The 57,671-nt window shown below is 64.5% G+C and carries 50 protein-coding genes and 1 pseudogene (1 of these 51 running past the window's edge); 15 read left to right on the plus strand and 36 right to left on the minus strand.

The annotated features are described in order from the left end of the window. Positions 1–332: 332 nt before the first annotated feature. Genes CRO39_RS16885 through CRO39_RS16910 form a run of 6 tightly spaced genes read right to left on the minus strand, consistent with a single transcriptional unit; the run spans position 333 to position 7,225 of the window. Positions 333–776: a type IV pilin protein gene (locus CRO39_RS16885; RefSeq protein WP_097123144.1), complete on the minus strand. Its 444-nt coding sequence runs from the start codon at positions 774–776 to the stop codon at positions 333–335. A 26-nt stretch (positions 777–802) separates the two neighbouring features. After that, positions 803–4,474 carry a pilus assembly protein gene (locus CRO39_RS16890; protein WP_238394619.1) on the minus strand — a complete coding sequence of 1,224 codons (3,672 nt, stop codon included), beginning with the start codon at positions 4,472–4,474 and terminating at the stop codon, positions 803–805. Between the two features lie 54 nt (positions 4,475–4,528). Further along, complete coding sequence (locus CRO39_RS16895) at positions 4,529–5,110, minus strand: pilus assembly PilX family protein (protein ID WP_097123146.1); 582 nt, start codon at positions 5,108–5,110, stop codon at positions 4,529–4,531. After that, the gene (locus tag CRO39_RS16900; RefSeq protein WP_097123147.1) at positions 5,107–6,120 is read right to left on the minus strand and encodes a PilW family protein; all 1,014 of its coding nucleotides are present in this window, start codon (positions 6,118–6,120) and stop codon (positions 5,107–5,109) included. Before CRO39_RS16900 ends, CRO39_RS16895 begins: the two co-directional genes overlap by 4 nt. Positions 6,121–6,134: 14 nt before the next feature. Continuing rightward, positions 6,135–6,617 carry a type IV pilus modification protein PilV gene (pilV, locus tag CRO39_RS16905; protein WP_097123148.1) on the minus strand — a complete coding sequence of 161 codons (483 nt, stop codon included), beginning with the start codon at positions 6,615–6,617 and terminating at the stop codon, positions 6,135–6,137. A gap of 20 nt (positions 6,618–6,637) precedes the next feature. Then, positions 6,638–7,225 (minus strand): GspH/FimT family pseudopilin, encoded by a 588-nt coding sequence (locus tag CRO39_RS16910; RefSeq protein WP_238394618.1) that lies wholly within the window; start codon positions 7,223–7,225, stop codon positions 6,638–6,640. Between the two features lie 168 nt (positions 7,226–7,393). On the opposite strand from CRO39_RS16910, the gene CRO39_RS16915 reads away from it, so the two are divergent. After that, positions 7,394–8,416, plus strand: a complete 1,023-nt coding sequence (locus CRO39_RS16915) for a sensor histidine kinase (protein ID WP_097123150.1) — start codon at positions 7,394–7,396, stop codon at positions 8,414–8,416. Positions 8,417–8,476: 60 nt separating this feature from the next. On the opposite strand, the gene ppnN is transcribed toward CRO39_RS16915, so the two are convergent. From ppnN to grxD, 5 genes are all read right to left on the minus strand, one after another. Further along, a complete protein-coding gene (ppnN, locus tag CRO39_RS16920) occupies positions 8,477–9,859 on the minus strand; it encodes a nucleotide 5'-monophosphate nucleosidase PpnN (protein ID WP_097123151.1) in 1,383 nt (460 codons plus the stop codon). Between the two features lie 124 nt (positions 9,860–9,983). Next, positions 9,984–13,211 carry a TonB-dependent receptor gene (locus CRO39_RS16925; protein WP_176520225.1) on the minus strand — a complete coding sequence of 1,076 codons (3,228 nt, stop codon included), beginning with the start codon at positions 13,209–13,211 and terminating at the stop codon, positions 9,984–9,986. Positions 13,212–13,440: 229 nt separating this feature from the next. Further along, positions 13,441–14,043 carry a YhgN family NAAT transporter gene (locus tag CRO39_RS16930; RefSeq protein ID WP_097123152.1) on the minus strand — a complete coding sequence of 201 codons (603 nt, stop codon included), beginning with the start codon at positions 14,041–14,043 and terminating at the stop codon, positions 13,441–13,443. Continuing rightward, positions 14,040–14,786 (minus strand): SDR family NAD(P)-dependent oxidoreductase, encoded by a 747-nt coding sequence (locus CRO39_RS16935; protein WP_097123153.1) that lies wholly within the window; start codon positions 14,784–14,786, stop codon positions 14,040–14,042. The genes CRO39_RS16930 and CRO39_RS16935 overlap by 4 nt, the downstream gene beginning before the upstream one ends. After that, on the minus strand, positions 14,783–15,103 hold the full coding sequence (gene grxD, locus CRO39_RS16940) for a Grx4 family monothiol glutaredoxin (protein WP_097123154.1): 321 nt from the start codon (positions 15,101–15,103) through the stop codon (positions 14,783–14,785). The genes CRO39_RS16935 and grxD overlap by 4 nt, the downstream gene beginning before the upstream one ends. Positions 15,104–15,254: 151 nt before the next feature. Between grxD and CRO39_RS16945 the strand changes: the two genes are divergently transcribed. Beyond that, a complete protein-coding gene (locus CRO39_RS16945; protein ID WP_097123155.1) occupies positions 15,255–15,833 on the plus strand; it encodes a superoxide dismutase in 579 nt (192 codons plus the stop codon). A 174-nt stretch (positions 15,834–16,007) separates the two neighbouring features. Here the strand turns inward: CRO39_RS16945 and CRO39_RS16950 are convergent, their stop codons facing one another. After that, positions 16,008–17,150 carry a 5-(carboxyamino)imidazole ribonucleotide synthase gene (locus CRO39_RS16950; RefSeq protein WP_097123156.1) on the minus strand — a complete coding sequence of 381 codons (1,143 nt, stop codon included), beginning with the start codon at positions 17,148–17,150 and terminating at the stop codon, positions 16,008–16,010. A gap of 217 nt (positions 17,151–17,367) precedes the next feature. After that, positions 17,368–17,871, minus strand: a complete 504-nt coding sequence (gene purE / locus CRO39_RS16955) for a 5-(carboxyamino)imidazole ribonucleotide mutase (protein WP_097123157.1) — start codon at positions 17,869–17,871, stop codon at positions 17,368–17,370. 58 nt (positions 17,872–17,929) lie between these two features. On the opposite strand from purE, the gene CRO39_RS16960 reads away from it, so the two are divergent. The 3 genes from CRO39_RS16960 to CRO39_RS16970 all read left to right on the plus strand — a co-directional run bounded on the left by CRO39_RS16960 (position 17,930) and on the right by CRO39_RS16970 (position 19,666). Next, positions 17,930–18,199, plus strand: coding sequence for a Trm112 family protein (locus tag CRO39_RS16960; RefSeq protein ID WP_097123158.1), 270 nt, complete (start codon positions 17,930–17,932; stop codon positions 18,197–18,199). Next, a complete protein-coding gene (gene nadC / locus CRO39_RS16965; protein ID WP_097123159.1) occupies positions 18,196–19,071 on the plus strand; it encodes a carboxylating nicotinate-nucleotide diphosphorylase in 876 nt (291 codons plus the stop codon). Before CRO39_RS16960 ends, nadC begins: the two co-directional genes overlap by 4 nt. A gap of 268 nt (positions 19,072–19,339) precedes the next feature. Then, positions 19,340–19,666, plus strand: coding sequence for a DUF3301 domain-containing protein (locus CRO39_RS16970; protein ID WP_097123160.1), 327 nt, complete (start codon positions 19,340–19,342; stop codon positions 19,664–19,666). Positions 19,667–19,788: 122 nt separating this feature from the next. Here CRO39_RS16970 and CRO39_RS16975 read toward each other — a convergent pair whose 3' ends face one another. The 6 genes from CRO39_RS16975 to CRO39_RS17000 form a co-directional block, all read right to left on the minus strand. Continuing rightward, positions 19,789–20,235 carry a ClpXP protease specificity-enhancing factor gene (locus tag CRO39_RS16975; protein WP_097123161.1) on the minus strand — a complete coding sequence of 149 codons (447 nt, stop codon included), beginning with the start codon at positions 20,233–20,235 and terminating at the stop codon, positions 19,789–19,791. Between the two features lie 89 nt (positions 20,236–20,324). Further along, positions 20,325–20,960, minus strand: coding sequence for a glutathione S-transferase N-terminal domain-containing protein (locus CRO39_RS16980; RefSeq protein WP_097123162.1), 636 nt, complete (start codon positions 20,958–20,960; stop codon positions 20,325–20,327). Between the two features lie 182 nt (positions 20,961–21,142). Continuing rightward, positions 21,143–21,895, minus strand: coding sequence for a cytochrome c1 (locus tag CRO39_RS16985; protein ID WP_097123163.1), 753 nt, complete (start codon positions 21,893–21,895; stop codon positions 21,143–21,145). Then, positions 21,888–23,147, minus strand: a complete 1,260-nt coding sequence (locus CRO39_RS16990) for a cytochrome b (RefSeq protein ID WP_097123164.1) — start codon at positions 23,145–23,147, stop codon at positions 21,888–21,890. The genes CRO39_RS16985 and CRO39_RS16990 overlap by 8 nt, the downstream gene beginning before the upstream one ends. 3 nt (positions 23,148–23,150) lie before the next feature. Continuing rightward, on the minus strand, positions 23,151–23,762 hold the full coding sequence (gene petA, locus CRO39_RS16995) for a ubiquinol-cytochrome c reductase iron-sulfur subunit (protein WP_097123165.1): 612 nt from the start codon (positions 23,760–23,762) through the stop codon (positions 23,151–23,153). A gap of 183 nt (positions 23,763–23,945) precedes the next feature. Beyond that, entirely contained in the window at positions 23,946–24,872 is a 927-nt protein-coding gene (locus tag CRO39_RS17000) for a lytic transglycosylase domain-containing protein (RefSeq protein ID WP_097123268.1), read from the minus strand. A 244-nt stretch (positions 24,873–25,116) separates the two neighbouring features. On the opposite strand from CRO39_RS17000, the gene miaB reads away from it, so the two are divergent. Next, a complete protein-coding gene (miaB, locus tag CRO39_RS17005; protein ID WP_097123166.1) occupies positions 25,117–26,601 on the plus strand; it encodes a tRNA (N6-isopentenyl adenosine(37)-C2)-methylthiotransferase MiaB in 1,485 nt (494 codons plus the stop codon). Between the two features lie 85 nt (positions 26,602–26,686). On the opposite strand, the gene CRO39_RS17010 is transcribed toward miaB, so the two are convergent. The 4 genes from CRO39_RS17010 to CRO39_RS17025 are packed head-to-tail and all read right to left on the minus strand — an operon-like array spanning position 26,687 to position 30,386. Next, positions 26,687–27,778: an ABC transporter permease gene (locus CRO39_RS17010; protein WP_097123167.1), complete on the minus strand. Its 1,092-nt coding sequence runs from the start codon at positions 27,776–27,778 to the stop codon at positions 26,687–26,689. Further along, complete coding sequence (locus CRO39_RS17015) at positions 27,775–28,701, minus strand: ABC transporter ATP-binding protein (protein ID WP_097123269.1); 927 nt, start codon at positions 28,699–28,701, stop codon at positions 27,775–27,777. Before CRO39_RS17015 ends, CRO39_RS17010 begins: the two co-directional genes overlap by 4 nt. Positions 28,702–28,720: 19 nt before the next feature. After that, complete coding sequence (locus CRO39_RS17020; RefSeq protein WP_097123168.1) at positions 28,721–29,692, minus strand: HlyD family secretion protein; 972 nt, start codon at positions 29,690–29,692, stop codon at positions 28,721–28,723. Further along, a complete protein-coding gene (locus CRO39_RS17025) occupies positions 29,682–30,386 on the minus strand; it encodes a TetR/AcrR family transcriptional regulator (RefSeq protein WP_097123169.1) in 705 nt (234 codons plus the stop codon). Before CRO39_RS17025 ends, CRO39_RS17020 begins: the two co-directional genes overlap by 11 nt. Positions 30,387–30,546: 160 nt before the next feature. Between CRO39_RS17025 and CRO39_RS17030 the strand changes: the two genes are divergently transcribed. The 8 genes from CRO39_RS17030 (at position 30,547) to corA (ending at position 38,487) form a co-directional block, all read left to right on the plus strand. Beyond that, positions 30,547–30,834, plus strand: a complete 288-nt coding sequence (locus CRO39_RS17030) for a hypothetical protein (protein WP_141400847.1) — start codon at positions 30,547–30,549, stop codon at positions 30,832–30,834. Positions 30,835–30,844: 10 nt separating this feature from the next. Continuing rightward, complete coding sequence (locus CRO39_RS17035; RefSeq protein ID WP_097123171.1) at positions 30,845–31,831, plus strand: PhoH family protein; 987 nt, start codon at positions 30,845–30,847, stop codon at positions 31,829–31,831. A gap of 100 nt (positions 31,832–31,931) precedes the next feature. Beyond that, positions 31,932–32,420 (plus strand): rRNA maturation RNase YbeY, encoded by a 489-nt coding sequence (gene ybeY, locus CRO39_RS17040; protein ID WP_097123172.1) that lies wholly within the window; start codon positions 31,932–31,934, stop codon positions 32,418–32,420. A 4-nt stretch (positions 32,421–32,424) separates the two neighbouring features. After that, positions 32,425–33,012, plus strand: coding sequence for a hypothetical protein (locus CRO39_RS17045; protein WP_338015731.1), 588 nt, complete (start codon positions 32,425–32,427; stop codon positions 33,010–33,012). Positions 33,013–33,097: 85 nt separating this feature from the next. Further along, positions 33,098–33,970, plus strand: a complete 873-nt coding sequence (locus CRO39_RS17050; RefSeq protein WP_097123173.1) for a CorC family transporter — start codon at positions 33,098–33,100, stop codon at positions 33,968–33,970. 1 nt (position 33,971) lies between these two features. Then, on the plus strand, positions 33,972–35,150 hold the full coding sequence (locus tag CRO39_RS17055) for a lipoprotein N-acyltransferase Lnb domain-containing protein (protein ID WP_097123174.1): 1,179 nt from the start codon (positions 33,972–33,974) through the stop codon (positions 35,148–35,150). Between the two features lie 40 nt (positions 35,151–35,190). After that, entirely contained in the window at positions 35,191–37,257 is a 2,067-nt protein-coding gene (locus CRO39_RS17060; protein WP_097123175.1) for a glycoside hydrolase family 97 protein, read from the plus strand. A 213-nt stretch (positions 37,258–37,470) separates the two neighbouring features. Next, a complete protein-coding gene (corA, locus tag CRO39_RS17065) occupies positions 37,471–38,487 on the plus strand; it encodes a magnesium/cobalt transporter CorA (RefSeq protein ID WP_097123271.1) in 1,017 nt (338 codons plus the stop codon). A gap of 207 nt (positions 38,488–38,694) precedes the next feature. Here the strand turns inward: corA and CRO39_RS17070 are convergent, their stop codons facing one another. The 13 genes and pseudogenes from CRO39_RS17070 to CRO39_RS17130 form a co-directional block, all read right to left on the minus strand. Then, positions 38,695–39,681 (minus strand): ArsA family ATPase, encoded by a 987-nt coding sequence (locus CRO39_RS17070; protein ID WP_097123176.1) that lies wholly within the window; start codon positions 39,679–39,681, stop codon positions 38,695–38,697. Beyond that, positions 39,672–39,950 carry a cory-CC-star protein gene (locus tag CRO39_RS17075; protein WP_097123177.1) on the minus strand — a complete coding sequence of 93 codons (279 nt, stop codon included), beginning with the start codon at positions 39,948–39,950 and terminating at the stop codon, positions 39,672–39,674. The genes CRO39_RS17070 and CRO39_RS17075 overlap by 10 nt, the downstream gene beginning before the upstream one ends. Then, positions 39,947–41,623: a carbon starvation CstA family protein gene (locus tag CRO39_RS17080; RefSeq protein WP_097123178.1), complete on the minus strand. Its 1,677-nt coding sequence runs from the start codon at positions 41,621–41,623 to the stop codon at positions 39,947–39,949. The genes CRO39_RS17075 and CRO39_RS17080 overlap by 4 nt, the downstream gene beginning before the upstream one ends. A 118-nt stretch (positions 41,624–41,741) precedes the next feature. Next, the gene (locus tag CRO39_RS17085; protein ID WP_097123179.1) at positions 41,742–43,001 is read right to left on the minus strand and encodes a DUF819 family protein; all 1,260 of its coding nucleotides are present in this window, start codon (positions 42,999–43,001) and stop codon (positions 41,742–41,744) included. Positions 43,002–43,069: 68 nt separating this feature from the next. Then, entirely contained in the window at positions 43,070–45,196 is a 2,127-nt protein-coding gene (locus CRO39_RS17090) for a S9 family peptidase (protein ID WP_097123180.1), read from the minus strand. An 87-nt stretch (positions 45,197–45,283) separates the two neighbouring features. Further along, positions 45,284–47,275, minus strand: a complete 1,992-nt coding sequence (locus CRO39_RS17095; protein WP_097123181.1) for an OPT family oligopeptide transporter — start codon at positions 47,273–47,275, stop codon at positions 45,284–45,286. 201 nt (positions 47,276–47,476) lie between these two features. Beyond that, a pseudogene (locus tag CRO39_RS17100) lies at positions 47,477–49,068 on the minus strand (alpha/beta hydrolase family protein). Between the two features lie 555 nt (positions 49,069–49,623). Then, positions 49,624–50,523 carry a dTDP-4-dehydrorhamnose reductase gene (rfbD, locus tag CRO39_RS17105; protein WP_097123182.1) on the minus strand — a complete coding sequence of 300 codons (900 nt, stop codon included), beginning with the start codon at positions 50,521–50,523 and terminating at the stop codon, positions 49,624–49,626. Continuing rightward, positions 50,520–51,077: a dTDP-4-dehydrorhamnose 3,5-epimerase gene (rfbC, locus tag CRO39_RS17110; RefSeq protein WP_097123183.1), complete on the minus strand. Its 558-nt coding sequence runs from the start codon at positions 51,075–51,077 to the stop codon at positions 50,520–50,522. Before rfbC ends, rfbD begins: the two co-directional genes overlap by 4 nt. Continuing rightward, positions 51,074–51,961 carry a glucose-1-phosphate thymidylyltransferase RfbA gene (gene rfbA, locus CRO39_RS17115; protein WP_097123184.1) on the minus strand — a complete coding sequence of 296 codons (888 nt, stop codon included), beginning with the start codon at positions 51,959–51,961 and terminating at the stop codon, positions 51,074–51,076. Before rfbA ends, rfbC begins: the two co-directional genes overlap by 4 nt. A 16-nt stretch (positions 51,962–51,977) precedes the next feature. After that, positions 51,978–53,033: a dTDP-glucose 4,6-dehydratase gene (gene rfbB / locus CRO39_RS17120; protein ID WP_097123272.1), complete on the minus strand. Its 1,056-nt coding sequence runs from the start codon at positions 53,031–53,033 to the stop codon at positions 51,978–51,980. A 658-nt stretch (positions 53,034–53,691) separates the two neighbouring features. Beyond that, positions 53,692–55,713 (minus strand): M3 family metallopeptidase, encoded by a 2,022-nt coding sequence (locus CRO39_RS17125; protein WP_097123185.1) that lies wholly within the window; start codon positions 55,711–55,713, stop codon positions 53,692–53,694. A 10-nt stretch (positions 55,714–55,723) separates the two neighbouring features. Continuing rightward, on the minus strand, positions 55,724–56,863 hold the full coding sequence (locus CRO39_RS17130; RefSeq protein WP_097123186.1) for a PLP-dependent cysteine synthase family protein: 1,140 nt from the start codon (positions 56,861–56,863) through the stop codon (positions 55,724–55,726). Between the two features lie 442 nt (positions 56,864–57,305). On the opposite strand from CRO39_RS17130, the gene CRO39_RS17135 reads away from it, so the two are divergent. Then, a protein-coding gene (locus tag CRO39_RS17135) for a CopL family metal-binding regulatory protein (protein WP_097123187.1) crosses the window boundary here: on the plus strand, positions 57,306–57,671 show its 5' portion. 54 nt of this gene lie beyond the right edge of the window; 366 of the gene's 420 nt are visible here — the first part of the coding sequence; its start codon is at positions 57,306–57,308; its stop codon lies beyond the right edge, outside the window.

A 57,671-nucleotide genomic window follows, 5' to 3' on the forward strand; every position in this document is an offset into this window, starting at 1 on the left:
AGACCCCAGAATATCGACTTCTGGGAGATGCAAGCCAGCTCAGACTGCCCATATGCCTTGGTGCTGCGGGCTTTCAGGGATTTTGCAGGGCCGACGATTTACGCACCTCCCGCTGGCTTTTCTCCATGGAGTGATTGACCTTGGCGTTTCGGTTCGCTTAAGTGGCGTTGCTCAAGTCAAAGCTCGTCACCCCGACGGCTTTCAGCGGATGGTGACTTATTCAGCATTTCCTTAATCGCTCAAGTAGTGGATTCTGATCCCCATGTATTGCGGCTACGACAAACAAAAAGCCCGCAGCAATGCGGGCTTTTTGTCTATTCTTTATCTATCGGCTACCAACATTGATCTGCGCTGGTAGCCGTGCCGCTTTCGCCGCGCACTCCCTGTTGGTTCAATGTCAACGTGCCGCACAATGTATCGCGGGTCGACTGTGCCCCTTGGGGGACCGCTTGAAGCGTAAAGGCTTTGGCATTTAGCGAACCTGCGACCAAACTAACCTGGTAATGCGGTGAAACCTCGTTGTCGCATTGGGCGATGGCGGGCGCGCTGCCCGTCTTGTTGTAAGTCAAGTGGGTGGTGTAGTAGCGCTCCATGAACTGAGCGCGTTCTTGAAGGCAGGAAGCGCCAGCCGCACGGCGCGATTTGACTATCTGATCCTGGTAACTGCCATAGGCGATAGTGGAAAGAATCGCCACCACCGCCACCACAATCATCAGCTCCAGCAGGGTGAAGCCTGCCTCCGCGCGGAATTTTCTAGCCATCGGCATGTTGTTCATGGGTTCCCCTGCTGGTCCATTGTTCGTTAGTCGGCCACCACTTCCCGCCACGAAACGCGGGAGGGTTGCAGCATAGACGAGTTGGTCTTGATCACATGGCCTTTTGCATTGTCCATGTTGGTCAGCATCACGTCGCCAATGAAGATGGGATTGTTCGGCCCGCTGGGCAAGCCAAGACCGGAGGCGGCGTTTCCGTTGACCAGGTCGTCGTTGTCGAATTTCCCATCGCCATTGGTGTCGAAGAAGGACTGCGGCAACCTGCCACCGGTGAAGGGATTGATGGCCATGACAAAACCGCGGCCACTGGGATCGCAGATATCCTCAGTGTCGGGAATGCGCGTAGTGCCAATCAGTGTCAATCCCTGGAACATATTGGGCACCACCATTCGCTCGCCTTCCGCGGTACTACCCGAGGTAAGCAGATCCATGTACCAGCCGTTGGTACCAGGCGCCGTACTCTCGTCAATGACACGGGCGCTGAAACCGTTGGTCAATTCAACGTCCGCAATAATGGCTATCTGCTTCAGTCCTGTCCGTCCGCTGATGGGACTGCCGCGGTCGATAATGCCGTACCAGCTCTGTACTTCCTTGTTGGAGAGGTCGTCGCGATTCAGATAACGGCCGGTCCCAAAGAATACCCAAGTCTGCCCGCTACTGGGGTGCTTGGAAACCATCGGCGCTGCGGTAATAGGCTGCTCGGTACTGCCGTACTGCGCCTGGAACAATGCCGTTACGGTGGGCGTATTCGCAGTGAGGTTGGTGATCTTCCACAGGTTGCCGCGCAAATCGCCGGCATAGACCACATCGACGAAATCGGAAACGCCTGTATTCCAGGCATTGACGCCCGACATGCCGTTATTGGTACCTACGCCAGTATTCACTGTAGTGGCATTGCCGTTGCTCAACCGGATCGTAACCAGCTGCGCCTGATCGCCCGTACTGTTGGGGCCATTACCGATAAGCACACGCCAATCCCCATCAGCCAGCTGGGCGATGATCGGCTTGCCCAGCACGTTGCCCAGGGCCGGAATATCGGTGGCGTTCTTTTCCCACAGCAATTTCACGGCACTGGGATTGGTCACATCCAGCGCATAGACGCCGCGCCCGCCGCGCCCCAACGTACCGACGAGAATGGATTTCCATGCGCCACCGATGTACGCGTCGGCCACGGTGATTTCGCCATCCACGTAATAGCGGTGCACGTAGTCGGGACTGGTGTATTCCCTCAAGTTGGCGACCGCTTCGGAAGGAACGAAAGCGAAGGTTTCTTCACCGGTAGTGGCGTCAAAGCCATGCAGCATGCCGTCATTGGCACCCACATAAACCACCGGCTTCCGCGACGCCTGTGCCGCCACGAATGCACCGTAAGAGCTCGCCCCCGTGAACTCGGCGCCATAGAACAGACGACCGTTCGGAGCCCCGACGTACACCAGCTGCGAATTGACGATATCGCCCAGGATGCCCTGACGCGTCCGCAAGTTGCCATTGGGTTGTTCGTTGGCGCGTTCGCCCCGCAGATAGTCGACCACCTGCTGCGAACCCAACGCCGCCGATTGGCTGGCGGTCAGGTTGGCATAGCGGAAGTCCTGAAGCGTACCGCCACTGTTGATGCGGATGTTGCGTTGTTCCCAATTGGGAAACTGGCTACTTGCAGTCCACTTTTGAGTCAGCGCGCCGGTGGTGGCGTTGACGTTGTAAGCCACCAGTTCACCGCGCCAGGATTGCGCGTAGAACTGGGCCTGATAGGTCACCGCACCTGTTTCCAGCCGGGTGGTGTTTGAAGCGAACGAACCGCCTGACCCCAGCATCTCTTCAATGATGTTTTCGAAGGCCTTGCGCAGGCTGGACACCATCTTGTCCGCTTCGCTGGCCACATAGAAGTTGTCGGCTCGCGGATAATTGTTGGGCGTCGAGGTGATACCGCCGTTGGCGCCGCTGGTCAGGTAGTCGGTGGTGTTATGCCACCAGGCCGTGTCCAGCGCTTCGGTCCGTGCGTAGGGATCGAATCCATTCGGGACCCGGAAGCCACCGTACTTGGCCGCCAGCCAGTATTGGTTGGCGTTGCGCGGTTCAAGTATCTGCCTTTCGCGGACATCAACCCAATGGGTAGAAATGGTCTGCATGCCTTCGGTTTGCGGCGCATCCTCATCGTCCGGCCGGATATCGCGAGTATGCGAGTCGTAGGCCAGGCCTGCGATATAAGCGGAATTCTGCCGGCCGGTGAATGGATTGGCCAATGTGCCCAGCCCCTCAAGGTCGAACACTTTCTGGGTCGCAGTGACCACGTCCACGGTGGTGTCATTGGCGACTTCGGTCGGCTTGCCGGGCTCGCCGTCACCTGGGGTGCTACCGGGCAGGTTCTTGTCCCGATGCGTATAAACGTCGCCGATGCCCAGGATCACATTGGTCTGGCAGCTGTACTTGATCGGGTCGTCCCATTGGGTGATCACTGGAAAGCCGTCGGCCAACCCGTAGATATCGCCGGACATGTTGGAGTACGCCGGCACATTACCTTGATTCTTGAAGTAGCGGACAGCCGCGTAGTACAGCTCGCTGACCGGATCCAGCGACTTGGGATTGTTGTTGGTCATCTGGCCGAAGCGGTTCAGATAATTGATGACACCGCTGTGATTGACCCCGCCGCCTGTGGCTGCCGCATCCGCTGAATCGGGATTGTCGTACAACACCCCTGTTGTCGGATTCCATTCCGCATTCGGGTTGGTGTCGGCGTCCTGGTCAGGGTAATTCCGCAGGGGTCCGACGAACTTCTGGCGCGCGCGCATAACGCCGCCGTCCCGATTCCATGCGGAATCATTCAGATAGCCGAAGATGCTGTAACGCAAGCGGCCCGAATACTCCTGGATAAGGCCTTCCGGCTTGTACCCTTGTGAATACCGTTGGCAGTTTGATTCCAGGCCTACAGCGGCGTTACACACTTCAACGCGCATGCTGACTTCATAGACCGGAAGCCCGTCGACGCGAACGCCATTGACCACAGTATCGGTCAGCGCGTGGTCTTCTGGATTGTAGGCGACGACGCTTGCCGGGTTGTCCAGATTGCCATCGCGGGTGAAGTACATCTTGTTGCCCAGTCCTTTAATCCTCACTTTGAAGAGGGACCAAGCAGCCGGTGTAGCACCACCAACTAGAGTACTGTTTGTCCCTGTTTCAGGAATGATTCGATTGGGATAGAGCGATTCTCCGGGAGCGCTCTGACGAGCCTTCTCCAGCCATGTGGTTGTCGGCGTATCCTTGACGCGATAACCACCAGTCAGGGCCAAACGAAAAGGATCGATCGTCTGCGTTGCCGCCCAAGCAAGGAAATTGCCGCTCCAGCGATTTGCGCCCGAGCAGGTCTTGTTGCCGGTCAACGCCACCGGCCTGAAATGACGTTCGGATTCAGTATCCGAATAGACATATTCATAGCACTTCCCGGCGTCGAAGTAGCCCATGTAAGCGCGGCCGACATCATAGGGGCCGATATTGGCCTGGCTGTGGATGGTCGGATACTCGACCGAAGGCACCAGGGCCAGATTGCCGGGGACGCTATTGCCCACGTACAACGGCGATGGCGATATAGCGACCGAAGAATCCGCGGGCATCGAACTGAGCACTGCGAACGCACCAATCAACATTGCGCCAAACCTGGACAAATGGCGTCGTGCAAAAGGCAAACTGCGGCGGTGCGGCATATCCATGGACTTTGCTCCGGAGACAGAAGGACGATGAACGCTATTCATGGCCTACGCCCCTTACTTGACGACGACATTCGATTGCAGGACGACCACTGAACGGTCGCTTCCGGAAGGATTCTGGCTGCGTGCGGTGATTCGGTAGAAATGTTGCAGCGGTACGCCGCCGGTACCGCCGTACTGGGCTGCATTGGCGCTGCTGCCGAGCTTCAGGTCATCCTCGTTGGTGTACTGCCCCATGTACTCGATGTAATACTGGGGAACGCCGGGGCTGAGGTCCTGGTCGATCGTAGCGGCATTGCTCCAGCAGTACTGGCCGGAACCGGTGCAGCCCGCTGTGCCGGTTGTGGCGTTGATCGGCACCGAAGGACAGACCGTACCGGTGGCGGAGCAGTTGAAGCCGATGATGTTGCCAGCCAGGCTTGCCGCCTTGATTTGCGCCTCGGCGTCGCGCAGCGCGGATTCCGCAGCCTGGAACGACAGGCTGCGATCGAACAGGTTTGCGCTCATCCGCTCCTCAAGCAGCGTGCTGCGCAGGACCGCCAATCCCAGCAACGTCATCACCAGCAGCAGAATCAGCACGATGACCAGCGATGCACCGCGTTGGCTGCCAGCAGGCAAACGAGAACTGATCGGATTCATAGATTGCGATTCCTCAAAGTCACGACATGCGCCACGTCGCGCGTCAGCGGCGTGCCGTCCACATCAACGTTCTCGTTGCTTTGCATCGTCAGTACCACGCGCACGGCCGAAACCAGGTTCCAGTCGGTAATGGCTGGATTGTCAGCATCGACATAATCCGTCGCCTCCGGCATCAGGTACTGCAACTTCATGTCATGCACGCCTTCGGCGATTTCCTGCGGCTGCCTGGACGGCACACCGCCTGAATTGGTCAGCTGCACCTGATACAACGAACGGCGCTGCGCATCGCTTTTGCTGACGCCGATATACCAGGCCGTCGCGCGCAGGCGCGCAATGACCGAATTGGGGCCATAGGCATAAGGAGTACCGAGCGTCGTACATACCGGCGGATCCGCCCAGCCCAGCCCCTTGCTGCAGTTGCCCGGTGTTCCGGTACCACTGTTATGCGTCACGGTGACATTGATTCCACTCTGCGCACCGGTAATCTGGAAAATGGAGGCCTGCACGAAATCGCAAACCATGACGATATCGCCATCCTGCAAACCATGATTGGCCGTGCTGACCTTGAACTGCGCCGAGGTCGGCAGATGATCCACCACCGTCGCTGCGCCGGCTTCGCCGGATCTGAGTTCAATCGCATCGGTACCGGCCACCCGGGCGCCGCCAGCGGTCCCGAAAGCCGCACCGCCGAATGCCTGCGCACCGGTATAGCCACGGACGCCATTGCCCCAGTCGGTTCCCCAAATTGTATTGGGGTTGAGTACATTGACGATACGCGAATTGCGCGAGCACGGATTGCCCCCTGCCTGGCGTAGTTCGCGTGCCATCAGTTCATAGCCGACCCGCGCGTTTTCCTGCACACGGCTCAGGTTTTCAGCGGTACGGAATACCTGCTTGTTCGAGACGAAGATGCCGATGGCGGCCCCTATCACTAACAGGCCCAGGACCAGCGCAATCATCAGCTCGATAAGCGTGACGCCATAAGCGTTGCGGCGCAGTGGAATACGCATGGAAGGATTTCGCTTCATAGACGGGCCTTGGTAGTAACTTGGTTACGGCCTGAAGCAACGGCACCTTTGGCGCCGTCATCGGTCGCGCGCGAGTCGTCCCATTCGACCGTGACGGTGAAAATGTTGCCGTTGTGGCTGATGGTGCCGCAAGTGCCTGCGTCTTTACCCATGCTTTCGCGCATCCCAACAAACCACTGATATCGATCGCGTTGCGCCAGCGTGGCGCCACTACCCGGGACAGCAGGCAGAGCGCAGGTTTTTGCCATGTCGTAGGCGCTCGCGATTGCTTGATCACGATTGGCACGCATGGCATCCAGGATGGAATAGGTCTGGATGGTGGCCTGCGTGCGCTCAAGCGCACTCTGGTTGTTGCGCAGCGCCGTGGCCTGCATGGCGGCGACACCCAACAGGCCCACACCAAGGATCAGCACCGAGATCAGCACCTCAAGCAGAGAGGCACCCTGCTGTTGCCTGGACATATTTTGCAAACGTGACATCGATGGACTCCTGTTTGGCTCTAGGGACAGGCGCCCGCGCCATTGGACGACGCGCTGCTGATACGACTGCCGGTTGCCAAGTTGACGGTGCGACGGTTCTCAGCAGGGCGGGTGGTCGGGATACAGACCACAATGGCATTATCCAAGAGGGCGCCCGCGGCGTTCCGCGCCATGCCATCGGCACGAAAGGTAATGCTCGGATTCGCGCTGGTGACCTGCAGCGGCGCTTTGGCGGTGTTGACGCGGACGATTTCGGCGGCAGCCGGCGCTCCGTTGCTGTCCGTGTCCACGAACGTGATCCACTGGGTCCATTGCCCTGCCCCGGCACAGGTAGCGCCATCGGTGCTGCGGCAGATGATGGTGCGGCGATTCAGCCGGATGGCTTCGGTGCGCGCCACTTGCAGCGACGCAATGACCTCGTTGGCCTGCGCGGCCAGCCGGTTGCTGTTGATGAGCGAAGTGAAGCTGGGAACGGCCAACGTAATCAGGATCGCCAACACGGCCACCGTCACCAGCAGCTCCAACAGCGTAAAGCCGGCAGACGAGACATACCGGAACGGCGCCTCATGGCCATTCGGACGGTATCCGGGACAAACCTGCATAGGCATACGTCGCTTCCCCAAGTGAGCGTGCCGCCACACTAGGCCTCTCGCAAGAGCTCTGCCAGTCGGGAGCCGATGAGCGGCCCGGCGGAAAGCGTCAACGGCAGCGGGACTGCCATCTGCCCGCGCAGCGAGGCATGATGCGCAATCCCGCGCCGCCACTTGCACCCAGTGATGAAGCCGACCGAGCCAACCTCCCCGCTGGATGCACTCTGGCAAGCTCCCGTGATCGCCTGGGCCATGCTGGCGGGTGAAGGTGTGGCCGCCGTGCTCGCTCTTGCGCCGGGAACGTCGGACAACCGCTGGGTTGCCTTCGGGCTCATCTCACTGGTTGTCCAGTGGGTCGCCTTGGGCACGTTGGGCGGCTTGTATGCGGGCCGCCGCTGGTTGGCCCGTCTTCGTCCCACCTACGTCGCCTATCTCGCACTGGCGATGCTGTTGCTGGCCAGCTGGTTGATCTGCGGCCTGGGTTGGCTGTTGCTGGGTGAGCTGTGGCCGACGACAACGCAGGAAGCGCAGCGCATGTTTCTGCGTATCTCCGGCATTACCCTCACCGTAGGTTTGATGGGCCTGGCCGCGTTCCAGAACCACTGGCGAACCAGGCAAATGGCGGTCCGCGCCAAACAGGCGGAACTGGAGGCGTTGCAGGCGCGCATCCGGCCACATTTTCTGTTCAACACGCTCAATACCGCCGCCGCACTGGTGCATCAGAGACCCGACGCAACCGAGCGATTGCTGCTGGATTTGGCGGACCTTTTTCGTGCGGCCCTGGGAGGACCGGCAGAAGTCGCGTTGGCCGACGAACTGGCTCTGACCCGCCACTACCTAGAAATCGAATCGCTGCGTTTCGGCGATCGGCTAAGGGTGAATTGGCGGTTGCCCGAGAACCTGCCGCCGATCCCCATCCCTACCCTTTCCATCCAGCCGTTGGTGGAGAATGCGATCCGCCATGGCGTGGAACCCACCGCATCCGGCGGTGAAATCACGATAGAAGTCGCCATTACAGCCGGCACCGTCAACGTGATCGTCACCAACCCGCTGCCGGGTTCCGGGCCTCTCAACGGCAGCGGCCACCACGTCGGATTGAGTTCGGCGCGCGCGCGCGTGCTGGCGATGACAAGGGGCCTGGGACGATTGGAAACGGCCATTGCCGATGGGCACTATACCGCCACCATCACGCTCCCCATGCCCCACTGAAGCGGCAGCACCGGGGCCACCGCCTCCGTATCGTCCACCAGGCCGCCGCGTGGACTTTGGTCAGGCCATCACCCGGTAACAAGGCTGGTACTCGCCGGCGATCTTCATGCGCCGCTGCTGCACGAAGGCGCGCAGCAAGGCGTCCAGCGCCTGCATCATGTCCGGGTCGCCGTGGATTTCGAACGGGCCGGACTGCTCGATGCGGCGCATGCCTTCTTCTTTCACATTGCCCGCCACGATGCCGGAGAACGCCCGCCGCAGGTCTGCCGCCAGCGCATGCGCTTGGCGACCATGATGCAGGTCCAGCGCCGCCATCGCCTCATGCGTGGGGGCGAACGGCTGCTGGTAGTCCTGCGGGATCTGGATGGCCCAGTTGAAGAAGAAGGAATCCTTTTGCGCGATGCGATGCTCGCGGACACGCTTGATGCCGGCGGTCATGGTCCTGGCCACCGCAACCGGGTCGCCGATGATGATTTCGTAGCGCGACGCGGCCGCCTCGCCCAGGGTCAGGCGGATGAAACGGTCGATCTGCTCGAAATAGGGCGCGGCGATGGTCGGCCCGGTCAGGATAAGCGGGAACGGCAGGTCGGCGTTTTCCTCGTGCAGCAGGATGCCCAGCAGATACAGGATTTCCTCGGCGGTGCCGACGCCGCCGGGAAACACGATGATGCCGTGGCCGATGCGGACGAACGCCTCCAGGCGCTTTTCGATGTCCGGCATGATGACCAGATGGTTGACGATGGGGTTGGGCGATTCGGCCGCGATGATGCCCGGCTCGGTGATGCCGATGTAGCGCGTGGTGCGCTTGCGCTGCTTGGCGTGGGCGATGGTGGCGCCCTTCATCGGCCCCTTCATCGCGCCCGGCCCGCAGCCGGTGCAGATGTCCAGCCCGCGCAGGCCCAGCTCGTAGCCGACCTGCTTGGTGTACAGGTATTCGTCGCGCGATATCGAGTGCCCGCCCCAGCAGACCACCAGGTTGGGATCGGCCGGGCGCAGGATGCGCGCGTTGCGCAGCAGGCCGAACACCGCGTTGGTGATGCCGGCGGAGGTTTCCAGGTCCGCCGCGTACTCCGGACCCAGTTCGATCGCGGTATAGGCCAGGTCGCGGACTACCGCGAACAGCAGTTCGGCCACACCGCGGATGATTTCGCCATCGACGAACGCCATCGCCGGCGCATTGAGCAGATCGATGCGGACGCCACGGTCCTGCTGCAGCACCTGGATGTCGAAGTCAGGGTACAGGTCGCGCGCCGCGCGCGGGTCGTCCGAGGCGCTGCCGCTGGTCAGCACCGCCAGCGCGCAACGGCGCAGCAGTTCGTGCATGCCGCCGCTGGAGGCGTCCCGCAGGCGTGCTACTTCGACCCGCGACAACACGTCCAGTCCGCCGCGCGGGTAGATCCGCGCGTCCTGCACCGGCAACGCCCTCGATGCCCCATCATTCATATGCTTCTTTTTCCATCGTTCTCATCGTCAAGACCATGACTTTAGCGCACTCCCGCGCCCAAGGCATTCCCATAAAAAAACGGCCGGGTTACCCCGGCCGTCGAAGTGCTGCGTTGAATTGGTATCAGAACTTGTAGCGGAAGCCCAACTGGACCGACCACTGCGATACGCCGGTATTGAAGCCGTCGGCGTCGGCGTTGGCCACGGTCGGCGAATCTGGATTGCTGAAGGTGTAGACGTACTTGCCGTCGACGATGCCAGGCGACGACAGCACTCGCTGGTTGGCGAAGAAGCCGTAGTCGTAGATATGGCCCCAATCCTTGTTGATCAGGTTGCCGACGTTCTGGATATCCAGCCAGATCTCCGACTTGTGGCCCTTGAAGAAGCCAGGCAGCTCCTGGCTCAAGCGCACGTCGAACGTATTGACCCAGGATGCACGGCCGGCATTCTTCGGCGTGGTGGTACCGGCATAGCGAGCCAAGTCCGGATTGTTGCCCAGCCATTCGAAGAACGCCTGTTCCATCGCAGGATCGGCCACGAACTGGCCCGCAACGAAGCTGCCGAACAGCACGTCACCCGGGCCGGACGGCACATAGAACAAATCGTTCGCGGAGCGATTGTCGCCGTTGACGTCGTTGAAGTAGACGTAGCTGAACGGACGACCGCTGCGGCCTTCATAGACCAGCCCGATCTCGGACTTGTAGTCGCCGAAGAAATTGTGCTTCCAGTTCAAGGTGCCCAGGATGCGATCCTTGATCTCGTAGCGCGAGGTCGCTTCGGCTTCCTCGTTGGCATCGAACACATAGTTGTAGTTCCAGCCGGAGGTCGCGGTCGAACTGGTCAGGCCGCTGACTTCGGTGGCATTGGTATAGGTGTAGGCCAGGCTCCAGGACCAGTCGCTGTTCGTGGTCCACGGCTTGTTCAGGCCGACCGTAAACTGCTGGCTCTTACCCTTGTCGGTCGTGTCCAGCAGCAACACGGAATCATAGTCGCGATCGCGAAGGAAACGATTCTGAGAGCTTGACCATGCACTACCTGCAGTCGCCGGGTTCCAGAACAGATCACGCCCATCCTGCCCCGTCAGCGTGGACGCTCCGAGGTTGAGGTTGCGATAGAACAGCGCGCTCTTGACCTTGGTCACCAGGATTTCGGCCGAACCGACGATGCCGTACCAGGGCAACTCGTGTTCAAACGCCAGGTTGGCCTTCCATACCGACGGCTGCTCGAAATCAGGATCAATGAAATTCACGTTCTGCAGCTGCGACGCGGCATCCTGCGGAATCGGCTGGTTCAGGCCATCGCCGCTGAACGGCAAATCCTCCCAGTTCTCCGGAGATGCCAGGTTCTGCGAGTATTGGATGTAGTTGAAACCCGTCGTGTTATAGGCATTGCTGAGCCACACCTGCGGCGACTCGCCCTGGAACAGACCGATACCGCCGCGCAACTGGGTCGGGCGATCGCTGTTGAAGGTGTAGTTGAAACCGAAGCGCGGCTGCACCAACCAATCGCCGCTGAGCACCTTGCTGTTGTTGTAGCCGAAGTCGGCCTCCGCCTGCGCGTTGTAGGCCGGGTTGACATTGACGTCAGGCTTGTCGGCGCGAAGACCGAAGGTAAGGGTCAGATTGTTGTTGACGAACCACTGGTCCTGGACGAACAGGCCGTAGGTCTTGTACTTGAACGCACCGGCGACGGACTCGAAGCCCTGACCCGGCTGCGGCGTACGCAGCGTGTAGTTGGTCCAGCGGCCGGCTTCGAAGTTGTCCAGGCCGAAAAACTCGTACACACCGTACAGTTGCGGGCCGTAGATGTTGTAAACATCGTTGGTGCTGTAATCGGCACCGAACTTGATGTCGTGATCGCCCAGGGTCAACGTGCCAGCACCGAACGCATTCCAGGTTTCGGTGTACAGCGCATTCTGATGCGAGTTGACCTCGGTACCCAGCCATAGCGAGTCGCCGGAAGGCGCGGCCTCGGTGCCACCAAAGTAGATGCGCACGCTGGGCGCATTGGTCGGCGTTTCGCGAACCGCCGAGTAGTCGCGGTAGGACACCTTGAACTCGGTGGAGAAGTTGTCGGTCCAGTCGCTGAACAGCTGGCCGACATAGCTTTCGACCGACTTCACATGCTGGTACCAGTACGAGCTCAGCGAAACCTGGCTGCTGTTGATGCCGTTGACGCGCAATTTGCTCTGCTCCAGCTTGCTGTAACGCAGGCTGGCGCGATGATTGTCGTTGATGTTCCAGTCGAGCTTCAGTGCGTACTCTTCCAGATCGGTGTCGCCCGAGCTGTCGAAGCCGCCCGCGTCGATGCCGTAACCTGCCGCAATCTGCTGCGCACGGGTGATGTCGTCCATATCGATGACGGCGTTGGCCTTGCCAAGCGCGCTGCCGGCGATATCCGCGCCCGGAGCTTCCTGCTTGAACTTCTCGTAGTTGGCGAAGAAGAACAGCTTGTCCTTGACCAGCGGGCCGCCGAAGGTGGCGCCGTAGGTCTGCTCCTTGGTGAAACCATTGAACGGCGCACCGGTCGGGTCGTCGCCGAACCAGTCGCCATCGCGGTAGGTGCCGTAGACCGAACCATGGAATTCGTTGGTGCCGGACTTGGTCACCGCATCGACCACGGCGCCGGTGGCGCCGGTGATGGTCACGTCATAGCTGGCCAGGTCGATGTTGATCGCTTCGATGGCATCCATCGCCACCGGCTGGCGGCGGGTCGGCATGTTGTTGCCTTCCAGGCCGAAGGTGTCGCTGGCCGACACGCCGTCGATGCGGATGGCGTTGTAGCGCGGGTTCTGGCCACCGGCGCTGATGCCGCCTTCGGCACGGTTGACATAGGACACGCGCGGGTCAAGGCGCATGAAGTCCTGGATGTTGCCGTTGATGGACGGCAGCGCTTCGATGGTCTGGCGATTGACGTTGGTGCCGGCGCCCATCTTGGTCGCGCTGAATACTTCCGAGCCGCCCGCGAAACCGACAGCGGTAACGGTTTCCAGCGTGGTCATGTCGCCGGTCAAGGCGGCATTGACGGTGCTGACCTGGTTGAGGTTCAGATAAACATTGTCTTCGGTCTTGGTGCCTTCACCGGACTTGGTGATGGTGATCTGGTACGGGCCGCCGACGCGCAGGCCGCGGGCGTTGTAGCGGCCGCTGGCATCGGTGGTCGCGCGGCTGACCGTGCCGGACTCGACGTGGGTGATGGTGACTTCAGCGCCGGCAACCGGCGCACCGCCGTTGTCGGTGACCAGGCCGCCGACACCGGCGGAGGTGCTCTGCGCAAAGGCCGGCGCAACGGCCAGCGCGGCAACAAGGCCAAGGGTCAGTTTGGAGATCCGGAGACAACGGGATTGATTCATGGGTTGTAAGCCTCGATACGGGAAGTTGGCGATGCGAAACAGGCTGGCTACACGAACGCGTGCGCGGACCTCGTAGAGGTCCAGCGGCTATGGGTGCTATGGGTTGTTCTGGTTCCCTTGGCCCACGCGGGTCGGCGCGTTAAGGTTAATAAGAGGTTAACACGATAGGACCAATTTGTGACCGCCGCATGACATTCTTTTGCGCTGCAGCATGCCCCGCCCGGACCGCTCAGATGTTGGGCGGGGTCAGCTTTAGGTAGGTGGCCACGCCGTCCAGGATCATCTGCACCGAAATGGCCACCAGCAGCATGCCCATCAGCCGCTCGACGGCGGTCAGCACGCTGCGGCCCAGCCATTTGTAGAGGATCGTGGCCGACAGCAGGATGGCGGCGGTCGCGCCCCAGGCGATCACCAGGGCCAGGCTCCATTCGCCCAGCCGGGCCGGCTCGGTGCTGCCCATCAGCATGACCGCGGCCATGCCGGAAGGCCCGGCCACCAGCGGGATGGCCAGCGGCACGATAAACGGCTCTCCGCCCGGGATTTCCCCCATCAGGCCCTCCGGGCGCGGGAAGATCATCCGCACGCCAATCAGGAAAAGCACGATGCCGCCGGCGATGGCCACCGACTCCTGGCGCAGATGCATCATGTCCAGCGCGTACTTGCCGCCCCACAGGAACACCATCAGCACCGCCAACGCGATCAGCAGCTCGCGCACCAGCACGATGCGCTGGCGCCGCGGCGGCAGCGGTTTGAGCACACTCAGGAACACCGGGATGTTGCCCAACGGGTCCAGAATCAGGAACAGCAGCAGCGCCGCCGACAGGATGGTCACTGCCTGACTTCCCAGACCTTCCCGCGGTGTTCGGCGCCGGCAGATGACAGCAGCGTGACACAGGCCTGCGCATAGCCGGCGGGCGGGCATGACTGCTGCTCGTCATCATCGGCGTAGGCGCGAGCCCGCAGGGAGGTGCGCATCGGCCCCGGCTGCAGCGCCGAAACGCGTACCGGCGATGTCGCCAGTTCCGCGCCCAGCATCGCCACCAGGCCGGCCAGGCCGTGCTGGGCCACACCATAACCGCCCCAATAGGGCTGGCCGACCCGGGAAAGATCGTCCAGCGCAAAGACCAGTGCCGGGTCGTCGGAGCGCTTCAGCAGCGGCAGGCAGGCCTGCGACAGCCACCACGGCGCGGTCAGGTTGACGTGAATGGCGCGTGCGAAGGCGGCCGGATCGGTATGTTCCAGCGGCGTCAGCCCACGGAAATCGGCCGCGCAATGCAGCACCCCGTCCAGGCGCCCGAGTTCGGAATACAGCCGGTCGGCCAGTTCGGCGTAATCGTCCGGCGAGGCGCCCTCCAGATCCAGCGGGTACAGCAGCGGCTCGGGGCCTAGCTTGGCGACCGCATCGTAGACACGGTTCAATTTGGGCAGCTTGCGGCCCAGCAGCACCGTGGTCGCGCCAGCGGCCGCGCAGGCCTCGGCGGCCGCGCTGCCCAGGCCGCCATGGGCGCCGCTGATCAGCACCACGCGGCTTTCCAGCACCCGCGGGGCGCGGGTCGGCAAACCGATCAGGCTCACTGCGGCAGCGCCTCGGCAACGATGCGTTGCAACTCGCCGGACTCGAACAGTTCCAGGGTGATATCGCAACCGCCGATCAGTTCGCCGTGGATGAACAGCTGCGGATAGGTCGGCCAGTTGGAGAACCGCGGCAGATTGGCGCGGATCTCCGGCTCTTCCAGTACGTTGATGGTGTGCAGGCTGTCGGCGCCGGCCGCCTTCAACGCCTGCACGGCACGGCTGGAAAAACCGCACATCGGGAACTGCGGCGTGCCCTTCATGAAAAGGACGATGGGGTGGTTGTCCACCTCGGCCTGGATGCGTTCCATCACCGGCATGCTGTTTTCTCCTGCATTGACGGTATGCAAACCGCCGTCGGGTACACTTTCGGTCCACTCCGCCTGGCCATGCCCGGCGGAGGCCCATTGTAAGCCCTGCGCGTCGCCAAACCGACGCCCGACTCACCGCCTAGCGTTAAGGATCCCTGCCATGGCCATCGAACTGCCTCCCCTTCCGTACGACCGCACCGCGCTGGAACCGCATATCTCCGGCGAAACCATCGACTACCACTACGGCAAGCACCACAAGACCTATGTGGACAACCTCAACAAGCTGATCGAAGGCACCGAGTTCGCCAACCTGACGCTGGAAGAGATCGTGCGCAAGTCGCAGGGCGGCATGTTCAACAACGCCGCACAGATCTGGAACCACACCTTCTACTGGAACTGCCTGAAACCCAACGGGGGTGGCGAACCCACCGGCAAGCTGGCCGAGTCGATCAACAAGGCCTTCGGCGACTTCGCCAAATTCAAGGAAGAGTTCACCAAGACCGCCATCGGCACCTTCGGCTCCGGCTGGGGCTGGCTGGTGCAGCGTCCTGACGGTTCGCTGGCGCTGGCCAGCACCTCCAATGCCGCCACCCCGCTGACCGGCGAAGACACTCCGCTGCTGACCATCGACGTGTGGGAACACGCCTACTACATCGACTACCGCAACGCGCGCCCGAAGTACGTGGAATCGTTCTGGGCGCTGGTCAACTGGGATTTCGTGGCCGGCAATCTGAAATAAGGCTTCCGCACCGCCGCCTCATGCGAACGGCCGGGGAAACCCGGCCGTTTTTGTTGATCAAGAACGTCGGTTGTAGGAGCGACGGTTTTCAACAGCCGAATGGCTGGTCAAGTCGCGATGCTTTATCGGTGAAGCCTTATCGCGACTCACGTCGCTCCTACAATCAATGTTGGTTTATGTAAGCAGGCGCCCCACCACCGGCGCCACCTGGGCCTGGCGGCCAAGCGCGTCGCCGGCCTGCTGAAGCGCCTGCGCCAGTCCGGTCGGATTGTCCGCCCGCAGCGTGGCATGCCCGACCTTGCGCCCGGCGCGCGGCTGCTTGCCGTAGTCGTGCCAATGGCCGCCGGCCTGGTTCAGCACCGCGGCGGCATCGGGCATGGCGCCGATCCAGTTGAGCATGCAGGCATGGCCCAGCGTGTCGGTGGCACCCAGCGGCAGGCCGAGCACCGCGCGCAGGTGATTCTGGAACTGCGAGGTCTCTGCGCCTTCGATGGTCCAGTGGCCGGAATTGTGCACGCGCGGCGCCATTTCGTTGGCCAGCAGCTGGCCATCGCGGTAGAAAAGCTCCAGCGCGAACACGCCGACATAGTCCAGCGCTTCGGCCAGCTTGCGCGCATGGCCAAAAGCGCTCTGCGCCAATGCGGCGTCCACCGTGGCCGGTGCCAGGCTGGCCGACAGCACGCCGTCGACATGCCAGTTCTCGGTCAGCGGCCAGGTGCGGAATTCGCCGTCGCGGCCGCGCACCGCCACCACCGACAGCTCGCGTTCGAACGGAATGAAGGCTTCGACGATCAAACCGACGCTCGAAGCCTGCTCGCCCAGCGCCTGCCAGGCAGCCTCGATATCGGCCGCCGTCCTGATGCGGAACTGGCCCTTGCCGTCGTAGCCCAGCCGCCGCGTCTTCAGGATGCAGGGCCCGCCAATGCGCGCGACTTCGGCCTCAAGTTCGGTCCGCGCCGATACCGCGGCGAACTCGCCAACCGGGATGCCGAGGCGGCGGAACAGGCTCTTTTCGACCATCCGGTCCTGCGCCACCGCCAGTGCGCGCGGATTGGGAAAAACCGGAATGCGCTGCGCCAGCCACTCGGCGCTTTCGGCCGGTACGTTCTCGAAATCGAAGGTGGCTACGTCCACGCGCGAGGCGAATTCGGCCAGCGCGGCTTCGTCGCGGTAGTCGCCAACCAGCAACGGCGCGAACTGGCCGGCGCAGGCGTCGGCTTCGGTGTCCATCACCAGGAAGCGCAGTCCCAGCGGCGCGCCGGAAAGCGCCAGCATGCGGGCCAGCTGCCCGCCTCCCAATATACCGACGGTGGTCATGCGCGAAGTCGCTCCCGTAATCCGGCCTGCCACTCCAGGCGAACTCGCATGGCACCTACTCCCCCTCTCCCGCTTGCGGGGTGAGGACGGCCTGCTGGCGCGGCACTGCCGCGCAGGCCGTCCGAACGCCCGGCGTGCTGCGCCGGGCCGGGGCGCGGATGGGAAGGGGGAGACAGACGTGCGCGCAGCGCGTGCTTGTCGATACCTACCGTCGTGGTCATTGGCGCGGGTCGTCGTGGGCCATCACATCGTCGGTCTGACGCGCGCGGAAGGCATCCAGTGCGGCACCGATGGCAGGATGCTCCGGCGCCAGCAGTGCAGCGGCGAACAGCGCCGCGTTGGCCGCACCGGCGTTGCCGATGGCAAAGGTGGCCACCGGGATGCCGGCCGGCATCTGCACGATCGACAGCAGCGAGTCCATGCCGTTGAGCGCCTTGGATTGCACCGGCACGCCCAGCACCGGCACGGCGGTCTTGGCCGCCAGCATGCCCGGCAGGTGGGCGGCGCCGCCGGCGCCGGCAATGATCGCGCGCAGGCCGCGCACGCCGGCCGATTCGGCATACGAGAACAGCACATCCGGGGTGCGGTGCGCCGACACCACTTTCACCTCGTACGGAACGCCCAGCGCATCGAGTTTCTGCGCGGCATGCTGCATGGTCTCCCAGTCCGAGCGGGAGCCCATCACGATGCCCACCACGGGGCCGGAAACGGTGGCGGTCATGGCCGTCCTCTGTCGCAAAGACGTATTCTACCCTCCTTGCCGAACGACGTTGGACCCCATGGATCGCAAACTGCTGGACCTGCTGTGCTGCCCCACCACCCGCCAGCCGCTGGCGCTGCTCGAGGCGCGCGGGCTGGATGCCCTGAACCGGGCCATCGCCGCCGGTGCCGTCAAGCGCGCCGACGACAGCGCGCAGACCGATGCCCTGCGCCAGGCGCTGGTGACCCGCGACCGCAAGACCGTCTACCGCGTGGATGACGGCATTCCGGTGCTGCTGGCCGAGGAAGCCATCGCCACCGCCCAGGTCGAGGACTTCCCGGCGCGATGAGCGGTCCTTTCATGCCGCCGCCGGCCGAAACCATTGCCGCCGACGTGGCACGCGCGCTGGCCGAAGACGTGGGCAGCGGCGATGTGACCGCGGCGCTGCTGCCCGATGTGGCCGATATCGCCTACCTGCTGTGCAAGGAAGACGCCGTGATTGCCGGGCGGCCGTGGTTCGACGCCTGCCATCGGGCGCTCGATCCGCAGGTGCGGATCGACTGGCGCGTTGGCGAAGGCGACCGCGTGGCGGCCGGCACCGTGCTTGCGACCTTGTCCGGCCGCGCCCGCGCACTGGTGACCGCCGAACGTGCCGCGCTGAATTTCCTGCAAACCCTGTCAGGTACCGCCACCGTCACCGCGGCCTATGCGGACGCCGTCCGCGGTACCCGCACCCGCATCCTGGACACCCGCAAGACCCTGCCCGGCCTGCGCCTGGCGCAGAAGTACGCAGTGCGCTGCGGCGGCGGGCTCAACCACCGCATTGGCCTGTACGACGCGGTGATGCTGAAGGAAAACCACATCCGTGCCGCCGGCTCGCTGACCGCAGCGGTCCGCGCCGCGCGCGCGGCGCAACCGGCGCTGCCGCTGATCGTGGAAGTGGAAACGCTGGCGCAGCTGGATGAGGCGCTGGCGGCCGGCTGCGAGCGCATCCTGATCGACGATTTCGATGCCCAGACCCGGCGCGAAGCGGTCCGCCGCGCCGCCGCCGCGCCCTTCGATGGCCGGATTCCGCTGGAGGTTTCCGGCGGCGTGGACCTGTCGAGCGTGCGCGATATCGCCGAAGACGGCGTGGATTTCATCTCGATCGGCGGCCTGACCAAACATGTGCGCGCCATCGATCTGTCGATGAAGCTGGGGCCGGCGCCGCCACCTCTGTAAAGCCCAGGTAGGATGCGGTGGGCAAGGCGAACCGCATCGCTCGCGGCGCGCCCGAGACACGGCGTTGTCCGCACCGCGCGCGATGCGGTGCGCCTTGGGCTTACCGCATCCTACGGGCTTCACGGTATTCGCTTGTCTGCGTCGCTCCCGGCCGCTCCCGCGTTGCCCTGGTGGGGTTTTCAACGGATTCCGGCCGGCACCGGACCGGCGGCAAACGCGTTACGCTGTCGACCATCGCCTCCCCAATCTTCGCCTTCCGTCGCAGCCCATGCCTTCCCTGATCCTGCTGATGATTGCCGGCGCCGCCATGTTCGCCTACTGGAACGCCGCGCGCGCCGCCGCCGAACGCGCCGAAAAGCTGGGCCGCGATGCCTGCAAGGCCGCCGACGTGCTGTGGCTGGACCAGACCGTGCATGCCCACGGCCTGCGCGTGCGCCGTGGTGAGGACGGCAAGCTGGGCTTCGAGCGTTCGTTCCGCTTCGAATATTCCTATGACGGCATCGACCGCCATATCGGCCGGCTGGTGCTGCGCGGCGAGCAACTGGTGTCGTTCATCGGGCCGGTGCGACCGAGCGTGGCGCCGTTGGAACGCTAAAGCCGAAAAGGGCCGCCGCCGCTTTGGAGATTGTGAGGTGGGGATTGTAGGAGCGACGTAAGTCGCGACAGTTCCAAGTTCTCGCGACTTGCGTCGCTCCCGCACCCGACACCAAGAATCGGCTACTTCACCACGCGCAGATGTGGGCGTTTTCCCGCCGGCGGCGTGTCTTCCGGCGTTGGCGCGTCCGGCGGCGGCAGATCGTCGTCGTCCTGGCCATGGCCCGGGCTGTCGCGGCCAATCTCCTCCGGCAACGCCATGCCCTGCCCGGTTTCGCGCGCGTAGATGGCCAGTACCGCCGAAATCGGCACCATCACCGGATAGCTGACGCCACCGAAACGGGCGGTGAAGCTGACCGCCTCGTTGTCTATCTGCAGGCGCACCACCGCGCGCTCGGCGATATTCAACACCACCTTGCCTTCCTTGATCGCGCTGGCAGGCACCTGCACGCCGGCCTGGGTCGCATCGACCAGCAGGTGCGGGGTCATGCCGTTGTCGGCGATCCATTCGGCCAGCGCCCGCAGCAGGTACGGGCGGTGGCTGGTCATGGAGGGCGTGGATTCAGTCATGCGTGCAGTTTAGCCGTTGAAGCAGCAACGAGTGAGTACGTGCGGCTGTTGCCTTTACTCGTTCCTCTTCACTCGTTTCTTCCTCCCCCCTACACCGGAAGTTCCCGCAGCTTCTTCTCCGCGTCGGTCAGGCTGCGGACGAAACCGGGGTTGCGGAAAATGCGATTGCCGTAGTCCTCGATGACCTTGCCGTCCTTGGGCAGCGCCACGTCCAGCGACGGCAGCCGCCAGATGATCGGCGCCATCGCGCAATCGGCCAGGCTCATTTCCGGATTGAGGAAGAACTTGCTGGCCTTGAACAGCGGCACCGATGCGGTCAGCAGTTCCTTCAGGCGCTTGCGGCCGGACTCGGCCTGCTGCTTGTTGCCCAGTTGGATGGCCTGCACCTGCGGCACCCAATCGTGCTCGATGCGCAGCATGGCCAGACGCAGGCGCGCACGCGAAAGCGGATCCACCGGCATCAGCGGCGGATGCGGATAGCGTTCGTCCAGGTATTCGCTGACCACCGAAGCGGCGTACAGGACCAGATCCCGCTCCACCAGGGTGGGCACGGAATGGTAGGGATTCAGATCGATCAGATCTTCGGGCGGATTCTGCGGATCCACCGCGACCAGGTCGTAGCTGACCCCTTTGGCCGCCAGCACCAGCCGCACGCGGTGGCACAGCACATCGTCGGTGGAGGAAAACAGCGTCAGTGTATTGCGCATACGTGGACTCGCAGCCATCAAGGCTCTCCGACGATCGGAATCCGCCGATCGCACCAGCGCCGCCAGCCCCTTGCTGACGGTCGCCACGGCCCTCGAGTGTGCAACCCCTTCAGGAAAAAGCCAAGCCATCCCCGCATCAGGCTTTCCTGCCCGCATCCCCCGGCGCAACCAGCCGCCGGTCCGATGCGGAGGAATTCACATCAATGCACGTCTTTCCAGTATTCCTGCTTGAGCAGATAGGCCAGGAAAGTCAGCGCCACCAGGAACAGGATCACCCAGACGCCCATGCTCTGGCGCTTGAGCGCCGCCGGTTCGCTGGCGTACTCGAGGAAGTTGGTGATGTCGCGTACCGCCTGATCGAACTCCGCCGCGCTCAGGCGGCCGGGCTGGGTGATCTTCAGCCCCTTGACCGGCCGCTCGCCCGCTTCGTCGGCTTCGCCGAACTCGGCATGCTGCAGGCCCTGCAGCTCCCACAGCGGATTGGGCATCGACACGTTCGGGAACAACTGGTTGTTCCAGCCCAGCGGACGGGTTTCGTCCAGGTAGAACGACTTCAGGTAGGTGTAGATCCAGTCCGAGTCGCCCAGCTTGGTGCGCGTGATCAGCGACAGGTCCGGCGGCATCTTGCCGAAGAACGCGTTGCCGTCGTCGGTCTTCATCGAGACCTGGATGTGCTCGCCGAACTTGGCGCCGGTGAAGTTGAGGTTGTTCATCACCTCGTCTTCGGTCAGGCCCAGATCCTCGGCCATCCGCGAATAGCGCAGGTACTTCAGCGAATGGCAGCCGGAGCAGTAGTTCATGTACAGCTGCGCGCCGCGCTGCAGCGATGCCTTGTCGTACAGGTCGTTGCCGGCCTGCTGCAGGGCAGCGCCAGGCTCGGCCGCCAGCGCGGAAAAGGAAATCAACAGCCCGCTGGCGAAAACGGCGAGGCGGGAGGCGAAAGTCTTAGTCATGCGTCGTCACCCGTTCCGGCACCGGCTTGGTCTTGTCCAGCTTTGTCCACAGCGGCATGGTGATGAAGAAAGCGAAGTAGAGGAAGGTCAGCACGCGGCCGATGATGGTCTCGACCGGGTCGGTGCCCGGGCCGGCGCCGATCTTGCCCAGCCAGACGAAGCAGATGGCCAGCACGCCCAGCGCCACCTTGCTCATCCAGCCGCGGTAGCGCACCGAGCGCACCTTGGCGCGATCCAGCCACGGCACCAGGAACAGCACCGCGATCGCCGCGAACATCACGATCACGCCGCCCAGCTTGTCCGGCACCACCCGCAGCATCGCGTAGTACGGGGTGTAGTACCAGACCGGCTTGATGTGCGCCGGCGTGACCAGGCGATTGGCCTCGATGAAATTGTCGTGCTCCAGGAACCAGCCGCCGAAGCTCGGCGCGAAGAAGATGACGAAGGCCGCGATGATCAGCAGGAAGCCCACCCCGACCAGATCCTTGACCGTGTAGTACGGGTGGAACGGAATCCCGTCGGCCGGCTTGGAAGCGTCCCAGCGGTTGCCCTTGGGACCGTATTTGATATCGACGCCGTCAGGGTTGTTGGAGCCGACCTCGTGCAGCGCACCCAGGTGCAGCACCACCAGCAGCAACAGCACCAGCGGCAGCGCGATCACATGCAGGGCGAAGAAGCGGTTGATGGTGGCATCGCCGGGCAGGTAGTCGCCCATGATCCATTCGGTCAGGCCGTTGCCGATGACCGGAATCGCGCCGAACAGCGAGATGATGACCTTGGCGCCCCAGAACGACATCTGGCCCCACGGCAGCACGTAGCCCATGAAGGCTTCGGCCATCAGCACCAGGTAGATCAGCATGCCCAGGATCCACACCAGCTCGCGCGGCTTCTGGTAGCTGCCGTACATCAGCCCGCGGAACATGTGCAGGTAGACCACGATGAAGAACAGCGAGGCGCCGGTGCTGTGCATGTAGCGGATCAGCCAGCCCCACTCCACGTCGCGCATGATGTACTCGACCGACGAGAACGCTTCGGCCGCAGACGGCTTGAAGTGCATCGTCAGGAAGATGCCGGTGACGATCTGGTTGACCAGCACCAGCAGCGCCAGCGAACCCATGTAGTACCAGAAGTTGAAGTTCTTCGGCGCGTAGTACTCGGTCATGTGCTTGCGGTACACCGGCATCATGCCGGGCGCGCGCGCGTTGACCCAATCCCAGACGCCGTTGGCGGTACGGGTAATGATGTTGGACATGGCTTACGCGGCTCCCTGGGGATCGAGGCCGATCACGATGGTCGTGTCGTTTTCGTAGTAGTGCGGCGGCACCACCAGGTTGGTCGGCGCCGGGACGCCCTGGAACACGCGGCCGGCCATGTCGAAGCGCGACTTGTGGCAAGGGCAGAAATAACCGCCCTTCCAGTTGGGGTCGTACGGCTCGGGCTTGATTTCGGCGGCCATTTCCGGCGAACAGCCCAGATGCGTGCACAGGCCGACCAGCACCGAGATTTCCGGCTTGATCGAGCGCAGCTCGCCGGTGATGTAGGCCGGCTGCTGTTCGGTGTTCTTGGACTCGGGATCGCGCAGGTTGGCGTCCAGCGTGGGCAGCGCGTCCAGCACCGCCTTGGAACGCTTGACGATCCAGATCGGCTGTCCGCGCCACTCCAGAATCAGCCGTTGGCCTTCCTGCAGGCCGGTGATGTCGGCGGTCACGGGAGCGCCGGCCAGCTTGGCCCGCGCGCTCGGGTTCCACGACTTGATAAACGGAACAGCTGCAAACCCGGCTCCCACCGCACCGACCACAGCCGTGGTCGCGGTCAGGAACCGGCGTCGGCCCGTATTCACAGGCTCATTGACCCCATCGTTGGCCATCCGGCACTCCGAAACATTCAAAATAGGTAGCGTAAGGCTGCCGTGACCCGCACCAAACCGCCGGCACGGGCCGCAAAGACGACAAAGTGTAACGGAAGCCTTAATCGGCCGACAACGGCAGGCGCAAAATCAAGCACTTGCAAAGAGGCAGCGGCCCTCAGCCGCGCTGCCCTGCGTCATCGCTCAACGCGCGGCGACGGCACCGCGGTAGCGTTCGGCCAGCACCGCCACCCGCTCGACATAGCGCTGGGTTTCCTTGTACGGGGGCACGCCGCCGTGGCGGTCCACCGCACCTTCGCCGGCGTTGTAGCCGGCCGCGGCCAGGGTCAGATTGCCGTTGAAGCGCTTCAGCAACCAGGCCAGGTATTGCACGCCACCGCGGATGTTCTGGCTGGCGTCGTAGGCATCGGTGACGCCGAAACGGCGCGCAGTGGGCGGCATCAGCTGCATCAGGCCCTGCGCGCCGGCATGCGACAGCGCCATCGGGTTATAGGACGATTCGGCATGCATGATCGCGCGGATAACCGCTTCTTCGACGCCGAACTCCCGCGATGCGGCAGCGATTTCGGCCTGGTAGGCCGAGGTGTTCAGGCGCAGCGTGCCGAAATTGACGCCAGGATTGCCGCAGGCGAAGCAGGTTTCGATGAAGCTGTAGCGGATCGTCTTCAGGCTGGCGACCTGGGTGCCGCCTTGCGGCTTGGCGCTGGTGTAGTGGCGTACGCCGTCCTTGATGTACGAATACACCTGCCCGCTGACGACACGGCGGGTACCGGTCGAGGCAGCCGGAGTGGCCGGCCGGGGCGTCGCCGATGACGCGCCGGCTGAGACGGACCCGGCGACGGTGGCGACCGCGCCGGCTGCGTTGCCTGGCGTGGTCGGCGGGACCGCCGGTGTGGACGGCGCGCTGGCTGGCCGGGACACGCTGGACACCGCAGCGGCGTTCTGCCGGCCCGGGGCATAGCGGCTGACGACTTCGCAATTGGCCCCGCTGACCCGCTTGCTGACGTAGTTGGGAATGCCATCGCCGCCGGTGCACTTGTACAGCGTGCCCGCACCGGCAGGCAGCGCGGCACTTGCGGCCAGCATCCCCAATAGCAGCATCCCCCTCATGCGGCGCAGTGTCCCCAATTCATGCCAGCTTGCCAAGTCCTTGTCCAAGAAAGGAATCTCCAATTCTGTGCGGCCAGTCCGGGATCCGGACATCCGCCGGCAGTGGCCAGCGGACACGGCGCCTGTGACGGCCTTACCTGGGTTTACGGCAAAGGCGGGCGAAACCGGCCCTGTCCCGTCGTTCTGCCGGCCCATCCCGCGTAAACTACGCGCCCTGCCCGCCAACCCGCCTGGAATAACCACCATGCCCGGGACGCCCGCCCCCGCAATGCCGACCACGGCCGGTTCCGCCGTGACCGCCCCCGAACTGCTGCCGCTGCCCGGCGCCAGACCGGCGCCGCCCGATGGCGCGCCTGTCCGGGGAAAGCCAAGTGCAGGCTTGCCTGCGCGGGGCAAGCTCTTTATCAAGACCCACGGCTGCCAGATGAACGAGTACGACTCGGCCAAGATGGCCGATGTGCTGGCCGCAGCCGAGGGATTGGATCTGACCGACAACCCCGAGGAAGCGGACGTGGTGCTGGTCAACACCTGCTCCATCCGCGAGAAGGCGCAGGAAAAGGTGTTCAGCCAGCTTGGCCGCTGGCGCCTGCTCCAGGAGAGCCGGCTGAAAGCCGGCGGCAAGCCGGTCATCATCGGCGTCGGCGGCTGCGTCGCCTCGCAGGAGGGAGCGGCCATCGTCAAGCGCGCACCCTACGTGGACCTGGTGTTCGGCCCGCAGACCCTGCACCGGCTGCCGGAGCTGATCCGCGAGCGCCGCGCCAGCGGCCAGCCGCAGGTGGACATCAGCTTCCCCGAGATCGAGAAGTTCGACCGCCTGCCGGAGCCGCGCGCCGAGGGCCCCAGCGCATTCGTCTCGATCATGGAAGGCTGTTCCAAGTACTGCAGCTTCTGCGTGGTGCCCTACACCCGCGGCGAAGAAGTCAGCCGCCCGTTCGAGGACGTACTGGTGGAAGTGGCGCAACTGGCCGCGCAGGGCGTGCGCGAGGTCAACCTGCTGGGCCAGAACGTCAACGCCTACCGCGGGCCCTATGGCGATGGAGAAGTCGCCGACCTGGGCCTGCTGATCCGGGCCATCGCCGAGATCGACGGCATCGGCCGCATCCGCTTCACCACCTCGCATCCGCTGGAATTCTCCGACTCGCTGATCGAGGCCTACCGCGACGTGCCACAACTGGCCAACTACCTTCATCTGCCGGTGCAGGCCGGCAGCGACCGCATCCTCAGCGCAATGAAGCGTGGCTATACCGCGCTTGAGTTCAAGTCCAAGATCCGCAAGCTGCGCGCGGTGCGGCCGGACATCTCCATCTCGTCGGACTTCATCGTCGGTTTTCCTGGCGAAACCGATGCCGACTTCGACAAGACGATGAAGCTGATCGAGGATGTCGGCTTCGACCAGAGCTTCTCCTTCATCTATTCGCGCCGCCCAGGCACTCCCGCTGCGGATCTGGAAGACGACACCCCCGATGCGGTCAAGCACGCGCGGCTGGAACGGCTGCAGGCGCATATCAATGCGCACTCGGCAAAGATTTCCGCGGCCATGGTCGGCAGCGTGCAGTCAGTGCTGGTCGAGCGCCCTTCCAAGAAGAACCCGAATGAGTTGACCGGCAAGACCGAGAACATGCGCTCGGTGAACTTCCCCGGCCACCCGCGGATGATCGGCCAGTTCGTCGATGTCGTGATAACCGAAGCGCTGACCAATTCGCTGCGCGGCCGAGTCAAGAACGAGTAACGAGTGGAAAGAAACGAGAAACGAGAGAAAGGCGGCTCAATCCCGGCACTCGTTCCTCGTTTCTCTTCACCCGTTACTCGCTCTTTCAATCCAACCGCTTGCGGAAGCGCGAGATCGCCAACGTCATCATCGCCACGGTGAACGCCAACAGGGCCAGCACATCGACCCAGAGTTCCCACAGGCTGGCACCGCGCAGCATCACGCCGCGGATCAGGCGCAGGAAATGGGTCAACGGCAGCACTTCGGCCAGCCATTGCACCGGCCTGGGCATGCCGGCGAACGGGAACATGAAACCCGACAGCAGGATCGACGGCAGGAAGATGAAGAACGTCATCTGCATGGCCTGAAACTGCGACTGCGCGCGGGTGGAGATCAACAGACCCAGGGTCAGGTTGGCGACGATCAGCAGCATCGCCGCGATATAGACGTGCAATACGCTGCCGTTGAGCGGCACCTGGAACAGCCATAGTCCCAGCGCCAGCACCACGCTGGTCTGGACAAGGCCGATGGCGACATACGGCAGCACCTTGCCGATCATCAGTTCGGCGCTGCTGACCGGGGTGGCGATCAGCAATTCCATGTTGCCGCGTTCGCGCTCGCGCACGATCGCCACGCCGGTGAACAGCACCATCGTCATGGTCAGGATCACGCCAATCAGGCCGGGCACGATGTTGACCGCCGAACGGCGCTCCGGGTTGTAGAACGCGACCACGCTGATCGCCCGTTCGATCGCGGGTCCCGTGCGGACTGGGGCATCCAGCGGCATCTGCGCCAGTTGCGCAGCGGCGCTCTGCACCGCATTGTCGCTGCCGTCGACCAGAATCTGCACGCGTTCGCGGCCTTCTATGCGGCGGCGTTCGAAATCCGGCGGAATCACGATGCCGATGCTGATCTCGCCGCGCCGCATCGCTTCCATCAGCTGCTGCGGTGTCTCGGCCGCCAGCGTGGGCGTGACCACGGTGGTGGCGACGATATCCATCACCAGCGCGCGCGAGCCGGCGGTGTTGGCCTGGTCCGCGATCCCGGCGGTCAGATCGCGCAGGTTGGTGTTGATGGCGTAGCCGAACAGCAGCAGCTGCATCACCGGAATGGCGACGATCATCGCCAGGGTGATGCGGTCGCGGCGCATCTGCCGCAGTTCCTTGACCATCACCGCCTGCAGGCGCCGCCAGTTCATGCCGCCGCCTCGCGCGCGGGCTGGCCGCGAGTGGCGGCGACGAACACGTCTTCCAGGTTCGGCTGCGACGGCGTTACTTCGGCGGCCACGCCGGCCTGCCTGAGCGTGGCTTCGACGCCGGCCTGATCGCCGCCGTCCTGGTCCAACAGCACGCGCAGTGTATTGCCGATCTGCGCCACGCTGATGACCCCGGGCGCCCCCAGCAACGCCTTCTGCGCCTGCCGCGGTTGCGCGGCGTCCACCGTCAGGCTGCGTCCGGCCAGTTCGCCGGTCAGCGCGTCCGGGGTGCCATCGGCCACCAGCACGCCGCGGTCGAGAATGGCGATGCGGTGGCAACGCTCGGCTTCATCCATGTAGTGGGTCGAGACCAGAATGGTGGTGCCGGCATCGGCCAGTTCGAACAGTTTCTCCCAGAAATCGCGCCGCGATTCCGGATCCACCGCGCTGGTGGGCTCGTCCAGAAACAGCAGCTCGGGCTGGTGGATGACCGCGCCGGCCAGCGCCAGGCGCTGCTTCTGTCCGCCGCTCATCGTGCCGGCCAGCTGTTTCTGCCGGTCCTGGAAGTGGTATTGCTGCAGCAGTTCGTCGATCCGCTGCGCGGCCGCGCGTTTGGACAGGTTCTGCACCGCGGCCAGGAATTCCAGATTCTCGCGCACGCTCAAATCCTCGAACAGCGAGAACTTCTGGGTCATGTAGCCGATGCGGGTACGCAACTGCTCGGCCTGCTGCGGAATGCGCAGGCCCAGCACTTCGATGTCACCGGCGCTGGGGGTCAGCAATCCGCACAGCATGCGGATGGTGGTCGACTTGCCGGAACCGTTGGGGCCCAGGAAGCCATACACATGCTGGCGCGGCACCTGCAGTTCGACATTGTCGACCGCGACCAGATTGCCGAAGCGCTTGGTCAGGCCATGCGCGCGGATGGCGACGTCGGCGGCGTTCTCATTCACGTTCTGCCGCCTTGTCGAATTCCACCCGCACCGGAAACCCCGCCGGCAGATCGGCCGCCTCCGCACCCAGGCTGACTTCGGCCAGGTAACTCAGCCGGGCCGCATCCTTGCCGGTCAGCGCGTAGTAGGGAGTGAAGCCGGGTTCGCTGCGGATCATGCGTATGCGCCCGGGATAAGGCCGCTCGCGCCCGTCCACATGCACCTGCACCGCATCGCCGACCTGGACGCCGGCGCGCAGCGGTTCGGGTACGTAGATGCGCGCATACGGCGCCTCGCCAACCAGCAGTATCGCCAGCGGCGCCCCGACCGGTGCCTGGTCGCCCAGTTTGTACGGCAGGCTGTCGACGCGGCCGGCGCGCGGCGCCACCACGTTGAGTTTCTCCAGCGTCACCGTCTGCACGTCCGCCTGCGCCTGCGCGGCGGCCAGCGCCGATTCTCCCTGCGCGATCTGTTCGCTACGGGTGCCGCGCTGCAGTTCCAGCAAGGCTTGCTGGGCGGCACGGACCTGCGCTTCGGCGTTGCCGGCGGCGGCGCGGGCGCGGTCGACCTCGGCCGCCGCCACCAGTTGCTGCCGGCCCAGCGGCTGCAGCCGCGCGTAATAGGCGCGCGCATCGCTTGCCTGCGCCTGCACCGCCGCCAGGTTGGCGCGCGCCTGCGCAATGGCCTCGCTGCGCGGCCCGGCCTGCAGCTCGTCCAGCATCGCGCGGGTCTGCTGGGCTTGCGCCTGGGCGGCGGCCAGTTGCGACCGGGTGCGGGTCAGTTCCAACTGCAGCAGCGGCGCGCCGGCCTCGACCCGCTGCCCTTCGCGCACGTCGATGCGGACGATTTTTTCCGCCACCGGCGCCGGCAGGCTGACCCGGTCCCATTCCAGCGTACCCAGCGCCTGCGGCGCGGACGGCCGGCAGCCGGCTGCCAGCAATGCCGCCATCACGGCAGCGGCGATGCGAATCTTGTTATTGCCCATTTTCCAGCTCCAGTCCGCGGTCCAGCAACACCAGCGTGTGCCGGCGCAACGCATCGAAATCGACTTCCTGCGCACCGAACAGCGCGCGCCAGATCGGTGCGCTGGCCAGCGGGAAGAACGTCAGCCCGACCAGCGAGACCATCAGCAACCGCGGGTCCAGATCCGGGTTGAGCTTGCCGTGCCGCTGCGCCTCGGCGAAGCGTGCGGCCATCATCTTCGGCACCAGCGGGCCGACCTGGTGCAGCAGCACATCGCGCAGTGCGCCGCCCTCGCACAGCACTTCGCGCACCCATAGCGCCGGCAACCACGGGTGACGCGCGACGATGCCGCCGACGCCGTGCACGAAGCCCGCCACCAGCGCCGCGACATCGTCGCCCGCCTGCGCCAGCGGCTCGCGCAGTTGCACGATGACCGGCAGCAGCTTTTCCGCCACCACCGCCTGCTGCAATTGCGCCTTGTCGCCGAAGTAGTAATGCACCAGCGCCGGCGTCACCTTTGCCTCGGCGGCGATGTCGCGCAGCGACGTGGCGGCGATGCCCTGGCGGGCGAAGCAGGCCAGGGCCGCATCAAGCAACTGCGCGCGCAGGTCGGCGACGTCGGCCGTTGGCCTGCGGCCGCGGGTACGCCGGGATTCCGCCGCCGGTTGGCCGGCGCGCGCGGACTTGGCTTTTTTTGGGGGGCGGGGATTCGACATGGCTCTATTTAAATTTATAATTAATTGAATTGCAAGCCCGGCCGGCCGCGGCGTCCCGGCTGGCCGTTTGCGGGCCGGCGCGCTACCCTTGCCGGCCCCTGTTCATTGCGCTTCCAGGACGGCCGCCATCCCCCAGGACGCCCCCAGCTTGTGGGTTTTCGTGCTCGAAGCCCGGCCGCTGCCGGAAACGGCGGAGTTCGCCGAGTTCGGCGGCGCCTTCGTGCTGTGCTACCAGATGCCCGGGCTGGCCGAAGACCCGATCCGCCACGCCAGCGAGTTCCTGCGCCAGGCCGGCTGGCAGGTCGTCGGCGTGCAGGAGGAACCGGCCCGGATCGGCCGCGAAGAAGCGCCGGAACCGGAGCATTTCGACCAGGCCCTGATCGACGATGAAGCCTACGTCTTCCACCAGTGGCGGGTGGAAGACAACGACGACGAAACCCGACATTGAAGACCGCAACATGACTGCCCTCAGCCGACGCGAATTCACCCTGGACCCGGACGATGCCGAGCGGCTGGCCAACCTGAGCGGGCCGTTCGATGCGCACCTGCGCCAGATCGAACTGCGGCTGGGCGTGGAAATCGCCAACCGCGGCAGCGTGTTCCGGGTCAGCGGACCGCAAAAGGCCGCGCTGGCCACGGAAAAGCTGTTGCGTGCGCTGTACGCCGAAGCTGCCGACACCACCTTCGACGACTCCGCCATCCATCTGCGGCTGAACCAGGCCAATGTCGACCACATCGCCACCGGCGGCTTCGAGCCGCAGGAAGTGGCCATCAAGGTCAAACGCGGCACCGTGCGCGGGCGCGGCCCCAACCAGGCCGGCTACCTGCACGCCATCGCCACCCACGACATCAATTTCGGCATCGGCCCGGCCGGCACCGGCAAGACCTTCCTGGCCGTGGCCAGCGCGGTCGAGGCGCTGAACGAATCGCGCGTGCAGCGGCTGGTGCTGGTGCGCCCGGCGGTGGAAGCCGGCGAGAAGCTCGGCTTCCTGCCCGGCGATCTGAGCCAGAAGGTCGACCCCTATCTGCGCCCGCTGTACGACGCGCTCTACGAAATGCTGGGCGTGGAGAAGGTGATCAAGCTGCTGGAAAAGAACGTGATCGAAATCGCGCCGCTGGCCTACATGCGCGGACGCACGCTTAACGACGCCTTCGTCATTCTTGACGAGGCCCAGAACACCAGCATCGAGCAGATGAAGATGTTCCTGACCCGGATAGGCTACGGCAGCACCGCCGTGGTCACCGGCGACATGACCCAGATCGACCTGCCCCGCCACCAGAAGTCCGGCCTGAAGGATGCGCTGGAGGTGCTGCGCGGCGTGGAAGGAATTTCCTTTACCTTCTTCACCAGCCGCGATGTGGTGCGGCACCCGCTGGTGGCGCGCATCGTCCAGGCTTACGATGCCCGCGACGACAAGGACGCGCAAACCGGGCCGGCCGCATGACAGCGAAACCAGCGCCGGGGAACGAGGAACGAAAGATGCAAGCCGTCGCCGCCCGACCTACACTCGTCCCTCATTCCTCCCCGCTCGTGTCTGCCTTCCCATGACCCAGGGCCCCGTCCACCTCGAAGTCTCCGTCAGCTACGCGCTGCCGCGCGCGGGCATTCCGTCGGCGGTGAGTTTCCGCCGCTGGGTGGCGGCGGCCTTGAACGGCCGCATCCGCGAAGCCGATCTGGCCATCCGCATCGTCGACAGCAAGGAAGGCCGTGCGCTCAACCGCCATTACCGCGGCAAGGACTACGCCACCAACGTGCTGAGTTTCCCGGCCGAGATGGCCGATGGCGTCAAGCTGCCCAAGGGCGTGAAGATGCCGCTGCTGGGCGATCTGGTCATCTGCGCGCCGGTGGTGGCGCGCGAAGCCAAGGAACAGAAAAAACCGCTGGCCGCCCATTACGCGCACCTGACCGTGCACGGCGCCCTGCACCTGCTTGGCTGGAACCACGAAGACGACAAGGAAGCCGAGTGCATGGAGCAACTTGAACGCGAAATCCTGGCCGAACTGGGCATTGCCGACCCCTACGCCGACGAGTGACCGTATGCCGCGAACGATTTTTGCTGCGCTGCTGGCAGCGCTGTTTCCACTGGGTGCGGCCGCGCAGGACGCCGAACCGTCGCCTTTCGACCCGCGCAGCGTCGATCTGCCGGCATTGATTGCCTGCCGCGACACGCCTGAAAACTTCATGGCCCTGGCCATCGCGCTGCAGGATCCGCTCAATGCGGTGTCGCTGGGCTGGCGGCCGCTGCCGCAGACCAACATGTTCCTGAGCGAATACGCGCTGACCGCGCCGATCGAGGTCTTCGGCCACCGCAGCGCCCATATCGCCTTTGCCGGTTCCAGCGTGATGGCGATCCTGGATCTGCCCGATCCGCGTCCGCTGGCGAAGGAGCTGGACCTGGAAACGGCCATCGACACGCCCGAGAAGGCGATGTTCGGCAAGGAGCTGGTGAGCGAGGAAATCCGCGACCCGACCAGCGGCCTGGTGCTGATCCGCTCACTGGTGCTCAACGTGTCCAATGTCACTTCGCACCCGGGCAAGACCCTGGTCGGCTGCACCTACAGCATTGATCCGGAAGAGGAAAACCTGGACGAACCGGAACCGCAAGCGGCCATCGAAGCGGAATAAAAGGACCGCAGCAAACGCCGAAACCGCTGCCTGAGCCTGCTAGACTTCATCCGTCGCCCGCGCCGCGGGTGCCTGCCTACCCGAAATGCCAGAAGACGACAGTACCTACGCGCCGGAACATCCGGAGAAGCATCCGGAAAAACGGCGCAGCTGGCTGGACCGCCTGAGTTCGGCCTTTTCCGGCGAACCTACCTCGCGCGACGAACTGATCGCGCTGCTGCGCGATGCGCAGAGCGACGGCCTGATCGCCAGCGACACCCTGCGGATGATGGAAGGGGCGATCGCCGTATCCGAATTGACCGTGGGCGATGTGATGATTCCGCGCGCGCAGATGGTGTCGTTGCCGGTGCAGGCGAAGTTCCTCGACCTGATGAAACAGGTGGTGGAATCGGGCCACTCGCGTTTTCCGGTACACGGCGACGACAAGGACGAGATCCTGGGTATCCTGCTGGCCAAGGACCTGCTGCGCGGCGTGGTCGCCGACAACGGCCCTGGCAGCATCCATGAGTTGCTGCGGCCGGCAGTGCTGATCCCCGAGTCGAAGAAGCTCAACGTGCTGCTGAAGGAATTCCGCCTTTCGCGCAACCACATGGCGATCGTGGTGGACGAATACGGCGGCGTCGCCGGACTGGTCACCATCGAGGACGTGCTGGAGCAGATCGTCGGCGAAATCGACGACGAGCACGACGAGGCCGAGGACGAGGCCAACCTGATCCTGGCCCAGGCCGATGGCCAGTACGTGGTCGATGCGCTGACGCCCATCGACGATTTCAACGAAACCTTCGGTGCGGATTTCCCGGATGACGAATACGACACCGTCGGCGGCCTGGTCACCGCCGCCATCGGCCACCTGCCGGAAACCGGCGAGGAACTCACCCTGGGTCGTTTCGCCTTCCGCGTGGCCAAGGCCGATGCGCGCAGGGTGCACGCGTTCCACGTTGGCGTGCTGTCCGATTAGCATGCCGCTCCGGTCGTTGCTGCTGGCGCTGCTGTGGCTGTGCGCGTTCGCCGCCGGCGCCGCGCCGCGCATCGGCGTGGCGACGATGGCGCCGGGCGAGATCTTCTTCGAGCGATTCGGCCACAACGCCATCGTCGTGGCGGATCCGGCCAGCGGCCAGGCCACTTCCTACAATTTCGGCTTCTTCGATCCGGAAGAGCCCGATTTCGTCGGCCGCTTCGCCCGCGGACAGATGATGTACTACCTGGTCGCGCTGCCGCTGGAGCAGGATCTGGCGCATTATCGCGACACCGGCCGCGGCGTCACCCTGCAATGGCTGGATCTGGCGCCGCAGCAAGCTCAGGCGCTGGCCGATGCGCTGGCCGAGCGCGCCAGGCCCGAGAACGCCCGCTACCGCTACGACTATTTCACCGACAACTGCTCCACCCAGGTGCGCGATGCGCTGGACGCGGCGCTGGGCGGGGCGCTGCGCTCGCAACTGGCCGGGCGCTCGCGCGGCAACACCTTCCGCAGCGAAGCCGTCCGCCTGGCCTCGCCGGCGCTGTGGATGTGGCTGGGCTTCGACATCGGCCTGGGGCCCTACGCCGACCATCCGATGTCGCGCTGGGAAGAAGCCTACGTACCGATGCGGCTGGCCGACAGCCTGGCCGAAGTCCGCAACAGCGCCGGCCGGCCGCTGGTGCAATCGCAAGTGGAACTGCTGCCGCACCGCGCCGCGCCGGAACCGCCCGAGGCGCCGCGCCGCTGGCTGCCGTGGTTGATTGCCGGCGTGCTGGTGGCGGTTGCCGTAGCCGCGCTGGGGCGCCATCATCCGCGCGCAATCGCTGCGCTGGCGTTGCCGCTGTGGCTGCTGTGCGGTATCGCCGGCGCGCTGTTGGCGTACCTGTGGGGTTTCACCGAACACCAAGCCGCCTGGGCCAACCGCAACCTGCTGTTGTTCAACCCGCTGTGCCTGTTGCTGATTCCCGGCGCAATAGCCGTGTTGCGCCGCGGCATGCTGCCGCGTTGGAACGGATGGCTGCTGGGCCTGATCGCCGCCGGCGCGATGGCCGCATGGATACTGCACTGGCTGCCGTTGCGGCCGCAGTACAACCAGACCTGGGTCGCGCTGCTGTTGCCGATCCATCTGGCGCTTGCATACGTATTCATGCCCAGACGCTTGTCCCACCGCAAACGCTGACGCAGGATGCGGCCTCCGCCGCTCTGTGCCGAAAGCCCGCATGCCCAATCGTCTTTTCGCGCTGACCGCGCTGCTGTTGCTTTCCATCACGGTCTCCACTTCCGTTTCCGCCCCTGCGTCGGCTGCGCCCACGCCGCCGGCACCTGCCGTTTTCAGCATCGCCTCGCCGGATGGCAGGCTCACCGCCAGCATCACCACCGACCACGAGGGCCGCCCCAGCTACCGGGTCGACCGCAACGGCGCGCCGGTGATTTCGTCGTCGCGGCTGGGGTTGATTCTGCTGGATGCGCCGAAGTTCGAACGCAATCTGGCCGTTTCCAATCCGCGTACACGCAGCTTCGACCAGCGCTGGGAACAGCCGTGGGGCGAACGCCGCTACATCCGCAACCATTACAACGAACTGCGGGTGACGCTGACCGAGCGGACCAGGCCGTTCCGCAGCTTCGACGTGGTATTCCGCGTCTACGACGATGGCCTGGGCTTCCGCTACGAATTCCCGGATCAGGCGGCGCTGAAGCAGCTGCGCATCGCCGAGGAACTGACCGAATTCGACATCGCCGGCGACGCCACCGCCTGGTGGATTCCTGCCGGCGAATGGAACCGCGAAGAATACCTGTACAACCGCACGCCACTGCAGGAAGTCGGCGATGCGCAGACGCCCATCACGCTGCGCCGGCAGGACGGTTTGCACGTGACCATCCATGAAGCCGCGCTGGTCGACTATTCGGGCATGAACCTGACCCGGGTGGAAGCGCACCGGCTCAAAGCCAACCTGACCCCCGGCATCGGCGACGGCAAGGTCGTGCGCAACGCGCCGTTCCACACTCCTTGGCGCACGCTGCAGATCAGCGACAACGCCGCCGGCCTGGCGATGTCCAGCCTGATCCTGAATCTCAACGAGCCCAACGCGCTGGGCGACGTGTCGTGGGTCAAGCCGATGAAGTACGTCGGCGTCTGGTGGGAAATGCACCTGGACAAGAAAAGCTGGGCCTCCGGCGCCAAGCATGGCGCCACCAACGAAAACGTGCGCCGGCATATCGATTTCGCCGCCGCGCACGGCTTCGGCGGCGTGCTGGTCGAAGGCTGGAACGTGGGCTGGGACGGCGACTGGTTCGGCAACGGCGAGGATTTCAGCTTCACCGAATCCTATCCCGACTTCGATCTGGACGCGCTGACCGCCTATGCCAACGCCAAAGGGGTACAGTTGATCGGCCACCACGAAACCTCCGGCCATGCGGCGCACTACGAATCGCAGCTGGATGCCGCATTCAATCTGTACCAGCGCGTGGGCATCCGCGCGGTCAAGACCGGTTATGTCGCCGATGCCGGCCAGGCCAAGGTGATCGGCAGCGACGGAAAGCTGCACTATGCTTGGCACGAAGGCCAGGACATGGCGCGCCACCATCTGAAAGTGGTCACCGAGGCCGCCAAGCGTCACATCAGCGTCAATCCGCACGAGCCGGTCAAGGACAGCGGGCTGCGCCGCACCTACCCCAACTGGATCACCCGCGAAGGCGCGCGCGGCATGGAATTCAGCGCCTGGGGCAACCCCGGCAACCCGCCCGAGCACGAAACCAACCTGGTGTTCACCCGCCTGCTGGCGGGGCCGATGGACTACACGCCGGGCATCTTCGGCACCAGGACCCGTCCCGGCTCGCAGGTGGCCACCACCTGGGCCAAGCAACTGGCGCTGTACGTGGTCATCTACAGCCCGCTGCAGATGGCCGCGGATCTGCTGGACAACTACGAGGCCAATCCGGCGCCGTTCCAGTTCATCAAGGACGTGCCGGTGGACTGGGACCAGACCGTGGTGCTGAACGGCGAAGTCGGCGACTACGTCACCATCGCGCGCAAGGACCGCCACAGCGACAACTGGTATCTGGGCGCGGTGTCCGACGATCAGGCGCGCTCGCTGCCGGTGGCGCTGTCGTTCCTGCAAGCTGGCCGCCGCTATACCGCGCAGATCTACCGCGACGGCGAGCGGGCGGACTGGAAGACCACGCCGGAAGATATCGTCATCGAGGAGCGCGAGGTTTCCAGCAGCGATACGTTGACGCTGCGGCTCGCTGCCGGCGGCGGCCAGGCGATCCGCTTTATCGCGCAGTAAGAGGCCGTGTAGGAGCGATGTCAGTCGCGATGGCGCCGCGATAGCCATTCGGTGCGCATGGTGAGGAGCCCGCCGCAGCGCGCCCGGATGGTGAACAGCCGGTTTCAGCCGTGGTTTGAGTTGGCAGTCGCGACTTACGTCGCTCCTACAGGTACAAGGATGGGCCGCTTGGATCGGCTTGCCGGCCCGCCCCATCTGGCGCACGATGCGCGGATGAGCGAAGCCTCCCCCGTCCACAGCGACAAACCCGCGCTGCCAAGCTGCGTGATCAACTGCGTGATGTACGACCGCGACGGACAGCGGCACGACATCGGTCTGGACGACATCAGCGATGTGCTGGCCACCGACGACGGCAGCTTTCTCTGGGTCGGCCTGTACGAGCCGGACGAAGCCATCCTGGAGAAACTGCAGGAGGAATTCTGCCTGCACGATCTGGCCGTCGAGGACGCACGCAAGGCGCACCAGCGCCCCAAGGTGGAAGCCTACGGCAACTCGCTGTTCCTGGCCGCGCATACCGCACAGGTGGTGGACGAAAAAATCCGCTACGGCGAAACCCAGGCCTTTCTTGGCCCACGCTATCTCATCACCGTCCGCCACGGCGCTTCGCTGTCGTACGCGCCCACACGCACGCGGGTCGAACGCGAACCGGAGCTGCTGGCGCTGGGCCCGGCCTACGGCCTGTACGCGGTGCTCGACTTCATCGTCGACAACTACCAGCCCATCGTGCAGGAATTCCGCGACACCCTGCAGAAGCTGGAGCGCGACATCTTTTCCGACACCTACCGGCGCAGCGTGGTGACGCGGCTGTACGATCTGAAGCGCGAACTGACCTATATGCGGGTGGCGGTAGCGCCGCTGCAGGACGTGCTGTCGCAATTGGTCCGCAGCCAGAGCCCGCTGGTGCCGGAGGAAGTCCGGCTGTACCTGCGCGACGTGCACGACCATGCGCTGCGGGTCAACGAAACCATCGATACGCTGCGCGACATGCTGGGCACCGCGCTCAGCGTCAACCTGTCGCTGGTCACGCTGGCACAGGGCGAAACGGTCAAACGGCTGGGCGCCTGGGCCGCGCTGCTGGCCGCGCCGACGTTGATCGCCAGCTGGTATGGCATGAACTTCCGCGGCATGCCGGAACTGGACGACCGTTACGCCTATCCAATCCTGATTGTCGTGGTCATCATTGTCTGCGGCGTCCTGTACAAGCTGTTCAAACGCTCGCGCTGGCTTTGATCTGGAGCGCTTTTGCCCCAGATGTCTACAGCCCCGTCATGACCAGCCATTCGGCTGTTGCGAAGCGTTTCCGGCGCAGGCCGGAACCCGTGGCTTGACCAGCCGTTCGGCCGCTGGCTTTTAACCGCGGACGGCGGCTCAAGCCGTCCAGAACGCGGCCAAGGCGCTGGGCTCCCGCCTGCGCAGGAGTGGCGAATTGAAAATGCTCTAGGACAAGCGGGCGGCGAACGCCTGCAACGCACCGGCGCCGACCACATCGCCGGCCAGCAGCGGCAACTGCTGCAGCGGCAGTCCCGGCAAAGCCGAGCGCAGCGTATGCATATGCTGTTCTTCCTGTACGTGCCGCTCGGCCAGGAATGCGCCGGCATCGGCCGGCGAACGCTTGTTGACCACCAGCCCGCCGACGGCAATGCCGGCGCGCAGCAGCTGCGCGTGCAGTTCGATGGTCTCCAGCACCGGCAGACGCTCGGCCGCCAGCACGATCACGAACGATGTCCTGGCGCTGTCGGTCAGCACTTCGCGCAGATGTTCGAAACGGTGGCGGCGGCGGTGCAGCAACTGGCGGATGCGCTGATCGCGGTCCTCGCCGGTGCCGGTGCGTTCGCCGCCGATGATGCGGGTGCCGACGCCTTCATCGCTGCCCAGGTTGCGCAGCGCTGCGCCGAAGCGCTCGCTGCGCTGCTGGCGCCGCAGCAGGCCTTCGGTCCAGGCCGACATCATTTCCGGCAACGCCATCAGCCGCGCGGTATGGCCTGAAGGCGCAGTGTCGAAGACGATCAGATCGTAGTCGCGCAGACCCTGCTCGACCAGTTCGGCAATCCGCTCCAGCAGCGCCGCCTCATGCATGCCCGGCGCATCGCGCGACAACGCCATGTGCTTGTCGACTTCGCCGGCCAGATGTTCGGGCATCAACCGCCGCAACGCATCGCCGACTTCGGCCAGGTGCGCATCCACGGTGGCCTGCGGATCCAGTTCCAGTCCATCCAGGCCCGCCGCCAGCCGCACGATCTGCGGCCCGACCTCGCGTGCCCACAGATGTCCCAGATTGTGCGCCGGATCGGTGGAAACCAGCAGCACCCTGCGCCCGGCGCCGGCCTGGGCCAAGGCCGTGGCAGCCGCCACCGTGGTCTTGCCCACCCCGCCCTTGCCGCCGAAGAACAACACCCGGCGCGCCGCAGCCAGGGCTAGCAGCATCCGATGTGATCCAGCGGCGAGCGATCCATGCCCATGCGCCTGTGCCAGGCATGGAAGCGTTCGTACATGGCCGGCATCAGTTCCAGCGTGTAATAGGTTGCCGGGTTGGGGACGCCCAAGGACTCGGCGAACACCAGCATCATGAACAGGTCTTCCTCATCGCGCTGGGCGCGGGCGAACGTCCGCCGGTACGGCGCGATATAGAACTCGCGCAGTCCGGCCGACACCCGCTCCAGCCACGAAGCGGGCTTGTCGCCCGATCCGTTCACGGCCGCGATTGCGCCTCGGCATGGGCGGGATCGCGGCCCTTGCTCATTGCGATGAAGGCCTCCAGCGTCACCCACAGCGCGGCGATCAGGATCACAACATCCATGCCCAGCAGCAGCCAGTTCTGATCGGTGTAGAACGTCTTCAGCTGCACGACCAGCGCGTACACCGACATCACCAGCAGGAACGCCAGCGGCACCAGCGTGAACCAGGCATTGCGGCCCTGCTTGATCAGGATCACCGAGATGATCGATAGCGTCAGCGCCGCCAGCAGTTGGTTGGTGGTGCCGAACAGCGGCCAGATCACCATGCCGCCGCCGCCATCGGCGCCTGCGCCGAACGCCAGCGCCATGCACACCGCCAGCGCGATGAGCGTGCCCACCAGCGTGCCGACCTTGAAACCGGCGATTTCTCCGGCTTCCTGCACCACGAAGCGCTGCAGGCGCAGGCCGGTATCCATGGTGGTGGCGGCGAACAGGATGGCCATCGTGGCCAGCATCGTCGAACCCAGGTTGGCCGGCATGCCCAGCCCGTCGACCAGCAGCTTGTCGCCGCCGTTGACGAACGCACCGACGCCGCCAGCGCCGAACTTGCTGTAGACCGTCTGCCAATCGACCAGCGTCGCAAAGCCGGCAGTGCAGCAGATGATGGCGGCCAGCGACAGCATGCCCTCGCCCATTGCACCGAAGTAACCGACGAAACGCGCATCGGTTTCCTTGTCCAACTGCTTGGATGTGGTGCCCGAGGACACCAGCCCGTGGAAGCCGGAAATCGCGCCGCAGGCGATGGTGACGAACAGCAGCGGCACGATGCTGGGAGTGCCAGCGGGCAATGCATCGTTCAGCGCCGGCGCCACGATGGCCGGGGCCGACAGCAGCACCGCCGCGTACAGGATGCCCAGGCCGACGAACAGCTGCAGGCCGTTGATGTAGTCGCGCGGCTGCAGCAGCACCCACACCGGCAACAGCGAAGCGACGCCGGCGTACAGGAACAGCACCACGATCCAGAACGACTTGGCGTTCAGGCCCAGAATGCTTTCAGGCAGCACGATCGGGTACTGGTTGCCCAGCAGGATCAGCGCGTACAGCACGATGACGCCGCCGATCGACGGCCACAGCAGGCCGAACCGGTAGCGATAGATCATCTGCCCGATGATCAGCGCCACCACAATCGCGCCCCAGGTCGGAATGACGGAAGTGGGCGTGCTGACCAGCAGGTTGGCGATGACCACCGCGAACGCCGCATTGACCATCAGCAGCAGCAGGAAGATCACCACCAGGAACAGGTTGCGCCCGCGCCGGCCGATGAAGCTGCCGCTGAGCATGCCGATCGACTTGCCCTTGTTGCGCACGCTGGCCCACAGCGCGCCGAAGTCGTGCACGCCGGCAAAGAACACCGTGCCCAGCACCACCCACAGGAACGCCGGTCCCCAGCCCCAGATGACCGCGATGGCCGGCCCGACAATGGGCGCAGCGCCGGCTACCGAGGTGAAGTGATGGCCCCACAACACGAACCGGTTGGTCGGCACGTAGTCGACCCCGTCGCGCAGCTCGTGCGCGGGAGTGACGAAATCGGGATCCAGCCGGTAGATCTTCTCGGCGATGAACTTGGAATAGAACAGGTAACCGAGCGACATCACGCCCAGGCCCACGACCATCAACAGAATCGCGCTCATGCTTCGCTCCCCCCGGTTGCGGGTTCATCCGGGCTGCCGGGAGCATGAAACGAATGGCCCCCGAATGGAAGGGCGACGGCCCGTTCAGGCGAGCGGCCTACGACCAAAGTCGGAGGTCCTAACCGGCCCCGGCCAGCAGCCGCAACAACTGTCCGGTGATGTAGGCCGCATAGGTGCCCAGGGCATAGCCGAACACCGCCAGCAGCACCGCCACCGGCGCCAGCGCCGGATGAAAGGCGCTGGCGACCACCGGTGCCGAGGCCGCCGCGCCGATATTGGCCTGCGAACCCACCGCCATGAAGAACAGCGGCGCCCGGATCAGCTTGGTCACCAACAGCAACAGCGTGCCGTGGGTCAGTATCCAGATCAGGCCCAGCGCAAACAGCCAGGGCTTGTCGAGCAGCGCGGCCAGATCCATATGCATGCCGATACTGGCGATCAGGAAATACAGCATCGCGGTGCCGACCTTGGAAGCGCCGGCGCCTTCCAGCGTCCGCGCGCGGGTGAAGCTGAGCAACAGGCCGATGGTAGTGGCCAGCACCACCATCCAGAAGAATCCGGAGGTCAGGCTGAAGTCCTCCAGCCGCCACTCCGCCGGCAAGGTCTTGATCCAGGCGACCAGCGGCCCGGCCAGGAAGTGCGCCAGCCCGGTGCTGCCCAGGCCGATGCCCAGGATCACCATCAGATCGGCCAGGCTGGGATTGCGCGCATGCTGGGCCTGGTAGGTCTCCATCCGCTGTTTGAGATCGTCGATGGCCGAAGTGTCGGCACCGGTCCAGCGATCGAAGGCCTGCGCGCGCGGAATCAGGAACAGCAGCACCGCCATCCACAGATTGGCGACCAGGATGTCGACCGCGACGAACTGCCCGAACAGGGTGGAATCGACCGCGAACACTTCCTTCATCGCCGCCTGATTGGCGCCGCCGCCGATCCAGCTGCCGGCCAGCGTGGCCATGCCGCGCCAGGTGTCGCCGGCCACCGTTTCAGGATGGATGATGCCCAACGCCACAAACGACACGATGGCCCCCAGCATCACCCCAAGCGTGCCGGTCAGGAACATGATGATCGCCTTCGGCCCCAGCCGCAGGATGGCGCCGATATCGATGGCGATGCAGAACAGCGCCAGCGAACTGGGCAGCAGATAGTCGCGCGCCATCGGGTACAGCTGGGAGGTTTCGCCGTCGATCAGCCCGATGCTGTTGTAGATGGCCGGCAGCAGATAGCACATCAGCAATGCCGGCACGATGCCGTAGAACTTTTTCCACGGCCCGCTCGGCCGCGACGAACTCCAGAACACGAAGCCCAGCGTGGCCGCGAGCAGGCCGAGGACGACGGCGTCGTTGGTGATCAGCGGAGCGCCGCTTGCGATGGCTGCCATCTGTGGTTCCTGTGTACTGCGAAAAAAAGGCGCGCCATGGATGCGGCGCGCCGGAACTGCGGAGAGGATTACCGGCCGATATGCTGCTTCAGCCAGGCATTGACGGTGTCGTGCCAGAGAATGCTGTTCTGCGGCTTCAGCACCCAGTGGTTCTCGTCCGGGAAATACAGCAGCCTGGATTCGATGCCCTTGCGCTGCAGCGCGGTGAACGTGGACAGGCCCTGGTCCACCGGCACGCGGTAGTCCTTCTCGCCCTGCACCACCAGCATCGGCACCCGCCAGTTGGCGACATGGTTGACCGGATTGAACTTCTCGTAGTTCTGCGGCACCTCATACGGAGTACCGCCGTTTTCCCATTCGGTGAACCACAGTTCCTCGGTCACATAGCCCATCGAACGGGTGTCGAACACGCCGTCATGGTTGACCAGGCATTTCCACGGCGAGCGTCCCTCGGCGTCGAACCAGTTGCCGGCGATCCAGTTGACCATGTAGCCGCCGTAGCTGGCGCCCAGCGCACAGGCCTTGTCGCCGTCGAGGAAGGCGTACTTCTGCTGCGCAGCCGCCCAGCCCTTCTGCAGGTCCTCCAGCGGCTTGCCGCCCCAGTCGCCGCTGATGGAGTCGGTGAATGCCTGGCCATAGCCGGTGGATCCGTGGAAATCGATCATCACCACGGCATAGCCCTGGCCGGCGTAGGTCTGCGGATTCCAGCGATAGCTCCAGCCGTTGCCGAAACTGCCCTGCGGCCCGCCGTGGATCAGGAACGCGACCGGATACTTCTGCCCATCCACATAATTCCACGGCTTGACCACGTAGCCGTGCACGGTTTCGTCGTTCCAGCCCTTGAAGCTGAACTGTTCGAAATCGCCAAGACGCACGTCGCCGGCCACATCGGCCACCGAAGGAGTGATGACGCGGAACGGACCTGCCGCCGTGGCGCCTTCGGCGCGCTGGCGATCCAGCTCGGCCTTCTCGGCCAGCGACGCGACGATGAGCTGGTTGTTGGTCTGCAGCGTACTGCGGGTAAAGGCCACCATGTCGCCCGCCAGCTGGAAATCGGAAACGCTGCCCTCGCCGATGACCTTGTCGACCTTGCCGGTGGCGATGTCGATCTGGAACAGCGGGTGTTCGCCCAGGTCCTGGGCGGTGGTGTAAAGCGTGCCGCCATCGGCCGACAGCGTGATGCCGTCGGCCGAGCGATCCCAGTCCGCTGCGATTTCGCGCGGCGTGCCGCCATCCAGCGACAGGCTCATCAGCGCGAAGCGATCGGCCTCGAAACCCGGACGCTTCATCGCGCGGTAGAACAGCGTCCTGCCGTCGGCGCTGAACACCGGACCGGTATCCCAGGCCTTGTTGGCAGCGGTGAGGTTCTTCGGCGTAGCACTGCCATCGGCATTGACCTGGTATAGGTCGAAGTTGGTCGACCAGGGCTCTTCCCGACCGGCCACGCGGATGCTGGCGACCAGCGTCTTTCCATCCGGCGACCAGTTGTATTCGCCGGCATCGCCGAACGGCTTGGATGGGACATCGCCGTCCAGCGAGTCGGTCAACGCGGTGGCCGCGGCCAGCGGTTTGTCCTTGGCCGCCGGCAGCGCGGCGACGAACAAGCGACTGCGACGACCGTCGCTCCAGGTATCCCAATGGCGCACGAACAGGCGGTCGTAGACCACGCCGCTGCTCTTGGCCGTCGCCGCCGCATCCAGCTTGCGCTTGCTGCAGGCGAAATCGGCCTTGCATTCGGCAAACGTGTCGGCGCTGAAAGCCACCTGCGTGCCGTCCGGCGACAGTTTGTAGCTGCCGACATCCAGTGCGAAGTCGGTCAGCTGACGCGGCGCGCCGCCGTTTACCGGCATCGCATAGAGTTGCTGGGTGCCTGACTTGCCGCTGAGGAAATAGACGGTCTTGCCGTCGGGCGAGAAGGCTGGCGAGTTGACGTTCCAGTCTTCCGGCGTCAGCCGCTTGGGCGGCGCCATGTCGCGGGTCAGCAGGTGACGCACCCATAGGCCGGTGCTGGCCTTGCTCAGTTCGGCATCGATCTGGCGCTTGGCGAACACCACCCGGCTGCCGTCGGGCGACAGCACCGGCGAGGACACGCGCTCCAGCGCGGCCAGATCGCGTACGTCGAATCCGCGCTGCTGCGCGGCAACAGGCATCGACGCCAACAGGCACAAGGGCAGCAGGGCAAAACGCAGGTTCATCCGGGGCTCCGGCAAGGGCAAAACGCCGATGTTAGGCCGTAACAACGGTTCGGCGCAAAGGCATGAAGTCATGCCTTTGCCGGCAGGCTACATGGGGCCGGGCTCGACGTCGCCCAGCGCCTTCGACTTGGCGCCGGTGCGATACAGCAGCCAGCCGACCACCGCCAGCACCACCAGGCCGACGATCTCGCCCTGCTGGAACATCTCCGGCAGCACCAGCACGTCGCGGTCCTTGCTGGCGTAGATGGCGATGCCCACCGCAATGCCCATCAAGGCCTCGCCGGTGATCAGGCCGGCGGCGAACAGCGTGCCCGGACGATGCAGGCGGTCGCGCGCGGTTTCGTCCTTCGTGCCCACCATGCCGTGGCGCTTTTCGACCAGGTAGGCCAGCAGGCCGCCGAGGAAAATCGGCACCATCAGTTCCAGCGGCAGGTAGATGCCGATCGCCGCCGCCAACACCGGCACGCGGAAGCTGCTGGCCTTGGCCTTCAGCGCCTCGTCGATGGCGATGATGAGCGCACCGATCGCAGCGCCGATGCCGATGATGCCCCACGGCAGTTCGCCGCCGAACAGGCCCTTGGCCACCGAGGCCATCAGCGTGGCCTGCGGCGCGGACAGCGGATTGGGATGCTCGGCCGTCGGCGCGCCGATGCCGTAGGCCTCGGACAGCACGTTCAGCACCGGCGCCATGATCAGCGCGCAGGAAAACGCGCCGATGCCGAGCATCAACTGCTGCTTCCAGGGGGTGGCACCGACCAGGTAGCCCGCCTTGAGATCCTGCAGGTTGTCGCCGCCGACCGCCGCGGCGCAACACACCACCGCGCCAATCATGATCGCGGCCACCGCGCCCAGCGGCGCGCCGCCGGCACCGACGGCCATGCGCCCGCTCTCGCCCAGCAGCAACAGCAGCACGACCGAGGCGAACAGGATGGTGGCGATGGTGATGCCCGACACGGGGTTGTTGGACGAACCGACCAGGCCGGCCAGGTAGGCCGACACGGAAACGAACAGGAAGCCGGCCACGATCATGATGATCGCCATCGGGATACTGACGTGCCACAAGCCGACAATGGCCTGGTACAGCAGCAGCAGAGGCAGCACGAACACCACCAGCGCCACCAGCATCCACTTCATCGGCAGGTCGCGCTCGGTCTCGGCCACTTCGGCGCCGCCTGAACCGGCACGTGCGGCGGCGATGCCGCTCTTCACGCCCGACAGCAGCGACTTGCGCAGCGAGAACAGCGTCCAAACCCCGCCAATCAGCATCGCGCCCACGCCCAGGTAGCGGATCTTGGCCGACCAGATCGCGCCAGCCACGTCTTCCGGCCCCGCACCGGCGATGCTCTGCGCCAGCCCCGGGTCGGTGCCCATGAAGAACATGTGGTACAGCGGGATGGCGATGTGCCAGGACAGGATGCTGCCGGACAGCACCACGATGCCGATGTTCAGGCCCACGATATAGCCCACGCCCAGCAGCGCCGGCGACAGGTTGGTCCCCATATAACCCAGGTACTTGCCGAAAAAGCCGGCGCCCGCGGCCGTATCCGGGATCAGGCGCATGCCGCTGTGCGCGGCGACCTTGAGCACCGCACCGATGGCGGCGGAGAAGGCCAGGATCTTCAGGCCCGGGCCGGGGTTCTCACCGGCCTTCAGCACTTCCGCCGCGGCCTTGCCTTCGGGGAAGGGCAAGGGCTCCTCGACGATCATCGAGCGGCGCAGCGGCACCGAGAACAGCACGCCCAGCAGGCCGCCGAGACCGGCAATGGCCAGCACCCACGAATACTGGAAGTCCCGCCAGTAGCCCAGGATGATCAGCGCCGGAATCGTAAAGATGACGCCCGCGGCGATCGACGAACCGGCTGAGGCGCCGGTCTGCACGATGTTGTTTTCCAGAATGGTGCCGCCCCCCAGCAGACGCAGCACCCCCATCGACACCACCGCGGCCGGGATGGCGGTGGCCACGGTCAAACCGGCGAACAGGCCCAGATAGGCGTTGGCGGCCGACAGCACCACGGCCAGCACAATGGCCAGTACGACGGCACGGAAAGTCAATTGCGGCGTTGCGGGAGGATGGCGCATGGGCGTGTCCGGTTCTGCAGAAGCCGGACACGCTATCGGTATCGCCCCGGCAAGTCCAGCCGAAGCCAGACGCGCTCCGGTTTCGCCTGCCATCCGGACGTTCCCCGCCCGGTGCCGCCTTGGCGCAGGCCGGACACCGGCAGAGGCGCGGACTCCCGTACCCTCAAGGAGCGCGCGCATCCTTCCGCAGTTCGGATGGCGCTACTTCGCCTTCGCTCCGCCGATATGCCGGCTGAAGAAATCCAGCAGTCTGGTGTAGTACTCGCGCTGATGCGCCTCGGTGTAGAAACCGTGGCCCTCGGTCTTGTAGTACAGCGTTTCCACCGGCACGCCGGCCGCCTTCAACCGCCGCTCCATCAACTCCGAATGCTGGATGGGCGCACGCTCGTCTTCGCCGCCCGCAGCCAGGAATACCGGCACCTTGATGCGGTCGGCCAGGTTGGTGGGTGAGACGGCCGAGATCTGGTTTTTTTCGCCCAACCATTCGCGCAGGTAGGTCTCCCGGGAACGATTGCGACGAATGCCTCCCGCCGAGTGCAACATGGGCAGATCGTAGACACCGACGTAGCCAGCCGCGCAGCGGTACAGATCGGGCTCTTTGGCGGCTCCCATCAGCGATGCGTAGGCACCATAGCTGGCGCCGTAGATGCAGATCCGGTCGGGATCGGCCAGCCCTGCGTCGATCGCCCAGCGAGTGGCGTCGGTCAGATCATCCTGCATGGCTCCGCCCCATTGCCTGGCGCCAGCCTGCGCGAAGGCACGGCCATAACCGTCGGAGCCACGGAAGTTGACCTGCAGTACAGCGTAGCCGGCTGACGCAAGCATCTGCACTTCGTTGTCGAATCCCCACCAATCCCGTACCTGGAACGGTCCCCGTGAGGCAGAACCACCATCGCCCGCGGGCCGTCGCCGGCCCCCGGCGGCAAGGTGACGTAGCCGTGCAATTCCAGGCCGTCGCGGGCTTTTAGCCTGATCGGACGCGCCTCCGCCAGTTGCGCAGGGTCCAGCCAGTCTCGCCGCCCGACGAGATAATCGGCCTTTTTCGTTTCCGTATCGAAGACGTAGAAGTCCCCAGGATTCCGATCCGAATCGACCCTTATCAGCGACAACCGGCCGTCCGCAGTAGACGAGGTAACCGTTACCGATTCGCCAGGAAAAACGGCTTCCAGGCTTCTATAGAGCCTTGCCATTTCATCTGTCCCATCGAAGAATTCGGTTCGCGGCTTGCCGTCCACAAACAATGCGCCCACCGGCACCGGTTTGAACTGGTTCGATACGATGATGGCGGCAGGGTCGACGTTATCATTGCGGAAGACGTCCTTTCTTGCCTTGGTCGCGACATCCATCTCCACGATAACGTCAGGCCCGCTGGTCTGCTCGACCGTCAAATAAACCCTGGTGTCGTCCGAGGAGAAACCTACCGGCGTTTCCACCCGGCCGGAAACCGCTTCGTCGTTGATCAGTTCCCACTCGCTATCCGCGCCTGCACGATAGTAAAGCTTCCTGACGTTGTCCGAACCGGAGCCAAGTGCGAATCTCACTACACCCTGGTGGTCGGTCGTAAAGTCTGCCCTTGCGACCGGAGCCCTGGCCAGAGTGACGCGACGGCCGGTGTAGATATCCATTCGTTCGGCGCGACTAAATGGCTCTCTGTTCCATGGCCATATCGAGACGATCACGTTGCGGCTGTCGCTTGTCAGAGGATCCACCAAGAACGCAGATACGTTCTCAGCTGTCTTCGGCTGGATCCGCGTACCCGGCCCTCGATCCGCTACCCGGTAACCCACCAGCATTTCCGGCGCACCTCCTTCCGCACCGACTGCAAACAGTTCACCGGTGGCGAATGGCTCATCAAGCGAACCATACTTCTCTTCTACCGAGAACAACACGCGTCCGTCGCTTACCCACCAGAAGTTGGCCACATGCACGTTCTTGCCCAAGGCGAAGGACGTGGTCAATTTTCTGTCCGAGCGGCGCATGACTGCGAAAGCCGTGCGATCTTCCAAAGGCACCGACGCCGCATAGAACTCGCCACTGGGAGAGAGCTTGATGCTGCCGAACTTGTCCTTCCTGATGAATGCGTCAACGTCGACCTGCGCCTTGGCCGGCGTTACGGCAGCTCCCATTGCCAGACAAAAGCCGGCGACCAGCGCAATTCCCCACTTCCCCATGTCTTTCCCCTGTCCTTAGATAAAATGAGCTCGCGCAACCCCTGCGCAACCGGCAATTGGCGACTTCCCATGATTGCCGGAACGGCGGAGCGACGGCTTTGGCCACGTCCCTTCACGCAATGCGTGAATCCCGTGGGCTGCGGCTTTGCAGAGTTAACCCGACCTGCGGAACTACGGTCAACTGGTCCCGTCCAGGACCTTGCCCAGCCCGGAGCGCCAAAGCGGAAACTTGAAACCCAGCAACGTTTCCAGCCGCGTACTGTCGAGGCAGGAGAACGCCGGGCGTTGGGCGCGCGTGGGGAATTGCGCAGTGGCAATCGCCTGCACAGCCGGACGGCGCGCCAGCATGCCGCGCTCGAACGCGCCGGCGATGATGGCCTCGGCAAACCCGTGCCAGCTGGTTTTACCGCTGGCCGTCAGATGATAAACACCGGTGTGTTCGCCGGATAGCCGACCCAACACCGCGGCGGTCGCATCCGCAATCAGGTACGCTGGTGTCGGTGTGCCGAACTGATCGGCCACGACCCGCAGTTCGTCGCGTTCAGCGGCCAGGCGCAGCATGGTCTTCATGAAGTTATGCCCATGCGTTCCGTACACCCAGGCGGTGCGGAAGATGAAATGCGCGCCGCCAGCCTCGGTTACCGCCTGTTCGCCTGCCAGCTTGCTGGCGCCATAAACGCCCAATGGCGCGGTGGCGTCGGTTTCCCGGTAAGGCCGCTGTCCTTGGCCATCGAAAACGTAGTCGGTCGAGTAATGCACAAGGGTGGCGCCGCGGTCGGCGCATGCCCTGGCCAGTACGCCGGGCACTTCGGCATTCGCCCGAAACGCCGCCTCCGGCTCGTCCTCGGCGCGGTCCACCGCCGTATAGGCGGCGGCATTGACGACGATGTCCGGTGCGGCATCGGCAATCAACTGTCCGATCCGGTCGGGCCGGTCGAAATCGGCGCCCAGGCAGTCCGCGCCGTCCGGGAGCAGGCCTGTTCGCGTCGTCGGCACTACCTGGCCCAACGGCGCAAGACTGCGCCGCAGTTCGTGGCCGACCTGGCCATTGGCCCCCAGCAGCAGGATCTTCTTCATGCCGGGAAAGTCGGCAGGCGCTCGGCCGGCACATCCGCGAGCAGTGGCGCCTTGGCGTCCTTGTCGGACAGCAGTGGTGCGGAGACGGGCCAGTCGATACCAATGGCGGCATCGTCCCAACGCACGCCAGCATCCGCGGCCTTGTCGTACTGCGCTGTGCACAGGTAGCTGAAAACCGCACGCTCGGACAGCACCGCAAACCCATGCGCGAAACCTTCCGGAATCCAGAACTGCCGTTTGTTCTCCGCACTCAGCATCACTGCCGCCCACTGGCCAAAATGCGGCGAACCGCTGCGGATGTCGACCGCCACGTCGTACACCTCGCCTTCCAGTACGCTTACCAGCTTGCCCTGGGGATTGGGCCATTGATAGTGAAGTCCCCGCAATACGCCGCGCGCCGACGAAGAGACATTGCTCTGAACGAACCGGGTAGGCAGGCCGTGCTGACCGTAGCGATCGGCATTCCACGTTTCGAAGAAGAAACCACGATCATCGCCGAATACCGCAGGCTCTATCACCACGCAGCCGGGCAGCTTGGTCTCGACGATCTTCATCGCACCACCCCGCGTGTCGCCAGCGACAGCAGGTACTGACCGTAGCCGTTCTTGGCCAGCGGTGCGGCCAACTTTTCCAACTGCTGCGCGTCTATCCAGCCGTTGCCAAAGGCGATCTCCTCCGGGCAGCACACGCGCAGGCCCTGACGGGCTTCGATGGTTTCGATGAAGGTGGATGCTTCCAGCAGGGACTGATGGGTACCGGTATCCAACCAGGCATGGCCGCGGCCGAGCGGCTCCAGGTGCAGCTTGCCCGCTTCCAGATAGCGCCGGTTCAAATCGGTGATTTCAAGCTCTCCGCGTGCCGATGGCTTCAATGAAGCAGCGTAGTCGCTGGCGTTGCCGTCATAGAAGTACAGGCCGGTGACAGCATAATTGGAGCGCGGCTGCGTTGGCTTCTCTTCGATACCGACCACGCGCCCGTCCGCATCGAATTCCGCTACGCCATAACGCTCGGGATCGTTGACCCAGTAGCCGAATACGGTAGCGCCTTCGGTGCGCGCATCGGCGCGATGAAGAGTCTCGCTGAAGCCATGGCCGTGGAAGATATTGTCGCCCAGGACCAGGCAGCTGGGCTTTCCGTCGACGAATTCGCGGCCGATCAGATAGGCCTGCGCCAGTCCATCCGGGCTGGGCTGCTCTGCGTAACGGATATCCATGCCCCAGCGAGAGCCATCTCCGAGTAGCTGCTTGAACAGCGCCTGCTCGTGCGGCGTGTTGATCACCAGCACCTCGCGAATGCCGGCCAGCATCAACACGCTGAGCGGGTAGTAGATCATCGGTTTGTCGTACACCGGCAGCAACTGCTTGCTGATTGCCTGGGTGAGCGGATAAAGCCGGGTGCCCGAGCCTCCGGCCAGGATGATGCCTTTGCGTGTGGTCATGTTGATTCCTGCGCCCTCAAGCGGCCGTACCGATACGTTCCAGGCGATAACTGCCGTCCAACACCCGCTTCACCCATGCCTGGTTGGCCAGATACCAATCCACGGTTTCGGCAATGCCCTGCTCGAAGCTGTGCTGGGGCTCCCAGCCAAGTTCGTTCTTCAGCTTGGAGGCATCGATCGCATAGCGGCGGTCGTGGCCCGGACGATCGGCGACAAAGGCGATCTGGCTGGCGCGCGGTTTGCCGTCCTGGCGCGGACGACGCTCATCCAACAGCTTGCAGATGGTCTCCACCACATCGATGTTGCGGCGCTCGGCGTCGCCGCCGACGTTGTAGGTTTCGCCCACCCGGCCTTTTTCCAGCACGGTACGGATGGCGGCGCAATGGTCGCCGACGAACAGCCAGTCGCGCACATTCTTGCCATCGCCATAGACCGGCAACGGTTCGCCGGCCAACGCGCGCGCGATGATCAGCGGGATCAGTTTCTCTGGAAAATGGTACGGGCCGTAATTGTTGGAACAATTGGTGGTCAGCACCGGCAGGCCGTAGGTATGGTGGAACGCCCGAACCAAGTGGTCGGATGCCGCCTTCGAAGCCGAATACGGCGAGTTCGGCGCATACGGCGTGTCCTCGGTGAACTTGCCGGTCTCGCCCAGGGAGCCGTAGACCTCGTCGGTGGAGACATGCAGGAAACGGAACGCGTCGCGCCGCTCGCCTTCCAGCGTGCGCCAATGGTCGCGTACCGACTCCAGCAGCGCCAGCGTACCGACCACGTTGGTCTGGATGAATGCGCCCGGCCCATCGATCGAGCGGTCGACATGGCTCTCGGCGGCGAAATTCAGCACCGCATCGGGCCGATGCTCGGCCAGCAACCGGGAAACCAGCGCTCGGTCGCCGATGTCGCCATGCACGAACACATGAGCCGGATTGCCGTCCAGCGACGACAACGTATCCAGGTTGCCCGCGTAGGTCAGCGCATCCAGATTGATGACGCGTACGCCTTGAGCCACCGCCCGCAGTACGAAATTACCGCCAATAAAACCGGCTCCACCGGTCACAAGCCAAGTCGGCACGGATTCAATCTCCAAAGTAAGAATTATTCATTTCAGTTGCCTCGCTTGAACGGACACAGATCGAACCGGCATCAAGCGCCGAAGATGCCAACGAACTACCCGGAAAAAGCGAGTTGATATGCCGTCCTGGCCAGGAATCTAAGCCCTCGGCCGCTAAGCTTAGCAATTCTGCAGACGGCCTAGGGGCTGTTGCCGTTTCCCGAGCAGGTCGCGCCGGATTTGCGCGCGTTCGGGGCAAGGAAGAGCGAGGAAGTGGACGTTGGTCCACGCCCGAGTGATGACACGGCCCCGGGCGCGCGCAGATCCGGCCCCCGTATCAAGTACGGGGCAGGCTCTGCGGGTTGGGCCTGGTAAGCCGCCAGCCGCCGCCGCGCGGCTTGACTCCTGGGCTCTGACGGCCAGTCAGGCGCTGCGCCGCGCAACGCCCACTGACGGCTTACCAGACCCAACGCGGCCTACTCGGGAAACGGCAACAGCCCCTAGCGACGACCACTCAGCGAATGGCTGAGAGATCGGCATGACGGCGGCTAAAAGCATGAATTTCGCCATTACGATAGTTTTCGAGTCATTGACTCGGGCTTTCCAACGAACCAGAACACTGTCAAAGGGTGCCTCCTGAATTCCGAAGAACTCGGCTTTTCAAGGGTTCCCTGCCCGACTACCCCGACAACCCTCCATGCCGCAGGAACGCATCGACCTGCGGCGGCCGCCCGCGGAAGGCGGTGAAATTCTCCAGCGCGGGCCGGCTGCCGCCGCGCGCCAGTATCTGCGTACGCAGGCGCTCGCCGGTCGCCGGAACGTCATCAGGCGCCTCTTCGAAGGCCGCATAGACATCGGCGCTGAGCACCTCGGCCCATTTGTAGCTGTAGTAGCCGGCGGCGTAACCGCCAGCGAAGATATGGCCGAACTGGTGCTGGAACCGGTTCCACGGCGGCGGGATATTGACTGCCACCTCTCGCCGCACCCGGTCCAGCACCTGCTGCACATGGCTGATTCCCGCGCCGGGGCCACCGTGCAGTTCCATATCGAACAAGGCGAACTCGAGCTGCCGCACCGTGGCCATGCCGCTCTGGAAGTTCTTCGCCGCCAGCATCCTGTCGAACAGCGCGCGCGGCAATGGCTCACCGGTGTCGGCATGCGCGGTCATCGCCTGCAGGCGTTCCCATTCCCAGCAGAAGTTCTCCATGAACTGGCTGGGCAGCTCCACCGCGTCCCATTCCACCCCGTTGATGCCGGCCACGCCCAGTTCGCCGACTTCGGTCAGCAACTGATGCAGGCCATGGCCCATTTCGTGGAACAGGGTAATGACCTCGTTATGGCTGAAGGTGGCCGGCTTGCCGTCCACGCCGCGGCCGAAATTGCAGACCAGATAAACCAGCGGCGTCTGCACGCCATCGGCCTTGTCGCGGCGGTTGCGGCAGTCGTCCATCCAGGCCCCGCCGCGTTTGCCTTCGCGCGCGTACAGGTCCAGGTAGAACTGGCCGACCAGCGCGCCTTCGGCGTTCACCAGGCGGTAGAAGCGCACATCGGGGTGCCAGACCGGCGCGGTATCGGGCTGCACCTGCAAGCGGTACAGCGATTCGATGACTCCGAACAAGCCGGCCAGCACGCGCGGCTCGGTGAAGTACTGCTTCACTTCCTGCTGCGAGAAGCTGTAGCGCGCCTGCTTCAGCTTCTCGCTGACATAGGCGATGTCCCAGGCCTCCAGCGTGTCCAGGCCCAGCGTTTCGCGTGCGAACGCCTCCAGTTGCGCCCGATCCTGCTGCGCATGCGGCCTGGCGCGCGCGGCCAGATCGTGCAGGAACGCCGACACCTGTTCGGGCGTATCGGCCATCTTGGTCGCCAGCGAATATTCGCCATAGCTGCCGAAGCCCAGCAATTGCGCCAGTTCGTGGCGCAACGCAAGGATGCGCTCGATCAGCGCGCTGTTGTCGCGTTCGGGCGCGTCCAGTTCCGATGCGCAAGTGACGCTGGCCCGGTACAGGGTCTGGCGTAGCGCGCGATTGTCGGCATAGCTCTGCACCGGCAGATAGCACGGCATCTGCAGATTCAGACGGTAGCCCGGCCGGCCTTCCTTTTCCGCGGCGGCGCGGCAGGCGGCCAGCACGTCCGCCGGCAGGCCGGCCAGTTCGGTCCCCTCCTCCACGTACAGCGCGTAGGCGTCGATGGCATCGAGTACGTTCTGCTCGAAATGCGCGGACAAGCTGGCCAGTTCCTCTTTGATCGCGGCAAAGCGGCTCTTCTGTTCATCGGCAAGTTCCGCTCCGCCCAACCGGAAATCGCGCAGGGCGTTTTCGATCACGCGTTTGCGCGCATCGCTGGCTGCCGCATGTTCCGGGGCCGCGGCCAGGCGCTGGTACTGTGCGTGCAGCGCCAGGTTCTGCTTCATTTCGGCGTCGAACTGGCTCAGCTTGGGCAGGTTGGCGTTGTAGGCCTCGCGCAGCGCCGGCGTGTTGAGCACCGCCTGCAGATGCGCCACCTGGCCCCAGGCGCGGCCAAGCCGTTCGCCGGCATCGTCCAGCGGCACGATGAAACTGTCCCAGTCGGGCGCCGCCGTTTCGGCCGCTTCGACCGCCGCGCGCGCCTGCGCCAGCAGCGTTTCGATGGCCGGCGTCACATGTTCCGGGCGGATATCCGCAAATCGCGGCAATCCTGAAAAATCGAGTAGCGGATTGGACATGGATGGCTTCTCAGCTGATGTTCGAATCAAGCGCTTCGGCAGACCAGGTCAGATCGCCTGCCGTACGCAGCGACGCCAGCGGTGCGCCTTCGACCGCCATCGCCAATTCGGCGTCGGCTGCTTCGATGTCGATGCCGCAATCGCCGTACCAGCGCGGATTGTAGTAACTATGCGCGTAGCGCTCGCCGCCATCGCACAGAATGGTCACGATGGAACCCTGCTGCCCCTCGGCACGCATCGCCTGCGCCGCCATCAGCACGCCGATGAAGTTGGTGCCGGTCGAACCACCCACGCGCCGCCCCAGGCACGCGCTGACATGGCGCATCGCCGCCAGGCTTAAGGCGTCCGGCACCTTGACCATCGCATCCACGCATTGCGGGATGAAGCTGGCTTCCACCCGCGGGCGGCCGATGCCTTCGATGCCAGAGCCCACCGGCAGCGTCATGTCCTGCGCCGGCGTTCCCTGCAGCACGCTGCGGTAGTAGTCGAAGAACACCGAGTGCTCCGGGTCCGCGCACAGCACGCGGCTGTCGTGGCGGCGGTAGCGGACAAAGCGCCCCAGTGTGGCGCTGGTGCCGCCGGTGCCGGGGCTGCATACCAGCCACCGTGGCACCGGGTGCGGCTCTTCGGCCATCTGGTTGAAGATGGACTCGGCGATGTTGTTGTTGGCGCGCCAGTCGGTGGCGCGTTCGGCATAGGTGAACTGATCCATGAAATGGCCACCGGTCTCGCGCGCCAGCCGCTCCGACTCGCCGTTGATCGCACCGGCATCGTCGATCAGGCGGCAGCTTCCGCCTTGGAACTCGATGGCCTTGATCTTGTCCGGCGACGTGCAGGCCGGAATCACCGCGATGAATGGCAACCCCAGCAGGCGCGCGAAATAGGCCTCGGATACCGCGGTGGAGCCGCTGGAGGCCTCGATGACCGGAGCGCCCTCGTGCAGCCAGCCGTTGGCCAGCGCGTACAGGAACAACGAGCGCGCCAAGCGGTGCTTCAGGCTTCCGGTCGGGTGGCTGGATTCGTCCTTGAGATACAGGTCAATTCCGGGATAGCCCGGCAGTGCCATCGGAATCAGGTGGGTATCGGCGGAACGGTTGAAGTCGGCCTCGATCTTGCGGATGGACGCGGCCACCCAGGTGCGTTGGTTCATGTATGCATCAGTGCCTGGAACGGCGATAGTCCGTACGCCGCCAATATATGCCAAGGCGGCGGAACAATTCCTGACACCTGCCCTGGCGCGGCGGCGCGCGCCTTGCAGACCGTTGAACAACGCAGCCAGCGATCCGTTGGGAGCCAGTCCGGACATGTTCCCGGACTGGCGGCTTGGAATGCGCAGGTGGCACGCTTTCCAGTTGCCTGCCCGGCGCGCGTCCTTGCTGCGCGGCGCAACCAGCGGCATTGCAGCGCCCGCCGGCCGCGCTGGCGCAGGTGGCGCGGCCCCCGGGGCTGCCGCCGCAACCACGGCAAAGCGGGACGGCGGCTTAACCCTGGACCTGCACCAGACTTTTTTCCCTTCCCATTCAATGACCTGGATGGTTCAATAGGCCCCTCGCGGCTCCTGTCCCCTTCCTGCGCCACCGCCCCTGCCCGCCATGTCGTTCCCCTCCCTGCTGATGCGATTGCTGCTGAGCGCGCTGCTGGTCCTCAACGGATCGGTGGATGCGTGGGCCGCTGTCGCTGGCACCCCGGCGCATGCGGACGGTTCCACGCAACCGGCTTGCGCCCATGCCGGTGCCGCTGCTCACGGACAGGGCACCGTGGCCGGGCATGCTGGCAGCCACGCCCACCATGCCATTGCGCAAACGCCGGCAGCCGATGCCGCCGCGCAGCCGGACTGCGATGGCGGCCAGGCCTGCAACCACGCCTGTCACGTCCACGCATCCTCGGCGGCTGCGATTGCGGCCCTGCCGACGCCGGTGGCGTTCGAGCGCGGCCCGGCTCTTTTCCCGGGCAACGAC

It is taken from the genome of Pseudoxanthomonas wuyuanensis, from assembly GCF_900215535.1.
Taxonomy (GTDB): Bacteria; Pseudomonadota; Gammaproteobacteria; order Xanthomonadales; family Xanthomonadaceae; genus Pseudoxanthomonas_A; species Pseudoxanthomonas_A wuyuanensis.

What these genes read in the sequence shown, in the direction of transcription:
- CRO39_RS16925 (WP_176520225.1), bottom strand. Translation starts at nt 13,211, where the DNA reads ATGAATCAATCCCGTTGTCTCCGGATCTCCAAACTGACCCTTGGCCTT.
- CRO39_RS17070 (WP_097123176.1), bottom strand. Translation starts at nt 39,681, where the DNA reads ATGCTGCTAGCCCTGGCTGCGGCGCGCCGGGTGTTGTTCTTCGGCGGC.
- CRO39_RS16975 (WP_097123161.1), bottom strand. Translation starts at nt 20,235, where the DNA reads ATGACTGAATCCACGCCCTCCATGACCAGCCACCGCCCGTACCTGCTG.
- purE (WP_097123157.1), bottom strand. Translation starts at nt 17,871, where the DNA reads ATGACCGCCACCGTTTCCGGCCCCGTGGTGGGCATCGTGATGGGCTCC.
- CRO39_RS16990 (WP_097123164.1), bottom strand. Translation starts at nt 23,147, where the DNA reads ATGTCCAACATCATTACCCGTACCGCCAACGGCGTCTGGGATTGGGTC.
- CRO39_RS17130 (WP_097123186.1), bottom strand. Translation starts at nt 56,863, where the DNA reads ATGAACCAACGCACCTGGGTGGCCGCGTCCATCCGCAAGATCGAGGCC.
- CRO39_RS16890 (WP_238394619.1), bottom strand. Translation starts at nt 4,474, where the DNA reads ATGGATATGCCGCACCGCCGCAGTTTGCCTTTTGCACGACGCCATTTG.
- CRO39_RS16945 (WP_097123155.1), top strand. Translation starts at nt 15,255, where the DNA reads ATGGCCATCGAACTGCCTCCCCTTCCGTACGACCGCACCGCGCTGGAA.
- miaB (WP_097123166.1), top strand. Translation starts at nt 25,117, where the DNA reads ATGCCCGGGACGCCCGCCCCCGCAATGCCGACCACGGCCGGTTCCGCC.
- CRO39_RS16985 (WP_097123163.1), bottom strand. Translation starts at nt 21,895, where the DNA reads ATGACTAAGACTTTCGCCTCCCGCCTCGCCGTTTTCGCCAGCGGGCTG.
- CRO39_RS17045 (WP_338015731.1), top strand. Translation starts at nt 32,425, where the DNA reads ATGCCGCGAACGATTTTTGCTGCGCTGCTGGCAGCGCTGTTTCCACTG.
- corA (WP_097123271.1), top strand. Translation starts at nt 37,471, where the DNA reads ATGAGCGAAGCCTCCCCCGTCCACAGCGACAAACCCGCGCTGCCAAGC.
- CRO39_RS17010 (WP_097123167.1), bottom strand. Translation starts at nt 27,778, where the DNA reads ATGAACTGGCGGCGCCTGCAGGCGGTGATGGTCAAGGAACTGCGGCAG.
- CRO39_RS17000 (WP_097123268.1), bottom strand. Translation starts at nt 24,872, where the DNA reads ATGAGGGGGATGCTGCTATTGGGGATGCTGGCCGCAAGTGCCGCGCTG.
- CRO39_RS16950 (WP_097123156.1), bottom strand. Translation starts at nt 17,150, where the DNA reads ATGACCACCGTCGGTATATTGGGAGGCGGGCAGCTGGCCCGCATGCTG.
- CRO39_RS17060 (WP_097123175.1), top strand. Translation starts at nt 35,191, where the DNA reads ATGCCCAATCGTCTTTTCGCGCTGACCGCGCTGCTGTTGCTTTCCATC.
- rfbA (WP_097123184.1), bottom strand. Translation starts at nt 51,961, where the DNA reads ATGACCACACGCAAAGGCATCATCCTGGCCGGAGGCTCGGGCACCCGG.
- pilV (WP_097123148.1), bottom strand. Translation starts at nt 6,617, where the DNA reads ATGTCACGTTTGCAAAATATGTCCAGGCAACAGCAGGGTGCCTCTCTG.
- CRO39_RS16960 (WP_097123158.1), top strand. Translation starts at nt 17,930, where the DNA reads ATGGATCGCAAACTGCTGGACCTGCTGTGCTGCCCCACCACCCGCCAG.
- CRO39_RS17095 (WP_097123181.1), bottom strand. Translation starts at nt 47,275, where the DNA reads ATGCGCCATCCTCCCGCAACGCCGCAATTGACTTTCCGTGCCGTCGTA.
- CRO39_RS17125 (WP_097123185.1), bottom strand. Translation starts at nt 55,713, where the DNA reads ATGTCCAATCCGCTACTCGATTTTTCAGGATTGCCGCGATTTGCGGAT.
- CRO39_RS17020 (WP_097123168.1), bottom strand. Translation starts at nt 29,692, where the DNA reads ATGGGCAATAACAAGATTCGCATCGCCGCTGCCGTGATGGCGGCATTG.
- ybeY (WP_097123172.1), top strand. Translation starts at nt 31,932, where the DNA reads ATGACCCAGGGCCCCGTCCACCTCGAAGTCTCCGTCAGCTACGCGCTG.
- CRO39_RS17080 (WP_097123178.1), bottom strand. Translation starts at nt 41,623, where the DNA reads ATGAGCGCGATTCTGTTGATGGTCGTGGGCCTGGGCGTGATGTCGCTC.
- CRO39_RS16885 (WP_097123144.1), bottom strand. Translation starts at nt 776, where the DNA reads ATGAACAACATGCCGATGGCTAGAAAATTCCGCGCGGAGGCAGGCTTC.
- CRO39_RS16980 (WP_097123162.1), bottom strand. Translation starts at nt 20,960, where the DNA reads ATGGCTGCGAGTCCACGTATGCGCAATACACTGACGCTGTTTTCCTCC.
- CRO39_RS17090 (WP_097123180.1), bottom strand. Translation starts at nt 45,196, where the DNA reads ATGAACCTGCGTTTTGCCCTGCTGCCCTTGTGCCTGTTGGCGTCGATG.
- petA (WP_097123165.1), bottom strand. Translation starts at nt 23,762, where the DNA reads ATGGCCAACGATGGGGTCAATGAGCCTGTGAATACGGGCCGACGCCGG.
- rfbD (WP_097123182.1), bottom strand. Translation starts at nt 50,523, where the DNA reads ATGAAGAAGATCCTGCTGCTGGGGGCCAATGGCCAGGTCGGCCACGAA.
- CRO39_RS16895 (WP_097123146.1), bottom strand. Translation starts at nt 5,110, where the DNA reads ATGAATCCGATCAGTTCTCGTTTGCCTGCTGGCAGCCAACGCGGTGCA.
- CRO39_RS17050 (WP_097123173.1), top strand. Translation starts at nt 33,098, where the DNA reads ATGCCAGAAGACGACAGTACCTACGCGCCGGAACATCCGGAGAAGCAT.
- rfbC (WP_097123183.1), bottom strand. Translation starts at nt 51,077, where the DNA reads ATGAAGATCGTCGAGACCAAGCTGCCCGGCTGCGTGGTGATAGAGCCT.
- ppnN (WP_097123151.1), bottom strand. Translation starts at nt 9,859, where the DNA reads ATGAATGATGGGGCATCGAGGGCGTTGCCGGTGCAGGACGCGCGGATC.
- nadC (WP_097123159.1), top strand. Translation starts at nt 18,196, where the DNA reads ATGAGCGGTCCTTTCATGCCGCCGCCGGCCGAAACCATTGCCGCCGAC.
- CRO39_RS16970 (WP_097123160.1), top strand. Translation starts at nt 19,340, where the DNA reads ATGCCTTCCCTGATCCTGCTGATGATTGCCGGCGCCGCCATGTTCGCC.
- CRO39_RS17035 (WP_097123171.1), top strand. Translation starts at nt 30,845, where the DNA reads ATGACTGCCCTCAGCCGACGCGAATTCACCCTGGACCCGGACGATGCC.
- grxD (WP_097123154.1), bottom strand. Translation starts at nt 15,103, where the DNA reads ATGCCGGTGATGGAACGCATCCAGGCCGAGGTGGACAACCACCCCATC.
- CRO39_RS16900 (WP_097123147.1), bottom strand. Translation starts at nt 6,120, where the DNA reads ATGCGTATTCCACTGCGCCGCAACGCTTATGGCGTCACGCTTATCGAG.
- CRO39_RS16910 (WP_238394618.1), bottom strand. Translation starts at nt 7,225, where the DNA reads ATGCCTATGCAGGTTTGTCCCGGATACCGTCCGAATGGCCATGAGGCG.
- CRO39_RS17085 (WP_097123179.1), bottom strand. Translation starts at nt 43,001, where the DNA reads ATGGCAGCCATCGCAAGCGGCGCTCCGCTGATCACCAACGACGCCGTC.
- CRO39_RS17025 (WP_097123169.1), bottom strand. Translation starts at nt 30,386, where the DNA reads ATGTCGAATCCCCGCCCCCCAAAAAAAGCCAAGTCCGCGCGCGCCGGC.
- CRO39_RS16915 (WP_097123150.1), top strand. Translation starts at nt 7,394, where the DNA reads ATGAAGCCGACCGAGCCAACCTCCCCGCTGGATGCACTCTGGCAAGCT.
- CRO39_RS17055 (WP_097123174.1), top strand. Translation starts at nt 33,972, where the DNA reads ATGCCGCTCCGGTCGTTGCTGCTGGCGCTGCTGTGGCTGTGCGCGTTC.